The sequence below is a fragment of the Vallitalea sp. genome, assembly GCF_025211055.1.
Taxonomy (GTDB): Bacteria; Bacillota; Clostridia; order Lachnospirales; family Vallitaleaceae; genus Vallitalea.
Genome location: NZ_JAOARO010000101.1, coordinates 1 through 42,552, shown reverse-complemented (window position 1 = coordinate 42,552; position 42,552 = coordinate 1). Strand labels below are relative to the sequence as shown.

Genomic DNA, 42,552 nt, shown 5'->3' with positions numbered 1-42,552 from the left:
TTTTAAAGCATAACAGCAGTTATGTCTATTTCTTTTACCCATTTTTCTACTTTTATTTGTAATTCAGACAATATTTACTTGTCAAAGTGCTTTTGTCAGCTTTGCTGACATGATCTCTCAAGATTCCGAGAGATTATACTATTAGTAAAAAAATGTAAGAAATGTTATATTACTATTTTGAGTATATATAGGTATTTTATTCAAGGAGGATAATTTAAGTAAAATAAAACTAAACACTAATACAATTCTAAGAAGTAGAAAAATATTTTATTTATAGTTATAATAAACATAATTTAATTAATGAATTTAAATGAATGTCAATAAAATAATATATTAGAATTATTTTTAATAAATAATATTAATAGAATAAAAAATAGATAATATTAAATTATATAAATAATTATAAGGTTAATGTATTGATAGTTTTAATATAAAGTGATATAATATTATCTATTGTTGCAATGACTATAATATTAAAATATAATAAAAGGAGAAATAATTAAATGAAAAAAAGTATTGTTATAGTATTAATATTGAGTTTAATGTCTATTAATTGCTTTACAGTTAAAGCTGCTGATAAAATGGAAGTTAAAAAAGGGTTTGGGTATACAATAGAAAAAGATAAATTTGGTCAGCTATATGTAGATGGATTACCATACTATGAGACTGTAAAGAATAATAGTCAAGAATCAAAATTTGTACCATTTTCAAAAAATAGGTCTATCTTAAGAAGTAATCGTGGAGGATATATAACACCAAATGCAATTTATGCTACTAACAAATGGAGTAAAAGTTTAGAAAATTACGATGATAGTAAAACTTATTACAATACTTCATATGATAGAGATTTTGTTAATGTAAAGAATGATGGGTTAGATTCATTTACTTTAAAGACATCTTCATACACTAAAACAAAAATTACTGGTAGTACTAAATTTAGTTTTAAGAGTATAGTAGAAGCTAGTTTTTCAGTTGAATTAGGTCAGCAATGGGGAGATGAATTTACACAAGTTGTAAAGAATCCAATTAAAAATAGAAAATATATTCTGGAATCATATTGTATTGTTGAAGAAACAGAATATATATATCCACATGATGGAGCGTATGGTATTTCAGTATATTATGCAGCAACTCATGATAAATATGCAGATTCTCATGATTATGATTGGGAATATATTAATTAAATGAATATAAAATTATTTAGACAACTAATAGTCTTATTAGTTATTAGTTGTCTCATATCGGGATGTAGTTCTAATGAGGCAAAAAAATTATCAAAATTTACATGCAATAATAATAATTATAATATAAACAGAAATCTGTATTATAGTAAAGATACTAATGAAATAAAAGTGTTTTTCAACTTTAATATTTCGTTATTAGAAATAGAAAAAATTGAATTATACAATAATGCAAAAAATGTTTGCGATACAGTTGAAATAGTTAATCAATATGATAATATCTTGTTAATAAAATTGAATGAATTTGTTAATCACTTTAATATTATTAGACTGTATGATAAAGAAGGAATTTTTGTAGATTTTTATATAGGTGACTATTATTTGCAAGAATTCACTGAGAATGATGATGAGGTTCATATCGACTTTACTTCATCTGTAAAAAAATATGATAATTATGTACAAATCTATATCAAAATAAGTGAAGAAATTGAAGCTAAATATGCCATAGAATTTCTAATACCTAAACGATTAAAAGATATATTTGAAATAACATATAATAAAACAAGAGATAAAGATTCAACGTATATTCTAGATTGTAAAATTACATTTAAAGATAAAAAACAAGTTTCTTTATTCTTAAAATTATTGGGATTTGATGTATTGGTGCAAAGAAGAGATAAAAAAACCAATGAATTGAATTTTATTACTAAATTCTATATACCTATAGAATTTGATGAGTAGAAATGAACGTATTAATGTTGTATAAACTTTGTAGAATAAAAAGATAGTAATAAAACAACTATTTTTTATTCTACAAAGTTTTTTTATTGATTGATTTATTAGTGCTTTTTCACATCCACACAATTAATCTTCTCCATAACAAATGTAAGTATAACAGAAGCAATAGGAACAGATAGAATCATTCCTGCTGCACCAAAGAAACTTCCACCAATGGTTACAGATGCAACAACCCAGAATGGTTTTAATCCAACTGAATTACCTAGGATTCTTGGACTTACAATTATATTATCAATTTGTTGCATTATAAGTATAATAGCTAATAAGCCTACAGCTTCCCAGAATCCAGAGAACAATGCAAATATCAGACAAGGTATTGTACCGATAAATGGTCCTATATAAGGAATTATGTTAGTTATACCGATTATGAATCCCATAAGTGGAGCATATGGTATCTTTAGTGGAGTAACAAAGTTAACCACGTATATACCTATGCTGACAAGCAAACCTAATATGATACATGTATATAATTTACCTATCAGAAACTGTTTTAATGCTTTATCTGTCAATCTAGTTACTCTAATAGTCCAATCAGCATATTTTTTAGGGAGTATAGCTCTAACGAATTTATTTAATTTCGGTCTGATTTCATCCCAATCCCTAAGGGCATAGAATGCCATGAATAATGATAAAAATAATATTGCAATATTACTAATGAAGCTTCCAATTGATGAAATAACTTGTGTTGATAAGCTAACTAAATCACTTGAAAAGCTTATAATTGAATCTTCTAGCATATTTATAAGTTCCGTAATCTTTTCAGGACTTATTAGATTGGTGACAAATAGTCCATTAATGAAATCGCTTAATTCTTCAGTAGTTGGAAAATTATTAACTAGTGAATTAACACTATCTGTAATAGTAGGAACAATTAAAATTACAAAAAGTACAATAAATGCAAAAACAATTACATAAGTTAGTAAGACACTTAATGTATGTCGGAATTTTAATTTGGTCTTTATTGCTTTCACAACTGGGCTTAATAAATAAATTATTATTGAAGCAATAATTAATGATTTGAATGACGAAAAAAACCAAGTTAGATTACCAGGTTTAAATATGAACTTAGCTATTAAAAAAACAATTATTATAAAGGGTATATATTTGTATGGATCGAAACTATTATTATTATTTGTATTCATAATTCACCTCTAAGCTTGTAGTTAGTAAGTTTCCTATATCACTATAGTAATGTATATTCCAGAATAATGCAATATAATGTATTGATTTATATATTTTTGAAGGACATGCTCATCAATATATAAATCTGAAGTATAAAATTAATGATTATTGTTATCATAATCTATATGGAAAAAAATGTCTAGTATAAGTTGGATTTTTTCTTGACATAAATATCCTAATATTGTAATATATAAATATACAGATAGTACGATATAGTTTGTTAAAATAAATACAAGTTGAAAGAGAGGATATTAATATGATTAATAAAGTTCTTATAGTTGGAGGGGTTGCAGGTGGTGCCAGTACTGCAGCAAGACTTAGAAGAGTTAATGAAGATGCCCAGATAATAATGTTTGAAAGAGGTAAATATATTTCCTTTGCAAATTGTGGTTTACCCTATTATATAGGAGGAACAATTGAACAAAGAGATGCTCTTCTTCTTCAGACTCCTGAAGCAATGAAGGATAGGTTTAACATTGATGTAAGAGTACAAAATGAAGTTGTATCTATTAATAAAGATGAAAAATATGTTGAAGTAAAAGATTTGAAAACTGGAGAAATCTACAGAGAGACATATGATAATCTAGTTCTATCTCCAGGTTCTACACCAATAAAACCTCCTATACCTGGTATTGACAAAGATAATATTTTCTCAATATGGAATATTCCAGATACTGATGCAATCAAGTCATTTCTGGATAGTAGACCTGTAAAAAAAGTCACTGTAATCGGTGGTGGATTCATAGGGATTGAAATGGCTGAAAATATGCATGATAGAGGTTTAGAGGTTAATCTAGTTGAGATGGCTGACCAAGTTATGGCACCAGTTGATTATGATATGGCACAACTAATTCATGGACATATGGCACAAAAAGGTATAAAATTATTCCTTAATAATGGAGTAAGCTCTTTTGAAGATAAAGATAGCAAGACCTATGTAAAACTCCAAGACGGAACTATGCTTGAATCAGATATGGTAATATTATCTATCGGTATTAAGCCAAATGGAGAATTAGCCAAAAATGCAGGACTTGATACTAACAAAAGAGGCGGAATTATAGTTGATGAATATCTGAAAACAAGTGATAACAGTATATATGCAGTGGGTGATGCTATAGAAGTTGTAGATTACGTCAATGGTAGTAAAACCATGATTCCACTTGCTGGACCAGCTAATAAACAAGGTAGGATTGTTGCTAATAACATTGTAGGTAAACAAGAGAAATACAAAGGAACTATGGGAACTTCTGTAGTAAAAGTATTTGACCTTACTGTAGCCACAACAGGTAACAATGAAAAAACTCTTAATAGACTTGGTAAGAAATATCAAGAAGATTACAAGATATCATTGGTTCAACCTAAGTCACATGCAGGATATTATCCAGGGGCTATACCTATGACAATAAAACTTATGTTTGATTTAGAGGGTAAAATACTTGGAGTCCAGATTATAGGTTATGAAGGTGTTGACAAAAGAATTGATGTTATAGCTACATTAATCAAAATGGGTGGTACAATATATGACCTAAAAGAATTGGAACTTGCTTATGCGCCACCATATTCATCAGCAAAAGATCCTGTAAATATGGCAGGATTCTCAGCAGAAAATATACTAAGTGGTGATATGGAAGTAGTTTTATGGGATGAAATAGATAATGAAGATAAACAAAATTCAATAATCTTGGATGTAAGAGATGATATAGAATTGGAGCTTGGTTATATAAAAGGAGCTAAGAACATCCCAGTTAATTCATTAAGGAATAGAATTGATGAACTAGACAAAAATAAAGAGATTCTAGTATATTGTGCTATTGGTATTAGAGGATATATTGCTTCAAGAATCCTTACACAAAAAGGTTATAAAGCTAAAAACCTAATTGGCGGATATAATTTCTATAAATGTGTTGCAAAAGACTATACTAAAACGACAAGTTCTGATGTAGATTGTGATTGTTTTGTAACGAATACAGATGAAGACAATAAAAAAGAATTAAAGTCAGTTGATTTAGCTATGAATCAAGGAATCACCATTAAGCTTAATGCATGTGGATTACAGTGTCCAGGACCAATAATGCAAGTGAATAATAAGATGAAAGAGATAAATACAGGAGATATTCTTGAAATCTCAGCTACAGACCCTGGCTTTCCTATTGATGTAGAAGCTTGGTGTAAGAAAACAGGTAATAGTTTTATTAAGACTGAGAAAAGAGAGAAAGAATTTGTAGTTTGGATTGGTAAAGGTAATGAGAATGTTGAGATAAAAGAAAAGTCAGCTGTAGCTACTGATAAGAGTACTATGGTAGTTTTTAGTGGAGAACTTGATAAAGCACTAGCATCATTCATAATAGCTAATGGGGCTGCTTCTATGGGAAAAGAGGTTTCTATGTTCTTTACTTTCTGGGGATTGAATATCTTGAGGAAGGAACAAAAAGTCAAGGTGAAGAAATCGGTAATAGAGAAGATGTTTGGTTTTATGATGCCTAAGGGAACTAAGAAACTAAAACTCTCAAAAATGAACATGGCTGGAATGGGTTCAGCAATGATGAAAAAAGTTATGAGAGATAAGAATGTAAATTCATTAGAAGAACTAATAAAGTCTGCATTAGATAACGGTGTTAAGATTGTGGCTTGTACAATGTCAATGGATGTAATGGGGATTAAGAAAGAAGAATTGATTGATGGTATTGAGCTGGGAGGAGTTGCATCTTATCTGGGAGATACTGATGATGCAAATCATAACCTGTTCATTTAAGATATTTATCTTATAAAGCGCTATGTAGAATTATGGATAATAAGTAAAATAATAGTTATAATATGTATAAAAATATGATATAATATTCCTGTAACTCTGTTAACAAATAATTATAGATTATTTAATCTATAAATGGTTTGAACTGAAAAGGAATTATATGGACAATTTTATACTAACAAAACACATTTTGCATCTAAGCAAACAAAAATCACAAAAAGCATTTACAATTCTATTGGCACAAGGTATTCTTGCAGGAATATATATTGCTTTAGGGGCTATAGGCTATCTAAAAGTAGTTGCTAATACAGGAGATGCTGGGCTTGGTTCATTTATAGGAGCTCTTGTTTTCCCATTAGGAATTGTAGCTATTATAGTAATGAAAGCTGAATTATTTACCAGTGATAGCATGGTTATGGCTGCGGTTTATGCAGGAAAGACCAAAATAACTAAGATATTTAGAGTTTTATTAATAATTCTTATTGCGAATTTAATTGGGGCTATATTTATTGCTCTAATGACTAATTGGGCTGGAATATTTGGAGATAACATTATGGTATTATTAGCTCATAAAGCAGTTACTAAAGTTAATATGCCAATAGTAAAATTATTTTTTAGTTCTATACTATGCAATATTATAGTTTCTACAGGAGTTTGTCTTTCATACAGATGTAGAGAAGAAATAACTCAAATTGTAGTGGTATGGTTTGCAATTACTGTATTTGTATTAAGTGGAACAGAACATATTGTGGCTAATATGTACTATTTATTTACAGCATATTTTTTAGGAGCGGATATCTCAATATTGGGTATTTTATATAATTTATCTATTGTTGCCATTGGGAATTTTATTGGCGGTGGAGTTATAGTATCTGGTTTTAATTACCTAATTGATTACAAATATATAAAATAAATTGACATTTTTTATGTCAATATCAAGGGAAATAGATTAGGTCTAGGGGTAAGGGACCTAATCTTTTTTTGAACACTTCTTTATTAGTTTAAGAACTAAAAAATATTCAGTCTGTGAAATGTATCTATACAAAACATATAAAATCTAGTATAATTATACAGTAATTAGGGGAATGAATGAATTCTGGTGGATTCAGGAGACTTCAAATCTTTTTTCGGGTGGTAAGACCGTCCGAGGTAGGTTCGATTCCTACTCACTCCCGCCAATAATGACTAAGACTAACCCATGTTGACTAAAATACTGAAGGTCAATATTTTTTTGGAGGTGGACATGTTATGGTAGATAAAGATAAAATACGTTTAACACAAATGTCATCAAAAGCTGGCTGAGCAAGTAAATTAAGTCCACAGGACTTGGCGCAAGTTTTGTGCCAATTGAAAACTAAAGAGAACAAACTAGATCCCAATTTAATAGTAGGATTAGGTACATCAGACGATGCTGGTGTTTACAAAATAAAAGATGATTATGCGTTAATACAAACACTTGATTTCTTCACACCTATAGTAGATGATCCGTATACATTTGGACAGATAGCTGCAACTAACTCCTTAAGTGATGTATATGCAATGGGAGGTAGACCTCTTACAGCTATGAATATTGCATGCTTTGCTACATGTTTAGAACCAGCTGTATTGGCAGAGATACTAAGAGGTGGAGCAGATAAGATTGTAGAAGCCCAAGCAATCTTGGTAGGTGGACATACGGTAACTGATAATGAAGTGAAATTCGGACTATCAGTAACAGGCTATGTTCATCCTGATAAAGTACTTACTAATTCAGGAGCTAAAGCAGGAGATGTGTTAGTGCTTACTAAACCAATAGGCACAGGTATTCTAACTACAGCTCTCAAGAAAGACTTGATTACAGAAAAAGAACTAGAAGAAGTTGTCAAAAGCATGAGTACATTAAACAAAGGAGCAGCAACTGCTATGGAAAGAGTTGGTGTACATGCTTGTACAGACATTACTGGTTTTGGTATATTAGGTCATACTTATGAATTAGCAAGTGGTAGTGATGTTAATGTGAGAATTGATGCTTCAAATGTACCGCTTTTTAATAAGACATTACAATTAATAGAGGAAAATGCTGTACCAGGAGGTGCTAGATCCAATCAATCACATTTTGGTAAATGGGTAGATATTAATGAAGATATATCAGATTGTTTAGAAACAGCTTTATATGACCCACAGACATCTGGAGGATTACTAATAGCAGTAGCAGAGGATAAAGCCAAGCAGCTTATAAAAGAGCTGATCTATGAAAATTGTCTATGTGCTAATGTTATTGGTAAAGTACAAGATAAAGATGAAAGTGAAATATTTATAAACGTTTATTAAAAGAGGGATTAAAAGTTGGTAAATGATATCTTAAGAAAAATTCCATCTACAAATGAAATTCTTGAACACCATAAAATAAAAGAATTAGTTAATCAAAGAAGCAGAATTATTATAAAAGATGTAATTAATTGGGCAACTAATAATTTCAGAGATAAAATAATATCAAATAGTTATCAGAGACAAGATGACCTTAAAAAAGAAGATATATATAATCTAATTATTGATGAAGTCATAAGATATGTAAACTCATCAGATAGAAAAAGATTAACAAGAGTAATAAATGGAACAGGTGTAATACTTCATACTAACATGGGAAGAGCTCCCTTGCCAAAAAGAGCTATAGATAAAATCAATGATGTAGCAACTAGTTATTGCAATCTAGAATATGACTTAACTACTGGAAAACGAGGTTCTAGATATGATAGTGTAGAAGAATTATTAATCAAGCTTACTGGTGTAGAAAGTGCCCTAGTAGTTAATAATAATGCCGCAGCAGTTTTTCTATGCATTAATACTCTAGCACTTAATAAAGAAGTAATAGTAGCTAGATCAGAACAAGTTGAGATTGGTGGCAGTTTTCGCATCCCTGAGATTATAGAGCGAAGCGGTGCCAAGATGGTAGAAGTAGGTACGACTAATAAAACTTATATAAAAGACTATAAAAATGCTATAAGTGAAGATACTAGAATATTATTAAAAGTTCATAAAAGCAATTACAAAATAGAAGGATTTACCAATGAGGTTTCAGGTGAAGAATTAGTAAAACTAGCTAATGAAAAAGAAATTATATCAGTGGAAGACTTAGGAAGCGGTGTACTACTTGACTTACAAAATTTTAATCTACCCTATGAACCTACAGTAATGGATCAAGTTAAAAAAAGCTTAGATATTATAACTTTTAGTGGTGACAAATTATTAGGAGGTCCACAAGCGGGAATAATTGTAGGAAAAAAAGAATTCATTGAAAAAATAAAAATTAATCCACTGACAAGAATGGTTAGAATTGATAAGATGTCTCTAATAGCATTACAAGAAGTATTGAATATATATATTGAAAATAAAAATATTAAACAAAATATACCGATCATAGATATGCTAACTAAAACTACAAAAACATTGTTACAAGAAGCAAATATATTTAAAAAAATGATAAAAGCAAAACTTGGCAATAAAATAGATATCAATATTATAGAAGAAGAAGATGCTCCAGGAGGAGGTTCTTTGCCTGGTGTAGCTCTAAACGGGTTTTCATTAGCAATAAGTAGTAATAAATTAAGTCCAAATGAACTGCAAAATAGATTAAGAGAAAATGAAATTCCAATTATATGTAAGATAAAGAATGATGAAATTATAATAAGTATGAGAACTATAGATAGAAAAGATTATGAAATCATCATAGATGCATTTTTGCGATTATTATAGAAGGTGAATGTTATTACTAATTGTTTTTAATTGGTATAGCATTCACCTTTGTTTTTTTACTCAAAATTATTTTAATTTGTTGTTTTATTAATTTTACTATTTGTATCATAATCACAATTAACAAAAAATGGTGGCCATGGTTCTCTAGGAGTACCATTTTTAATGAATCTAAAATTACAGCAATCACAGCCACAACCTAATGTCTTAGTACGATGAAGCTCAATTCCAAGTGCTTTAAAAATAACATAATCCAAATTACATAGATAAGGTACTAATTCGTCAGCATCTTGATCATGACAAAATTTAACTATACCACATTCAGTATAATCTATTGCAAGGTCATAATTGATACCATCACCATCATTAACTTCCCATACCCAATCATAAGTATACTTTTTCTTTCTGGATAAAAAGGCTCTTCTTTTCATTTTTCTTACTTTTGATTTGGAAAACATTTTTTTACCCATGATTTTTCTTATGAACCTAGGTATTTTGTTAAAATGTCTAGTCAACGATAAATAGATTAATTTTCCAATATCATATAATTCGATGTCATATTCTTTTAATACTCTATACAAGGCTAGTCCCCAACTTGCTTTAACAAGATTAGATGTCAATTTGTTGTCATCACCGCCAATATAAGGGAATTGTGGTATTAGTTTATCATACTCATTTTTGACTTTTAGCTTAACTGCACTAGCTTCTTTATTACCGAACATGTCAATTAATTCAGGTGTAATTGGTTTCAAGAATTTTTCTATTGATTTAGAAAGTTTATCCCTCTGCCTTATGTAATAATCATTCTCTGGCATAACACTATCACTCCTTTGTATTATAATTGTATAATAATAACTTAACAAATTACAACCCAAATGTCAATGAATTGCAATTATATTATAATCATTATCTCCTGTAATATTACACCAATGCATATGTCATTTATTATATAGTTGATAGGTGAATTATAAAGTATTCTATGGTATCATAAAATAATGTTATTATTATATATGTAAATATATACATTTAAAATAAGTACATTACATCAAATGACCCATCATTTGTTTTATGTAATACATAACATAAATAATATAATATAAGGTGAAAATTATGAAACATTTAATTATAGGAACAGCAGGACATGTAGATCACGGTAAAACAGAATTAGTAAAAGCACTAACAGGATGTGATACAGACAGACTGAAAGAAGAAAAAAAAAGAGGGATGACCATTGAACTTGGATTTGCCCCTTTATATTTAGATGAAAAGATTTTCTCAATAGTAGATGTACCAGGCCATGAAAAATTAATAAAAACAATGGTCTCAGGTGCAACTGGAATGGATATGGCACTACTAATCATCGCAGCAGACGAAGGTATCATGCCACAGACCATTGAACACATTAACATACTCTCTATGCTAGACATAACCAATATAATCATAGTTATCACAAAAATAGACTTAATGAATAATGAAAACCTCCACAATAAAATAACAAAAATAAAAGCTCACATAAAAGAAACCTCATTAAAAGACTCACCTATCTGTCAAGTATCCTCCAAACTAAATATTGGTATAAACAATCTTAAAAACATTATATTAAACCAATCCAAAACAATAAATAAAACAAGAAATGACGAACTATTCAGAATGCCTATAGATAGAGTATTCACCATAAAAGGCCATGGAACAGTAGTAACAGGAACCATAACAGGTGGCAAAATAACCAAAAATGATCTAATCGAAATACTCCCAGATAAAATAAACTCAAAAGTAAGAGGAATACAAGTACATGGCTCAGAGATGAATAAAGCCTACGCAGGTCAAAGATGTGCATTAAATCTAACCAAAGTAGAAAAATCATCAATAAATCGTGGTGATGTAATAGGGAAGCCAGAGGAATTATCCCCTACACTCTCTATAGATACCGTAATCTATAATTTAATGGACAATTACACAATAAAACACAACCAAAAAGTCAGAATACACATAGGAACAACAGAAGTAATGGGAAAATTAAAACTAATTCAACAAGACCACATAGAAAAAAATAAAAAAGCCTACGCAAGAATAAGGCTAGAAAAACCAGTAACAGCTGTGTTTGGAGACAAATTCATAATACGCTCACTAACTCCAGTAATCACTATTGGAGGAGGCAGAATACTATCTCACAAATCACCTAGATTATCCCACTTACAAACTCAAACACTACATTACTTCACGTTACTGGAACAAGCCAACTCAACCAATATAATCCTCAATCTATTACAAACTAACCATCAACTTTTTACCGTAGATAAAATATTCAAAGCTCTATACATCAACCGACAAACAATCTACCAATCACTATCCAACCTACTAAAACAACAAAAGATAATAAAACTAACGAACAAATACTATATAAGTAACAAAACATATACCTACCTAAAAGAACTAATAATTGAATCAATAAAAGAATACTACCAAAACAACAAATACACTATCTCAATAAACAATGAAACACTAAGAACAAAAACCTTTCCAGATTGGAACAAAGACCAATTTGATACCCTAATAAACCTATATAAAAAAAATAATATATTGAACATCACAGATGATTCGATCATTATAAATAAACAGCAAAGAATAACCCAAATATATAAAAACAATCAAATAAACAAACTAGAACAACAAATACTAAAAACTCACTTACAAGGCTTTAACATAACAAAAACCCTACAACCTAGTATTAGAACTAACCAACTACAAAACCAACTAAAGTTCCTCCAACAAATAAATAAAATAATAAAACTAAACCAAACCACCTACATCCATAGAGCAAATTATGATGACCTACTACACCTTATTAACACCCTCTTCACCCAATACGATAAAATAACAGTAAGGCAAGTAAGAGATACTCTACAGATAGGAAGAAAACAAACAATAATCCTCCTAGAATACCTAGACCAAATAGGTCTGACTAAACGACTAAACAACTACCGAATCCAACTAAAAACCATTACACTCCCCATCCTATAAATTAAGACAGTTTTCACCATCCCTAATACAAATAAATAGCCTCCTAACAAATTTAATTCAATTAATAAAGCGATAATAAAAAAAACTTAACTATCCATAAAAAAACATCTAACTAGATGCTTTTTTTTTCGATAGGATTTATCATATAATTAAGAATACAAAGATAATATATACTACAATAAGGAGGAACCATTACATGGATTTTTCTATTTCTAATGAATATGAAATGCTGCAAAAAATGTATAGAGAGTTTACAGAAAAGGAAGTAAAACCTCTGGCAAGGGAAGTAGATGAAGAAGAAAGATTTCCAGTAGAAACAGTAAAAAAACTTGCTAGATACGGGATGCTCGGTATCCCATTCCCAAAAGAGGTAGGTGGAAGCGGAGGAGATAACCTAGCCTATGCTATGGCAGTAGAAGAATTATCAAAAGCTTGTGCAACTACAGGAGTAATTGTATCCGCTCATACTTCCTTATGTGCTTGGCCCATATATAAATTTGGCACAAAAGAACAAAAAGAAAAATACCTAAAACCATTAGCAGAAGGTAAATTGCTAGGTGCCTTTGGACTTACTGAACCTAATGCAGGAACAGATGCTTCTGCACAACAAACCACAGCAAGATTTGAAGATGATTATTACATATTAAACGGTTCAAAAATATTTATTACTAACTCAGGACATGCGGATATTTATATAATCATGGCAATGACTGATAAAAGTCTAGGAACAAGAGGCATATCTGCTTTTATTGTAGAAAAAGACTATGAAGGATTCAGTATAGGTAAAAAAGAATCAAAAATGGGAATAAAAGGTTCAGCAACTTGTGAACTAATATTCAGGGATTGTAAAGTTCCAAAACAAAACTTACTAGGAAGATTGAACAAAGGTTTTGGTATAGCAATGAAAACCCTTGATGGAGGACGTATAGGTATAGCAGCACAAGCACTTGGAATAGCTCAAGGTGCTCTTGATGAAACTATAAAATACGTCAAAGAAAGAAAACAATTCAAAAGAGCTTTATCAAAATTCCAGAATACACAATTTACCATTGCCGATATGCAGACAAAAGTGGATGCTGCAAGATTACTTGTCTATAGAGCTGCAAGAGCAAAAGATAACGATGAACCTTATAGTTCTCATGCAGCTATGGCTAAATTATTTGCGGCAGAAACAGCAATGGAAGTCACCACAAAAGCTGTACAGCTTCATGGTGGTTACGGTTATACAAGAGAATACCCAGTAGAAAGAATGATGAGAGATGCTAAGATAACAGAAATATACGAAGGAACTTCCGAAGTTCAGAAAATGGTAATAGCAACTGGTTTGCTAAAATAAGGAGGTCAGATAATGAATATAGTTGTTTGTATAAAACAAGTTCCTGACACAACAGAAGTAAAGATTAATCCAGAAACAGGAACGCTCATTAGGGATGGGATACCAAGTATTATCAATCCCGATGATAAAAGAGGATTAGAAGCTGCTCTAACATTAAAAGACAAATACGGTGGTATTGTAACAGTAATAACAATGGGACCTCAACAAGCTAAAAATGCTATTAGAGAAGCTTTGGCAATGGGAGCAGATGAAGGAATATTATTAAGTGATAGAGCCTTTGCAGGTGCTGATACTTGGGCAACATCAACTACAATATCAAAAGCATTAGAAAAGCTTGATTATGATCTAATAATTGCAGGACGTCAAGCTATTGATGGAGATACAGCTCAAGTTGGACCTCAGATTGCTGAACATCTTAAGATACCTCATGTTAGCTATGTTGAGAATCTCATGAAGAAAGATGACAAACTAATACTAAAAAGAGCTTTTGAAGATGGGTATCATATAATAGAAGTCAAAATGCCATGTTTGATTACTACATTAAGTGAAATGAATAAACCAAGATATATGTCAGTTAGAGGAATAATTGATGCATATAGAGAAAAAGAAATAAAAATATGGAAATTAGATGATTTAGATATAGATGACCGATCTACTATTGGACTTAAGGGTTCACCTACCAAAGTAAAAAAATCATTTACAAAGGGAGCTAAAACTGCAGGAAAAGTATTTGTAGTAGATAATGAAGAAGCGGCAAGCATAATTATTAAGAAACTACAAGAAAAATACATTATTTGACCCTCAGGGAAAGGAGGTATATGGATGAATATTAATGAATATAAAGGCGTAATAGTCTTCGTAGAACAAAGAGAAGGAACGATAAACAAAGTTTCTCTGGAGCTTCTTGGAAAAGGAAGAGAATTAGCAGATAATCTAGGCAAAAAGTTGACAGGGGTATTAATTGGATATAATATGATGGATAAAACAGAAGAACTAATCTATTATGGAGCAGATAAAGTTATTTATGCAGATAATAAGGCTTTTGAAGTATATATGACAGAACCTTATACAAAAGCTATAAGTACAATCATAAATGATAGAAAGCCTGAAATTGTTTTATTTGGTGCAACAGCAATAGGAAGGGATCTTGCACCAAGAATATCAGCTAGAATACATACAGGACTTACAGCAGATTGTACATCTCTAGAGATTGATGAAGAAAATAATAATCTTCTTATGACAAGGCCTGCTTTTGGCGGCAATATATTAGCAACAATCATATGCCCTAATTATAGACCCCAGATGTCAACAGTTAGACCAGGGGTAATGCAAAAGTTAGAAAAAGATACTAAAAGAGAAGGAGAAGTAGAACAATACAATATTGACATTAACGAATGTGACATGACCTATAAAATCCTTGAAGTAGTCAAAGAAGAAAAAGAAAAAATCAATATTGAAGATGCTAACGTACTTGTATCTGGAGGAAGAGGAATTGGTAAAGCTGACAATTTCACCATATTAAAAGAATTAGCCAAAGAATTAAAAGGACAGGTATCTGCATCTAGGGCGGTTGTTGACGCTGGTTGGATTAATAAAGACCATCAAGTAGGTCAAACAGGTAAAACTGTTAGACCTGGTTTATATTTTGCATGTGGGATATCAGGAGCTATTCAGCATCTAGCAGGTATGGAAGAATCAGATTTCATTATTGCAATAAATAAAGACTCGGAGGCACCAATATTTGAAGTAGCCGATTTAGGAATAGTTGGTGATGTCCACAAAGTTATACCTGAATTGATTAACCAATTAAGAATTGTTAAGGAAAACAGGTAAAAAGCTGAAAATATATGGAAAGCTAATAATAGAAAACATTGTAGTATACCAACTCATCTTAATTATAGTGATGTTTGGAGAATAGATACTACAAGGTTTATAAATATAAATATTTAATTATCAGCAATTGGTTGAAGAATAAAATGTAGAACTACACTATCCAATGTATTTTCTTCAAATAATAGATGACTTTGAAATATAGAAGGAGATGGAGTAGTTGCTTTAATATCTGGACTTGGTGCAACACTTTTTCAGAATTACTTCTATAAATATAAAAAAATATTCATGGATTTATGTTATAATATGATGATAAAAATTATAGGAGTGATAAAAATGGAAAGAGTTATAGTTATTAATAATGATGTATTTGGTCATGGAGATAGAATTTTAGGAGAAAAGTTAATGGGGGCTTTTCTAAAGAAAATCTGGGCTAGAAATGAAAAACCTGAAGCAATATTGTTCTATAATGCTGGTGTGAAACTTACAGCAAAAGGTTCTACAGTTCTTGATGTACTTACGGGATTAAGTGAATCAGGAGTTGAACTGTTGGCATGTGGAACATGTATTAACTTCTATGAATTAAAAGATAAGATTATGGTTGGTAGGATAAGTAATATGGAGGAGATTTCATCAACCATGATGGAAGCAAAGAGTGTAATAACAATTTAAACTTGATTGGAGGAAAGGTGTTATGAGTAAGTTAGCTGTAATAGCTATTGGGGGTAATTCTTTAATCAAAGATAAAAAGAAATCAGTTGATGATCAATACGTAGCAGTTTGTGAAACAGTGAAACATATAGTTGATGTAATTGAAGAAGGATATGAAGTAATTGTAACACATGGGAATGGTCCGCAAGTTGGATTTATCATGAGACGTTCAGAAATAGCTCATGAAACTGATGATATGCATCTTGTACCTTTGGTTAATTGTGATGCAGATACACAAGGTGCCATAGGATATCAAATACAACAAGCATTACAGAATGAATTTCATAAAAGAGGAATCAAGAAAAAGGCTACTACTGTCGTAAGTCAAGTTGAGGTTGATAAAAACGACAAAGCTTTTTCCAACCCTTCTAAACCAATTGGTTCATTCTATAGTGAAGACAAGATAGACAAAATAAAAGAAGAGCATCCAGATTGGATATTGATAAATGATTCAGGAAGAGGATACAGAAGAGTTGTGCCATCACCTATGCCAATAAATATTATAGAACAAGATTCAATAGAATTGTTAATAGAAAAAGCTGTTACAGTTATAGCTGTAGGTGGCGGTGGAATACCTGTTATAAGAGATGAAGAAGATAATTTGATAGGTGTTAATGCTGTAATAGATAAAGATAATGCGTCAAGCTTATTAGCTGGTGAACTTAATGCTGACATATTCATTATATCTACTGCAGTACCTAATGTATGCATTAATTTTGGTAAAGAGAATGAAGAAAAACTTCATAATGTGGATATAGACAAAATAAAGAAACTACGAGGTGAGGGACATTTTGCTCCAGGAAGTATGCTTCCTAAGATTAATGCTTGTATAAATTTTCTTGAGAATGGTGGAAATAAAGCTATAATTACATGCCCAGAGGAATTGAAAGAAGCAGTTATGGGAGGAAAGGGAACTATAATATCTAAATAGAGGTAGATAGAAAATTATTGAAGAATTCTTCATTATAGATTACAATATAATGGAAACAATAAAAATGATAAAAATATTTATGAAAGGTGATAATAATGGAGAATAAAAACCCTATAGTTACAATGGAAATTGAAAATGGTAATAAGATTGAAATAGAATTATATCCTAATATAGCACCAAACACAGTTAATAACTTTATTTCATTAGTTAAAAAAGGATTTTATGATGGACTTACTTTTCATAGAGTAATCCCTGGTTTTATGATTCAAGGTGGATGTCCAGAAGGTACTGGAATGGGTGGCCCAGGATATTCAATAAAAGGTGAATTCAACATGAATAGATTCACTAATGATCTAAAACATACAAAAGGTGTAATATCTATGGCTAGATCAGCTAATCCTAATTCAGCTGGTTCACAATTTTTCCTAATGGTTGCAGATGCACCACATTTAGATGGTCAATATGCAGCATTCGGTAAAGTGGTTTCTGGTATAGAAGAGGCTGATAAAATAGTAAGTGTTGATAGAGATTATCAAGATAAACCTTATGAACCACAGATAATAAAAAAAGTTACTGTAGATACATTTGGTGTAGAATATGATGAAGTAGTTACAGTGTAACAATGTGATTATATAAACCATATATTGTTTACCTAGTAGTATACCTTGCTAAGTAATCATATATGGTTTTTGTTTTATAAGAAACATAAAACGTACAACTAATCGTATAATATATTTTAATATTGACATTAATCGTACGATATTATATAATTATCGTATGGGGTGATAATAATGGAATATAATAATCTAAAGAAAACAATTACAGCAACAGAGCTTAAGAATAATCTAGGGAAATACTTAGATTATGCAATTGATGACAATGAGATAGTTATAACCAAAAATGGAAAAAAAGCAGCAAGACTAACTCCATATATTACTGATATCGAACGATATTATACTGTAAGAGAAGAAGCAGTGGACTATCAATATGGAGGTAAGAAGGTATCATATGAAGAATTTATGGAAATATATGAAAAAAGTGAATTGAGAATGGAGTTTATTAATGGAGAGATTATCATTTTAGGTTCTCCTAGTACATTTCATCAAGAAATATCAGGTAATCTTTATGTTATATTAAGAAGTTTTTTAAAAGGTAAGAAGTGCAAAGTATTCTATGCACCATTTGATGTACATTTCAATAAAATTGATTTCAAGGAACCAGATATTATGCAGCCTGACTTGTTAATTGCTTGTGATACAGAAGATACAGTTAACGAAAGAGGGCGTTATATGGGAACACCTACACTTGTAGTAGAGATTTTATCTCCAAGTACAAGGTCTAGAGATATGGTAGATAAATTAAATACTTATATGTTATCAGGGGTAAAAGAATTTTGGGTAATTGATCCCAAGAAAAAAGATGTATTAGTATATGGGTTTGATAAATTTCAAATAGAGGAATTCTATTCATATAAACCAGGTGATATACTTAAGTCTTACCACTTTGAAGACTTAGAGGTTAGTATTAATGATATATTTGAGTTAATTTAATTATTATTAATTATATAGTAATAATTTCTAAACATTTTTATGATATACTCATTAAGACAATTATAATTAGGTAAAAGGTGAGGAGAAACATTAATGAGAAAGATAATTATGTTTTTAGTAATATTAGCAGTATTAATAACTGGATGCAGTCCATTTAATAAAAAAGATAAATTAGATGTAAATGTATACAGATCAAATGAATCAAGTAAAAGTATTGTTGTTAATGAGGATAATGATGAAAAAGATATAGTAGAAGATAAAATTACTTTAGATAAAATTTTTCCAGATGAAATAGGCTTTGGATGGATATATAACGGAACATTGGATTATGGTAGAAGTGAAGCAATAACCAAGTGTTACACAGAAGATAATGTCAAACATATCATTATTGAAGGTGAAGAAGATGACCTTAGTGATGGAGAGAGTGGTCATGATTCTACATTCACAAAAGATTTTCAAATAACTGATGATGGAATTAAGTTAAGCCATAAAGGTTCACCTGTTTATCTTGACAACCGAGAATTCTATTTGTTGAAAACACCTATTGAAGTGGGTAATGCATGGGAACATGAATGGTATTATGGTGCAAAAGCCAAAACGGCAATAATTGATGTCACTGATACTACTGTTATAACGGAAACAGTAATAACTGAGGATAATGACGAATATTATTTTAAGAAAGCCAGAACAACATTTGAACAAGGTAAAGGGATATCAACATTAGAAAAAATAGCAGATGAAGATTTTACTATTACCGAAAAAATATATACTTTTGGAAAGGATTATCTAAAAGAAGAAATTAATACAGAAAGTTGAGTCACAATAATAGAGATATTTATATTGCGTGGATAAGAGTGTATCAGATAGATCTGGTATACTCTTTTTTTGCTAAATATTATCTTGACACAATATATAATTTGTATTAACATATACTTAGTAATACTAAATACTTAGTTTTAAAGGGATGAAAGATTTGGAGAGAATAAAAAAACAACTTAAGAAAGGAACATTAGAAATTATTATCTTAAGATTGATAAGCAAAAAGGAAATGTATGGATATGAAATCATACAGCAATTAGAACAAAACAGCAATGGATTCTATTCATTGAAAGAAGGTTCTCTATATCCTGTATTATATAGGCTTGAAGATATTGATTTCATTGAGAGTTATATGTTCCACGAGGAAGGAAAAAGAAAAATTACAAGAAAATATTATAAGATAACTGATAAGGGGATAAATCAGATTAATGATTATCTAAAAGAATGGAATAACTTTGTTTTTATAACTAATAAAATTCTTGGTATAGAAGGTGATATAAATGAATAAGGTGCATAAAAGATATGTTAACAAAGTTTTAAGAAGAATAGATTGCAGTAATAGTTATAAGAAAAGGATAAGAAATGATTTGTATATAATGATGGAGGAAAAGGCATTAGAACTAAACGAATCAGATCCATATAAGCTGTTGGGAGACCGGAACAAGTAGCTGAAGAATTTGCAGAAAATATGGGAGTGAATCTCTTTACTAAATATCAGTATGTATCCGAGAAAACGATTCTAGGAACTCCGGTAATACAGATAAACAATCATAGGGCTTGCTGTAGCTGGATTATTTGCTATAGGAGGAGCGGCTTTTTCCAACTACATATCAATAGGGGGAACAGCCATAGCTAAAGAATTTGCTTATGGTGGATATGCAAAAGCAAAGGTAGCCATAGGTAAGGAAATCAATGCAAAAGTTGGTTTCTATTCCGAAAGTGGAAAAGGAGAATTTGTGAGAAAGATAGTAGAGGATACTCAGCTCATGAAGGATTATATATATAGCAAAGTGCCTGATTTAAGTAGTTTTGTAAAAGGTGTAATGGATAAATGTATGTATTTCGTAGATAGTTTAAGATAGGGGGAATAATAATGAGGAAAAATAATAAAGAGTTTATAGTTCTAGTAGTTTTAGCTGTAATTATGATAGCAGTTCTTTTTATAAAAATGCCAAATGATAATGCAGAAGGTAGTACCCCTAAGATAGATATCAATATTTTAAGTGATAATAGTACTGATGACCATATTGTTGAATTATGGAGAGAAGATATCTCATATCTGGCTAAGAATTTAAAATCAAAACATAAGAACCTTTATCATACTATAAGTAAAAGTGAGTTCAAGAAAGAAACTAACCTATTGTTGGAAAAAATACCTGATTTGAATAATATAGGAAGAGTTATAGGCTTAAAAAGCTTAGTTGCAAAAATTGGTGATGGACACACTACTGTTATAGAGAATATGAATGTAAGATATTTCCCATTGAAATTTATGATGTTTGAAGATGGGATAGTTGTTACTAATACCACAGAAGAGTATAAAGAGATATTAGGAACCAAATTGGTACAGATAGGTAATGAACCAGTAGAAAATATTATTGAAAAGATGGAAGACATGATCTCTAGGGATAATGAGGTGCAATTATTGAAAAGCACTCTAAATTATCTTATAAATGCTGACTTCTTATATGAATATGGATATATCAAAGATATAAAAGGAAGTAAATATGTTTTTCAGAATTCAGAAGGTGAAAAAATCACATTAGACCTTAAGAGCTTATCCACTCAAAGCAATGAAAAATGGGTTTCTATCGTGAGTAAATACCCTAAGATAGCTGACATGAGTTATATTAAAAACACAAACAATCCATATTGGTATGAATACTTGTCACAAGAGAAATTACTATATTTTCAATATAATGTATGTATGAATAATGAGGAAAGACCAATAAATGAATTCATAGATGAATTATCAGCATTCATAGAGGATAAAGATGTGGAGAAATTTGTATTTGATATGAGATTCAATGGTGGAGGAGATTCTCGTATTATTGAACCACTAATTGATGAACTTGCTAAAAATGAAGCTATAAATACAAAAGATAATTTGTATGTAGTTATTGGCGGTGATACTTTTTCATCGGCAATACTTAATACTCTATCTATGAAAAAAGAAACCAATGCGACAATTATCGGTAGTCCAACTGGAGGCAAACCAAACCATTATGGTGAAATAAAAACTTTTAGACTACCTAATACTGGTATTACAATACAATATTCTACCAAATATTTTAAGCATAGTGAAAACGATGAGGATTCTATATATCCTGATATTCATATAAAATATTATTTAGATGATTTTATTAATGGCATAGACCCAGTGATGAAAGAAATTATAAAAAAGTAAATTCTTGATAGAAATATGTATTGAAATATCCACTGCTGTAAATATTGTACTTGGATTTATAGGTATGAAAGACAGGACATAGGGTTAATCTATAAATATATACAATAACTGCAGAGGAGGATATTTATGAAAAAGAGAAAAATTACAGGACTAATATTATGTTTTTGTTTAATAATAGTTTTGTTGTATGGATGCAAAAGTCATAGCGAACCAACATCTAAAGATAAAACTACCAATACAACCGTAGAGCCTAATGATGAGGATAATGATTCAGATAATGTAGAAAAGTCACAAGAGGATGATATAATAACATTGACTCTAGTAGAAAAAGATTTTATACCATCTAATCCTGATGATTTAGAGTATATTGATGAAGTAAATTTATCATTATCAGAGAATGGAATAAAAGCGAAGTTAGAATTAGTACAGCTTCCACAAGGAAGTTATTCTAAAAAAATAGATGAATTGATTACTGACGGTAATATACCTGATATCATATGGTTCAGGGATGGAATTGATAAAAAATATGCCGAACAGGGTATGTTGGTTGATCTGACAGATTATATTAATGATTCAAAAGTATTTGGCAAAGCTATGGAAGAATACAATAAATCACGTATAGAATCGTATCCATACCTGTTAAGAATTAGATATAACACTCCCAAGCTGGCAGTGGTCAGAAAAGATTGGTTAGATGAATTAGAATTACAAATTCCTAAGACGGTTCAGGATTATTATACTGTATTAAACGCATTTGCAAACAGTGATTTTGATCATAATGGTGAAAAAGACACTTATGGGGTAACAGTCACAGGTGATACAGACAGGCTCGATGATATTTTCAATGCTGCTTTTTCAATGCCTACCACTTGGATAAAAGACGAAGCTGGCAAATACATCTATTCAAAGGTAAGTTGGTGTGAAAAAGAGAAATTAGCTTTTTATCGAAAATTGGTAGAAGAAAAAATACTTGATCCAGATTATGCTGTAACTAAATGGGATTCCATGGAAGAAAAATTATATACAGGAAAAGCCGGTATGATTATAGGATCAGCAGGGAAAGTCATTGAAATCTATAATAACAAACTTAAAAATGCAGGAATTGAAACTGATTTGATTCCCCTTGATCCTCCTATAGGAAATAGCGGTAATGGATTAGCTCCTGTAGATGTTACAAGAGAGGACAAAGGTTTTGCAATATCTAATCAGTGTGAGCATAAAGATCTGGCTTTTAGAGTACTAGAATTTATGGCTTCTGATGAAGGGCAATTATTAGATAGACTTGGAATTGAAGGAAGAGATTATACACTAGATGGTTATGGGAATATTACACGTACTAAAAAAGGTAAAGAGTGGTATGCCAGATTTTTTGATGTACCCTCATGGGAATCACCAGTTCCATTATTATCTGACATTGCCCAAGAATCACTTGATATAGCATCTAAATATTACACTGAAGATATTAATTTTGAAATTCCTAAGGAGTATAGTACCAATTGGGATGAGATGACCAATCTCTACAAAGAATATTCCTATAAAATCATAAATGGTGAAATAGATATTAATAGATTTGATGAATTCGTTGAAAAATGGTATAAGGCTGGTGGAGAAGAAATTACAGACTTAGCACAGGAAAGATTAAACTAAATAATTATTAATGGGGCTTATATGATACATTTTTTATTTGTAAATTCAGCCCCATTTTACTAATTCTAAAATCGGTAAATATATTTCCTTATAGGTTTAAAACAGACTGCCATAAATTGGAAAGTAAATCTAATAATTTATAATATTTCCGTCTTCGTCTATAATATTACCATCTTTATCAAAATATGTTGTTATCATAACATTTACTGGTAACTTAACTTCCCCTACAACAACCTCTTTTTTCCACTCTTTCACAGTTTTTTTAAATTGATTTGTTTCTAGATTTATTATTCCTGTTTTAATCATGAAGTCTAGAAAATATTCATCAATTTGTTCTTCTGTTCCATCTGCTAATGTATAAACGTTACCTACAAAACCATCATGAATATGTCCAGGAATCGGTTGTCCTGAACTGCCGTTACAAATACTGCATTCATTGACATGTCTTACTCTGACAATATCAATATATTTATCAACATTAACTAATTTCTTAACATCAATAATTGAACGATAGATCTGGAATTGAAATCCAACTCCTCTTTCTGCTTTAGTACAATTAGCAGGAGCATTAGCTATTGGAAAACCATAATTAAAACCTTTGCTATAGCTTTTTGTAACGGTATTACCTACTGCTTTGGCAATAGACTGTGAATGACTTATACTAACATTTGATGAAAAACTTTTTGAGTTTATACCCAGAGATACAGACGCAGATATTGTATTTGATGCCGAGATAGAAACAGAGTGGGATAAAGAAACTGTTTCATTTAATGTTCCTGAGAAATTATCTGTTCTATAGATAGTTCCAAATCTCTTATAATCAACAACGGGATCATCATCTGAAGGACCTTTAACTAATTTTGTTTCTCTAACTCTAGTGTAATAGTCTCCATTCTCGTCATTATGTTTAACATAACCAATATCTGAATTTTCATCATAAGGTCCTACTATGTAAATAGGTGATGATTTCGCTAATGGCTCAACAACACTTGACTTTGTAATTGAACTAGCTCCATGCACAGATGATACAGGTAACATAACTAATAAAAGTACCATAAAAATATTAAATAATTTTTTCATATTAAACACTCCTCTAATAATTTTTTAAAATAATATAAACCACTAACTATTCAAGAATTCATATCATATATATGACAACTTAACAAAGTCCTCATGATGCTTGTACCATTATTCACAAAATAGGATTATCACACTCCTTAACTAATATAAAATCTCGCAGTCTGTAATTATATTATACATATAATTGAAGTAAGAATTTGTCGGAATAACTGAAAAAACTAAATATTATTAAAAAAAGCTAAATATTCATAAAAATATTAATTGGTGAAGTTATGTAGGATAGACACTATTATCGTTTGAGAGGGGTATTTGTTACTTATTCCAAGCTAAAAGTATATTACTAAATTTATATAGTAAAATATACACAAAAAAAAATGCAAAAAAAATAGATATTTGTGAAGCATTATTTGAAGAATCATGTATAATAATAAGAGTAAGAAAACCCCATAAAAACCTATAAACCCCCAAAAAATTTATTTTTTTAAATACCTTCTCCTTAAAGAAGACAGCGATCGGTAGCTGTCTTCTTTTTACGTTTTTCATAATTGAAAATTTAATTAGGTTTTTTGCAACCAAAAAAGTAGTTGGTGCATCTATATATTGTAAAAGTAATATAGAATCTATATTCTTTCAATAAATAATGTGTTGAATAATAGGTGTTAAGGGAGAAAAAATGATAACGACTAGTGTTGAAACACAAACGGTTGAATTAAGTAATGAAGAATATTTAAAAAATGTTATGAACAGGTATGGAACACAGCTGAAAAGATATGCATACATGATGGTTAAGGATCAACATCTGGCAGAAGATGTGGTGCAAAAGACATTTATTAATTTTTACTATAGCATAGACAATTATCGGCATGATAGTAGTGAGAAAAATTATTTGTATACTATATTAGCCAATGAGTGTAGACAGATTAGGAGAAAAAATTGGTTTCGCAGAGAAAACAGGAATAATTATGAGGATGTAAAGAATGCGTTTCAGTATAATGAAGATTATAGTATTGACAAGATAGCAGTTGCAGATTGTCTGGCTAAGATAAAACCAAAATATAGAGAAATAATCATACTCTACTATTATCAGAATTTCTCTGTTGCGGACATATCAGAAATATTAAATTTAACCAACAGTGCTGTTAAAAGCAGATTGAAATATGCACGAGATAATATTAAAAGATATCTTGAGGAGGTGTTCGTGAATGAATGATGATAGGATAAGAAGATTAGTTAGAAAAACATTGGATAGTCAGTTGAAGAGTATAGATTTTGGTTATGAGTCTCAAGACGCAGTTTTTAGGAAATTAAAGAATAGTAGTAGACGAAGTATATTAAGTAGATTCCTTAATTATAAGTTTGAAATTTCTGTTAACAACTTGATTATAGGTGTCAGTGTTGCATCCGTCGCAGTGGTATTTTTATCTTATCAGACATTTAGATTAACACCTGATAACTTAAAAGACAGCCAAATAGAATATATAGAAATACAGATGCTAGATAAATTATTTTATTAATTGATGGGAGTTAATAGCTTATGAAGTATATAAAAATAAAGGTAAAATATATAATTATAGTCGTTTGTGTTATAATTATAGGATATATAGGAATTAACTATAATTCTCCAGATATGTATTATTTATTAGGAAATATAAACAAGGGAACTACTAGTAATGCTTATTATAATAGGTTGGTAAAAGAGCATCCCCAAGATCAAAAGAGTGTTTTAGGGCAGATTAGGATTCTAGAAAACATATTAAATGATCATCAAGTTTTTAGTAAAGTAATGGTTGTTATACAGGATGGATTTTCTATTGTAAATGGTGATACTAGAGTAGTAAGTGAGGAGAGTATCAAAGATATAAATGATACTTATTATACATTGTTAGAATATCATAGAGACAATGATTACTTTGATAATTATACACTCTACACTGCTTTAGTAAACTGGTATGCTGGATACAATAATAATGCTTTAGATATGCTTAATAAAAATCAATTCAAAGATAAAGATTATGAATCTCTGAGGAATATGTATTTATCATTAATGAATATTGAATTAGGAAATTTTGATAAAGCCCTAGATTTAATTGAAGATTATCATGATGAGGAATATGACTCTTATTGGGATATAGTAACGAATTACTATAATTTTTTAAGTGGTAAAATGAATTATGGGGGAACTAAGCACAAGGATTATATAAATTCCAAAGATACTAAATTTAAAATAATAGATAGTCTTTATGAAACTATATTATCATCTGTGGATATCAAGAATAAAAAGAGAGCAAATAATACTTTGCAAGGGGTAATATTCAATGATGGAGCTGGAGTAGAAAATATGTTAGTGTTCTTAACTTCAATGGATGGAGTAAGTAGTCAGATGGGATTCGTATATAGAGAGAACTTGGTTACTGTAACAGATGAAAAAGGTCAGTATATTTTTCATAATGTACCAAATGGTAATTATAATGTGGGACTATGTTTGCCGTGGAATAGAATAAAAGGTCATAATATAGAATTTGACAAGGGTTATAGAGATATTGAGATGAAAGGTAATAATTCATATAAAAGAAATATTAATCTATACTCACCTATAAAAGTGGGAATAGAGAAGATAGATACTAATAGATTTCAATTCAAGGTGAGTCATGATTATCTAGATTTTGACTATTACAAAGTAGGATTATCACTTATAAATGGTGATGAAGGAGATTTTTATAATATTAATTATTTTTCAAATACAAAATTTAGAGGGAATACTATATACTTTGATGTAGATAAAGAAAAAGAAAGTTATTTTAGTATAGGCTATTCATCTTCTAACGGTACCATTAATGTAGATTCATTAATAGATGCTTTATATCATTCTGGGAAATACTATTTGAAAATTATTGGGGGATATGATGACCGAGATTGTTGGATTGACAATTATGGTTCTTATTCTAATGTATCTATTGCCACTATTGATATTGATGGTGAAGAGTGGACAGAAGGAGATAAATTATTAATTGACAAAAAATTTGGTGAAGCTGTTTTACAATATGATAAAGAGTTAAAAGAAAATCCTGATAACCTACATATTCATAAAACTTTAGCTAAGATGTATATGAGAGAATGGGATGATAACGATGATGAATCAAACATTGATTATAAGAAAGCATTAGAACATTTACTAGTTATGAATGAATCTATACATACACCAGAAATAAAAGAAGCTATTGGAGATTGTTATTATAATTTAAATGATTATGAAACAGCCATAGAGTACTATGATGAAGATGTTGATAACCAGAAGTACTGTATAGCTAAGAGTTATTATTATCTTAATGATTATAATAATGCTATAGAGAATTATAGTGGATTAATTGGAAGCTGTTTAAATGACACTGTCATAGAAAAAATGATAGGAATATATTTGCTGCAAGATAATATGAAAGGCTTAAAAAGTATCATGCCTATGTATACTAATAAGTATAATAATGCAGATTATGAACCATTGACAAATAAATATATTAATATGGATAGGTCAGGTTTCAAAGTGTTCTATGAATTAATTAATAATGGTAATATTGATGAAGCTTATAGTTTTTTAAATAATAATGATAGTGATCTAGCCAGGTTTTATAAATTACTATTTATCTTATTTGAAAATACTAGTGGTGAAAGTAGAGCAAATAAATTTATGGATCTATATAAAGATATTAACCAAGATATATTAAAGGATTATGCAAAAAATCTAGGGTATGACGAAATCAAAAGATATGATACTTATAATCATGATAATAATGATAAATCAGTACAGGATTAGATCATATAGATAACTAGAATAAGCAATCTTCAAGCATTTGGAGGTTGCCTATTTTTATAATATTCTTATGATAGTCAATGATGCCTCTATCTTTCATAAGAGCAAGTTCTCTAGATAGAGATGGCCTTGTAACGCCTAATGTTTCAGCCATTTCTTTTCTTGATATATTTAGTTCTATATACAGGTTTTGTTGTTTCTTATATTCTGAGAGTAGGAAATCAGCTATTTTCTGACGCATGTTTTCGTAGGAAAGATTTCTGAGTTTTTTATTGAGTGTCAGTATTTTGCTGGATAGTACATTGAGAAGATTATTCATTATTATTGATTGATGTTCTATAAGATCAATAATCTGTTTTTTGGAGATATAAAGTACCTCTAATGAGTTACAGGCAACTAAAGTTGAAGGGTAATATTTCATGTTAGAAAAAAGGATAACTTCTCCAAAGATATCACTAGGATTTAATCGTGTTACAGTAATGGATTTTCCCATAGGGTATATTTTCCTTACTTCAATATTACCCTCAAGAACAATCCCTATTTTATTGCATTCTTCACCTTCCGTACTGATTATCTGTTCTTTTGAATATTTGATTACATCATACTCTATGGAAGACAAAATAGACTCAATATCTTCTGTGTGTATATTTTTGAATAAGGAACAGTTCTGTAGTATATTAATTAGCATAATAAATACCTCTTTTTTAATAATTTTTCTAATAGAAATGAAGTTGCTTTCTTATAGTTTAATTTATAGAGTTGATAATTTCAAGTACATATATAAAGTATTCATTATGCTAATATGGATTTTTAAATATATATATGATTTAATTCAACCATTTAGGATTATTTAACCCAATAATAACTGCAATCATTAGTCCTATCTAGATAACCATACTCGATAAGGTATCTTCTAATAATAGCATAATCTTCATATATTCTTTTTAAGATTCTATTTATCTCTGTTTCTCTATATCTATAGTTTGGTTTGAAATTCTCTGCAATATGCCTTAGAATAATTATTTTCCTTTTCTCTTTGGAAGGTAGATCCTTTAATTTACCTTCTGGTGTAAAATACCTTTTTACGATTTTTTTACTTTCATCTTCCGTAATTACGTATCTGTCATCAACCATTGTAGCAGTTTTATGGGGCTCTATTATTATATTATTATTAGTATGGGTACTTGCCAATTCCATCAAAACTGTAAATATTTTTGCTTGTTTTTCTTTCTCTCGTAATTTGAATCTATAGTTTCTAATGGTAGATTCAGAGATATGCAGCTCTTTTGATGTTTCTTTATCATTCATATTTTTATAAAAGCATTCTAATACTTCTTTTTGATTATCAGTCAATCCAGTATACTTTTTATTGAGGGTAATCAAAAAATTGAATGTTCCACCATGTACTTCTTCAACGTGATACTGCATTCTCTTTTCCGATGTCATTAGTTGATTATTATAATCGTGAATTATGCCATTTTCTAATTTTTCTCCACATATAAGACAAATATAATTACCGTCAATCTCATCATATAAATAACCTTTTTTTAAATCATCAATACTTGCATTCCAAAATAAATCATTATTCATCAGTTTTAACACCTCATATATCATTTGAATCTATAATATCATATAAACACAATTAATGCAAACAATATTATAAAAGATTTGTAAAAAAACAAACGATATTAGATATGGTTTGCATATATAATTTGAAATAACATTTATAAAAATAATAAAGTATTTATTTTGCAATTGACACACACCATTTGGCAAAAATTACCATTTGTTTGAAGCTATATAATCTTATACTATAAGTAGGGAGGTGAAAAAGTTGGAAAAGGACAAGTCGCTAGATGAGATGGTATTATTAGCGAAGGATAACGTACATATAAGGAACACTCTTATAGAGCAGTATAAGCCTTTTATAGCATCAATAATTCAAAATAAAATAGGTAGATATATTGAATATGGTATTGACGAAGAACTATCAATAGGTTTAATTGCATTCAATGAAGCTATTGATAAATATGAAAAAGATAAGGGTAGTTTTTTGACTTTCTCAAAGATAGTTATAAGTAGAAGGCTTATTGATTATCAAAGAAAAAATCCTAATGTTGGTAATAATATTATACTTTGTAATGATGATCATACTAAGGATATAGATTTGGTTGATAAGAAAAGTCTTGATATATATAGAATCAAAAATGAAAATGAGTTAAGACAATTGGAGATAATAGAATTCAAAAAAGAGTTATTGACTTGGGGGCTTGACTTTACCAAACTTGTTGAGCATTCTCCCAAACATAAGAGTACTAGAAGATTATATAAAAAAATAGCTACTCTAATTGTTTCAGATTGTGAACTAATGAATTATATACATAATAATAAAAGATTACCTGTTCAGAAAATAACAGAAAAAATGAAGATACACCGAAAAAAAATAGAACGAGGACGAATATATATTATAGCCCTAATAATTATTATAATGGGTGATTATGAATATTTAAAAGAATATCTATAGGAGGTGAATATATGCGAGCAGTAGTTATGGAGATATATAGTAATCATATAATAGTCTTAACAAGAGATGGTCAGTTCAAAAAGATTAAAAAACCTAATAATTATATAGAAGTCGGAATGGAAATAAATATTAATGGAATGACAAATACAAATTTCAGAAGAATAGCAGCTATTATTGTTATAATATTCCTTATTAGTGGATTTGGAGTTAGTGCCTATGCATATTATACACCTTATGGATATATTAATATTGACATTAACCCAAGTATTGAAATTATATACAATAGATTTAATAGGATATTAAAGATTAATGGTATCAATGAGGATGGAAAAAATATGGTTGATAACATATCTGATTATAAAAATAAGAAGGTAGAAACAATAGTAGGTGATATAATAGCTGAAACAACGTTAGACAATAATGATGAAATTAATGTATTACTTACATTTGATAAATTAGAAGATAAAACAATAGACAATGTAAAACGATATTTAGATGAAGATAGTAAGGTAAATGTATATGCTGTAGAAGTTCCTGAAGATGATTATAAACAAGCGAAGGATGATAATGTATCACCAGGAAAATCTGCTTTGATAGATGAAGTTAGAAAAGTTGCACCTTCGTATAAAAAAGAAAAACTTGAAGAAATAACAATTGACGAGCTTATAGAAGTCATAGAAGATAAAATAAAAACAGAGGATAGTAAGAATAAAAGTAATGTTAAAAGATTGAGAAAATCAAAGTCTGATAATAATAGAAATGAAAATAAGAAACAAGATAAAAAACAAGAAAATAAAGAAAAAAGAGATAAGGAAAATAAAAAAGTTAATGCCAATAAAGTTAATAAAAAAACTAATAGTAATAGGGAAGAAATAAAAAAAGAGGGTAAAAAAGCATTAAAAGAGACCACAAATAATAAAAATCCTGTAAATAATAGTAAAAACAATAAACAAGATAAAGCTAAAACAAAAAATGAAAACGATGACAGATATAAAGATGTTAAAAGCATAAATATTAAAGAAAAAGGAAACAGGAAAGATGGTGCTCATGGTAACCAAAAAAATAATGAGTATAAAAAATCTAAAAAATATAAAAAAAAATAATAATACCCCTAAAATGGAAGAAATGTCTACGAATAGATAATATACCCAAATGAATAAACAAAAAATAGGAGGTTATTATTTTGAAGAAGAATAAAATAGTGAAGTTGATTACAATGATGTTAGCTTTTTCTCTGATATTCTCTAATGCTACTATGGCAAAGAATCATAGTTATAGAGGTAATAAAGGAAAGAGTAAGATTAGTTGGAACGAAATTTACAAAAAATATGTTGGACAATATAAAAAATGGGAACATAAATATACAAAGAAATTCCAAGATGTTGAAAGAGACCATTGGGCTAATAAAGATATTGAGCGTATGAGTGTCAAGAATTACATTTTAGGTGATGGAAATGGTAAATTCTTACCCAGTAAATCTGCTAAGAATATTGAAGTTATCGTAATGACTCTAAGAATCATGGGATGGGAAGATGATGCTAAAGGTTTAGATGAAATTCCAGAGCTAATAGAAGAAATTGATGTACCTGAGTGGGCGGTTCTATATTTGGCTTATGCTTATAAAAAAGGTATTATCACAGAAGATGAATTAGAAGATTACGATGTTAACAAACCAGTAAAAAGATATATGGTAGCTAAATATATCATTAGAGCGTTAGGGATGGAAGAAAAAGCTAATGATAATGAAGAAGAAGAGTTGGATTTTGATGATGATTATTTGATTCCAGAAGGAAATTGTGGTTATATATACTTAATTAATAAATTAGGATTGATGTCAGGTTATAGAAAGATATTTAATCCTAAGGGTAATTTAACAAGAGCTGAAATGGCAATTCTATTTTCTCGATTAGATGATAAAATAGATTGCGATAAAGATGAGGTAGAAATGGGAGAATTTGTTCAAATAGTTAATGGTATCATTACTATAAAAGATGATTTTGAATCTGAAAGATATCTGCTTAGCGAAAATGTAGTTATCTATGATTCTAATAATAACGAGATCAAATTAACAGACTTGAAAGTTTCAGATAAATTACAATTAGAATTCTTCGATCATAAAGTAGTGTATATTGAGGTATCAAAAGAAAAGGTGGACAAAATCCTACAGAATTATAAGGGGAAAGTTACTAAGGTTGTAGAGTCAGCGGAAGAAAGCAAAATAAGTATTTTGGATGACCATAAGGAAATGTCTTTTGTATTAGATAAAGATACTATAATCAAAGAAGAAGGAAAAGATGGTTCATTAAAGATTAACGATATAAACATAGGGGATATAGTTATGATAACAAAAATTATCGAAGGAGATAATTCATACATATCACAAATTGAAATTAAGATTGAAGAGATAGTAACAAAAGTTTATGAAGGAGTAGTAATGATTCTTACAGAGACGACAACTAATAGATTAATTACTATTCGTAAAGACGATGATACAGAAAAAATATTTATAGTTGATGAAAATACTGTGATTAAAAAAGAAGGACAAGATGATGAGTTAGAAGTTAATGATATTAAAATAGGAGACGTAGTCAAGATAACTGAAATTACTGAAGGGGATAAAGTTAACATAACACTAGAGATAATAGACTAAAGATTTGATATAATTTAATATGGTTGCTCTTGACTGTATCATGATATAGCTTATGGAAAATATAAGTTGTAGGGTGGTCCAGTCATTTTTTGTTTAATAATATATTGAATTATAAAAAAATATATGCTACAATATTATTGACCGAAGTAGTCAATAATAAATACATTGGTTTTAGAATATACTAATTCTTAATCTATCAATGAAGGAGGTTATCATATGCATATCATTGAAACAGAAAAACTTACTAAATACTATGGTAAATCAAGAGGAATAATTGATGTTTCTTTGAAAGTTGAAGATGGAGAGATTTTTGGTTTTATTGGACCAAATGGAGCTGGTAAGTCAACAACTATAAGAACTTTATTATCATTGATTTATCCAACAAGCGGTAGTGCTAAGATATTTGGGAAAGATTGTATCAAAGATGGTGCCAAGATAAGAAACAATATAGGTTATCTTCCATCAGAAGTTTTTTACTATGATAATATGAGAGTTATTGATTTACTAAAATATTCTGCTAGCTTTTATGATAAGGATTGTACAAAACGTATTCATGAATTAGCAGAAATATTGAATCTGGACCTTAAGAAGAAAATAGATGATTTATCCTTTGGTAATAAGAAAAAAGTTGGGATTGTTCAAGGATTACTTCACGAACCAAAATTAATAATACTTGATGAACCAACAGGTGGACTTGATCCATTGATGCAACAGAAATTTTTTGATCTAATAAGAGTAGAAAATAAAAAAGGAGCAACAATATTTTTTTCATCCCACATATTAGATGAAGTACAAAGAATGTGTGACAGAGTTGCTATCATTAAAGATGGTAAAATAATTAAAACTGAAAGTATAGAATCTTTACGTCAAAGTAGATATAAAAGATTCAGGATTGAATCTCATAATAATCTTCAAAAGGCTGTGTTTGATGTTAATGGTGTTACAGAACTTGAGGTAAATGATAATAAAGCAACATTTTTATATAAAGGCGATATCAATATAATGATTAATAAATTAGGTGGAATAGAACTGGCTAACCTACTAGTTGAAGAACCAACTCTTGAGGAGGTTTTCATGTACTACTATCAAAAGGAGGTTTAAAATATGAATATTTATAAGTTCGAGTTTAGGAAATATCTAAAAAGTAATATAATATGGACTATTTCTATATTGGCTGTTCTGTTCTTGTTTGTATCATTATTTCCTACTTATTCAAAAGAGGCAGAGCAGTTTGAGAAGCTTATAAGTCAATTCCCTGAAGCTTTCATAAAAGCAATGGGTCTAAGTAATATGAGTGTATCACATATAATTGGTTACTATAGCTTTGCATTTTCATATATTCTTCTTATAGGAGGTATATTCGCTATGAAACTGGGACTGGATATAACTTCAAAAGAATCAAGAGATAAGACATCAGATTTTTTACTTGTTAAACCTCTAAGAAGAGCTAATATACTAACTCCTAAGATTATGGCTGCATTGACTCATGTTGTAATAATGAATGTACTATTTTTCGTTTTTGCTTTAATTGCTGTAGAGGCATTTAAAAAAGTAGATTATAACTTTACTGATTTCTTACTATTGACACTAAGCTTATTGTTTGTACAATTGTTTTTATTCTCATTAGGTATTCTAATAGGAACTATTGTTAATAAGTTAAAAAGCGTTTTGCCAGTTACGCTAGGTGTTGTATTTGGATTCTATATAATATATCTTTTTAATCAAACAGTAGAAGATGAAAAATACAGCTATCTATCACCATTTGGTTTTTTCGACAGCGGATATATAACTGAGAACTCAGCGTATTCTGTATCACATTTAATAACGTCAATATCATTAACAGTTATATTTATAGTAGCTTCATATGTCATATATCAAAAAAAGGATATTCCTTCTGTATAGTATATGAAGGAACATTGGATAGGAGGAAATTCTATGAATATTGTTCTGAGAGAATTACGTTCGTATAGGAAAGCTCTTATTATATGGAGCGTCTGTATAATTATATTTACTGCTATGGCTTTCGCAAAATATGCCGGATTTGCAGCTATGGGCAGTGAAGCCAATGAATTATTGGAAAGTCTACCTGATTTTATGAAGAATGCATTTGGTTTGTCTTCCTTGAATCTTACTGAAATAAAAGGATATTATAGTGTTTTATTCATGTACTATGCATTGATAACTGGAATACATGCAGTAATGTTGGGTGCAACAATAATATCAAAAGAAGCAAGAGACAAAACAGCAGATTTTCTCATGGTAAAACCAATAACAAGAAGCAGTATGATTACAAGTAAAATAATAGTTGGTTTCATAGATGTTCTAATCATTAATATTGTAACAGGGTTAACAACCATTGTTTTTGTAAATATAAATAATAATGGCGAATCCATAATTGGTGGTCTCATTAATGGTATGGTTGTACTATTAACAATACAATGTATATTCTTTAGTCTTGGTTTAGCCATATCATCATTTACTGGAAAAGCTAAAAAAGCAACAACAATATCAACAGGTATAATACTCATAATGTATTTCTTGGATGTTTTTAGAAATATATCCGATAAACTGGATTTTGTCAAATATATAACTCCATTCTCATATTTTGATATTATCAAAGTGCTGAATGGCAATGGTTTTGAAGCATTATATATTGTGTTGTCAATAATTATCATAGTAGTAAGCATCGTTCTTACGTATACTAACTATCAAAGAAAAGATATTTTATAAAGGAGCGATCATATGAGCGTAGAAACAATAATGTTGGAATCAAAAAAATGGGCTGTAGTAGGAGCAACTGACGACCAGGATAAATTTGGGTATAAAATATATAAGAAATTAAAAGATAACAACTACACAGTCTACCCAATAAGTGTCAAATGCAAAGAAATAGACGGTGATAAGGCATACAAAGAACTAGCTGATTTACCTGAAAAAGTTGACGTAGTAGATTTCGTAGTCAATCCAAGAATAGGAATATCAATCATAAAACAATGTAAAGACCTAGGAATAAAAAACGTTTGGCTTCAACCAGGTACCGTAAGCGAAGAAATACTACAATACGCAAAAGATAACGATATCGAAGCCGTACAAGCATGCGTTCTCGTTGCCCTGTCATAGAGTAACTATTCAAGAATTTAAATTATATGTAAAAAAATTGCCAATCGTTAACCGATCAGAAGAAAAAGTGTTTTGTGATTATATTGAAAGGGTATAAAGAGCAAAAGAGTATATGTATATGTGAAGTAGTGAGGCAGGACGCCGAACCCAGCTTTTAATCTGACAGCCCTACTGGACTGTCAGAAATAATAATGGACTCGATGTCCATTGTTATTTGATGAGTCTCAGGACGAGCAAGTAGCTGGCGAAACATATACATATACTCTTTTGCAAAAACCACGTCAGAACAAAAGAATTTTTCTGACCTACTTGCAATAAATTAATCTGAAACTTTTGAGGAAACTCAAACTACCTATATTGATAAAAACCCATAATAATGATAAAATATAATTGATTATAAATAATCTAATAATACAAAATTTAGAATTTATGTCATTAAAAAACGCCTTAATATTTATTATAAGTATTATGGCGTTTGTAAAATAATTTAATGAGGGTGATTATTCAATGAGATTCCAAGTAAGGGAAAAAATATTTAGTTTTGGAGATGACTTTACTATAAAAGATGAAATGGGGAATGATTTTTTTATAGTAAAAGGTAAAGTATTCAGCTTAGGTGACAAACTACAATTATTTGACATGAATGGAGAAGAAATATTCTATATAGAACAGAAGCTTCTAAGGATGCTACCCGAATACACTATATTCAGAAAAGGTAATCCAGTTGCGTTAGTCAAGAAAAAGATTGCTTTTTTTGGTTCTAAGTTCAATATTGAAAGTGAAAACGGTTATTATGATATAGACGGTAGACCTTTTAATTATAATTTTTCCATAATGAAAAATGGTAATATAGTAGCTACAGTATCCAAAGAATTTTTTAGCTTCTCTGATACATATGGTGTTGATGTTAATGATAATGAAGATTATGGATTTATCATAGCCCTGGTAATAGTCATAGACCAGATAATTCATGATAACCATAATCATTAACAACTATTAATAATGTTTTAGTAAAAGTTGATAATATCTTTATTAGATACTTATGATATATAATTATGGGATAAAGGAGATTATAGGTATATAATTAAAAAGAAGGTGTGAGAATGAATAAAAAAGTTTTAGCGATAAATAGTAGTAAAAGAAAGCGGAATACTTATGGATTGTTAATTGACATCAAAGACCAATTAAAAAAAATCAATATTGAAGTTGAGATCATTAATCTACATGATTATAACATAGAGATATGTACAGGTTGTGAATCTTGTATATTAAAGGATAAATGTTTCTTAGATGATGATATGGATATGTTGATGAATAAATTGCAACAATACGATGGAATAATACTTAGTACTCCAATATACCTTAACAATATTAGTGGAAAACTTAAAATATTTATTGATAGAACTTGTAGATGGGTTCATAGACCAGCTATAACTGGAATACCAATCATGAATGTAGTAACAACATCTTTTTCAGGTATATATAACACATTAAAATATATGGATAATGTAGCTATTCAATGGGGAGCTTTCCCAACTGACAACATTAGTAGAAAAGTAACAACCATAGAAGATAAAGTACAACCAAAAGAATACAAAAATTTTGTAAAACATATTATGATGGATAAGAAATTATATAAACCTAGTATACAACAGTTAATATATTTCTCAGTATCTAAAGTGCTTGCCCAAAAAGTTATTAAAAGAGACTCTAAATACTGGGAAGAAAAAGACTGGTTATCAAAAAAATATTTTTATGATGCCAAAATTAATATATTCAAAAAGATTATAGCTAATAAATTCTATAGAATGATATATAAAAAAGTAAAATTATAGTTTTCTAATTCATTTCTAATTGTTATTAGTGCAAAAATATGGTAAAATGAATAAGATTAAAAAACAATCATTAATTAGACTAAATATGAATGAGGGTTGACCATGAAGAAAGACACTATAGATACTTATATTATGCTTTCTGATACTGGTTCTGTATTGAATAGATTAATCAAATTCTATACCAAAATACCATATAACCATGTATCGGTTGCACTGGACGAAGAGTTGAACGAGATGTACAGTTTTGGTAGAAAATTCCCTAGAAACCCTTTAATTGGAGGATTTGTCAGAGAATATATTGACAAAGGAACTTATGCTCGTTTTAAAAATACTACTTGTTTAATATGCAAAATGGAAATAACTAAGGAGCAATATGATAAATTAATTAAGAACATAGAACATTTTAAGAAGCGAAAAAGAAGATACTATTATAATATATTTGGTATTTTTACAGTGATGTTGAATATACCAATAAAAATTCCATACGGATATGTGTGTACCCATTTTGTATCACATATATACGAAAGAAGCGGTGTAAAGCTCTTTAATAAAAGAAGTACATTAGTTTCTACAGTTGATTTCTATTATCTTAATAGAATGAAGTTACATAAAGTATACGAAGGAAAATTATCAGATTTCTGTAATGAAAGAGAATACCAACAATTTATGGTAGGATAAAATTTATTCAAATAATCTTTAGCTCAAGATAAGTAGTCTTGAGCTTTTTATAATAGAAAGATAATAATGATAAATAGGATATAAATGGTAATAATGACATAAGATATATATGATAAGGTGGTGAGAGTAATTAAGTCTTCTTATGAATTAATTAATTATCACGGTGGATTACCATTAAAGATGTTTATACACAATATAAACTACACTATGTATCATTGGCACAAAGATATTGAATTAGTATTTGTTCTTGACGGAGAAGCACGTTTTTTTGTTGAAAATAAGAACTACTTATTAAGCCAAAATGATATTTTACTTATTAATAGTAATGCTTTACATTCTAGTGAATATGAAAAACCTAACTTAATACTGGTTTTACAGATTGATCCCCAGTATTTTGAAAGTTATTATAGAGGTTTTTCTAATATATTGTTTGATTGTAAAAGTATTGGACAAGACAAAATAGATAAATATGATGATATAAGAAAACTATTAGCAGAAATGATGCTTGTCATAAATAGAAAGCAAGAAGCCTATTATATTAGAATTCAACAACTGCTTTTTGAGCTTATACTATTATTATTGAAAAGACATAAAAGAATTGAACTAACTAATTCTAAGACTATTATAAAAGATAATGAACAATTAAGTCGTATAATACAATATATTGATGCGAATTACAAAAACAATATTACTCTTAGTGATCTAGCAAGTTTAGTATATATGAACGAGTCTTATTTTTCATCTTATTTTAAAAAGAATATTGGTATTAGTCTTACTAAATATTTAGCAGCAATGCGTCTACAAAATTCTATAAAAGATCTTCTCAGCAAGGATAAAAATATTAATGAAATAGCATTATCTAATGGCTTTGCCAATGAAAAGTCATATTTTAAAGTTTTCAAACAAAGATATGGAATAACGCCTACTCAATTTAGAAAAAAGACTATAGGAGATGTGTACAGTCATTCTTATTCTAACAATGAAGAGTTCAATTACTTTAACTACAGTAAAACAAAAGCTTTTGAGAAATTACTAAGTTTTACTAAGGAAGAAAAAGGTATTAAAAAAATATACAAAGATGAGAATGATGAACTTGATACAAAATTAAAAGAAATAAATGTCAATGTTACCCATATTTCTGGACAGTTAAAACGGTCATGGTCAAAATTGATGACTTTTGGCAGAGCAGCGGAAGGACTGAGAGGTGAGTGGCAGAAACAGCTTAGGGAAGTACAGAAGGATATACCTTTTGAATATATAAGATTTCATGGAATATTTTCTGATGATATGATGGTCTATCATATTGATGAAGAAGGTAAACCAGTCTATAATTTCAGGCTTATCGATCAACTAATTGATTTTTTTATGGAAGTTAATATAAAGCCATTTGTTGAAATTGGATTTATGCCTTATGATTTGGCTTCTAATAAAAAACAAACTATTTTTTGGTGGAATGCAAATGTAAGTTATCCAAAAGATATGTCTAGATGGATAGAATTAGTTAATAGATTTTTGATTCATTGTATAGATAGATATGGATTGCAAGAAGTTAGGACATGGTTTTTTGAGATATGGAATGAACCAGATCTAAAAGATGCATTTTGGTATGGTAATGATGAAATGTTCTTTAGATTATTCAAAGAGACTTTTACAGCAATAAAAGATATTGATCCTATGTTAAAGGCTGGTGGTTGTGGAGCAACCAGTGGAATTGCTGAATGGAATATGAAGTTGATGGATTATTGTTTGGAGAATAATCTAGCCATTGATTTTATCTCTATTCATCCTTACCCTATTGAATTAACGAATAAGTCTCAAAACCAATTTTTTTATAAAGGAAAGCAAGTTGTTAAATATATATTTGCAGATAAAGATTTTATTATTAATACAATAAAACAGTTAAAAGAACAGTTGAAAATGAAAGGGTTAAATAACCTAGAAATTCATATAACGGAATTCAATTCTAATGTTCAGTGGGATTATGTTAATGATACAATGTTCAAAGCTCCATTTCTAGTTAAGAATGTTTTGGATAACTATAATCTGGTTGATAGTCTGGGATATTGGGCTTTCACAGATATCTTTGAGGAGAGATGGATGTCACCACATATTTTTCATGGAGGTTTTGGTTTTGTCACCAACAATGGATTGAAGAAACCAATATATCATGCATATAAACTATTAAATAAGCTAGGAGAAGAACTCATTTCAAGAAATAATGATTATATAATTACCAAGAAAGGTTCTGACTATCAGGTATTAATATTCAATTATCATCATTTTGATAGTCTATATAAAAACTCTGATGAGTCATATATGAGTTATCTTGATAGATATGAGGTTTTTGAACGTCCTCATAGAAAAATTGTGAAATTGATTCTTAATGGGCTAAATGGAAATTATAGAATCAATACTTACAGATTAAACAGAAATCATGGATCAATATTTGACAATTGGCTTAAAATGGGTGCAATAGAGGAGATGACAAAAGAAGAATTGGACTATCTAGAGTCTATATCCAAAATGCAGTTAAACATTAAATATATTAACATAGATAATAGATTTACAGATGAAATACAATTAGAACCTCATGAAGTTCAGTTGGTAGAGTTTAACAAGATAATAAAATAATAGCCTTATTAACAAAAAAAGAACAGTAAAATTATAAAAAAAGGGAAGAATTATTTAAAATACCTCAAAAGAGCCTGAGACGGCTCTTTTTTTGGTGGATTTTGCTAATAAGATGTAAAAATGGTTAAAAATCAGTATAGAATATACAAAAAAAGAAAGGTATCTGATAGTTGTTATAGAATATAATTAATTTAGATTAGTATAATCTCTCGGAATCTTGAGAGATCATGTCAGCAAAGCTGACAAAAGCACTTTGACAAGTAAATATTGTCTGAATTACAAATAAAAGTAGAAAAATGGGTAAAAGAAATAGACATAACTGCTGTTATGCTTTAAAA

At 29.3% G+C, this 42,552-nt stretch carries 39 protein-coding genes and 1 tRNA gene; 35 read left to right on the top strand and 5 right to left on the bottom strand.

Features of this window, described 5'->3' with window-relative positions; all coding sequences use genetic code 11:
• The first annotated feature begins 503 nt into the window (after positions 1–503).
• The gene (locus N4A55_RS16840; protein WP_293758659.1) at positions 504–1,184 is read left to right on the top strand and encodes a hypothetical protein; all 681 of its coding nucleotides are present in this window, start codon (positions 504–506) and stop codon (positions 1,182–1,184) included.
• Complete coding sequence (locus N4A55_RS16835; protein WP_293758657.1) at positions 1,185–1,922, top strand: hypothetical protein; 738 nt, start codon at positions 1,185–1,187, stop codon at positions 1,920–1,922.
• Between the two features lie 98 nt (positions 1,923–2,020).
• On the opposite strand, the gene N4A55_RS16830 is transcribed toward N4A55_RS16835, so the two are convergent.
• The gene (locus tag N4A55_RS16830; protein ID WP_293758655.1) at positions 2,021–3,121 is read right to left on the bottom strand and encodes an AI-2E family transporter; all 1,101 of its coding nucleotides are present in this window, start codon (positions 3,119–3,121) and stop codon (positions 2,021–2,023) included.
• Between the two features lie 296 nt (positions 3,122–3,417).
• Here N4A55_RS16830 and N4A55_RS16825 point away from each other — a divergent pair, with 296 nt between their 5' ends.
• From N4A55_RS16825 to selA, 5 genes are all read left to right on the top strand, one after another.
• Entirely contained in the window at positions 3,418–5,913 is a 2,496-nt protein-coding gene (locus N4A55_RS16825) for a DsrE/DsrF/DrsH-like family protein (protein ID WP_293758652.1), read from the top strand.
• A gap of 157 nt (positions 5,914–6,070) precedes the next feature.
• A complete protein-coding gene (locus N4A55_RS16820) occupies positions 6,071–6,823 on the top strand; it encodes a formate/nitrite transporter family protein (RefSeq protein WP_293758650.1) in 753 nt (250 codons plus the stop codon).
• A gap of 168 nt (positions 6,824–6,991) precedes the next feature.
• Positions 6,992–7,088: transfer RNA gene (locus tag N4A55_RS16815), tRNA-Sec, on the top strand.
• A gap of 70 nt (positions 7,089–7,158) precedes the next feature.
• Entirely contained in the window at positions 7,159–8,220 is a 1,062-nt protein-coding gene (gene selD, locus N4A55_RS16810; RefSeq protein WP_293758647.1) for a selenide, water dikinase SelD, read from the top strand.
• 15 nt (positions 8,221–8,235) lie between these two features.
• Entirely contained in the window at positions 8,236–9,642 is a 1,407-nt protein-coding gene (gene selA / locus N4A55_RS16805) for an L-seryl-tRNA(Sec) selenium transferase (protein WP_293758646.1), read from the top strand.
• Between the two features lie 71 nt (positions 9,643–9,713).
• Here selA and N4A55_RS16800 read toward each other — a convergent pair whose 3' ends face one another.
• Complete coding sequence (locus N4A55_RS16800) at positions 9,714–10,454, bottom strand: L-2-amino-thiazoline-4-carboxylic acid hydrolase (RefSeq protein WP_293758644.1); 741 nt, start codon at positions 10,452–10,454, stop codon at positions 9,714–9,716.
• Between the two features lie 295 nt (positions 10,455–10,749).
• Here N4A55_RS16800 and selB point away from each other — a divergent pair, with 295 nt between their 5' ends.
• From selB to N4A55_RS16730, 14 genes are all read left to right on the top strand, one after another.
• On the top strand, positions 10,750–12,660 hold the full coding sequence (gene selB / locus N4A55_RS16795; protein ID WP_293758642.1) for a selenocysteine-specific translation elongation factor: 1,911 nt from the start codon (positions 10,750–10,752) through the stop codon (positions 12,658–12,660).
• A gap of 196 nt (positions 12,661–12,856) precedes the next feature.
• Positions 12,857–13,996: an acyl-CoA dehydrogenase gene (locus tag N4A55_RS16790; protein ID WP_293758640.1), complete on the top strand. Its 1,140-nt coding sequence runs from the start codon at positions 12,857–12,859 to the stop codon at positions 13,994–13,996.
• 12 nt (positions 13,997–14,008) lie between these two features.
• A complete protein-coding gene (locus tag N4A55_RS16785; RefSeq protein WP_293758638.1) occupies positions 14,009–14,794 on the top strand; it encodes an electron transfer flavoprotein subunit beta/FixA family protein in 786 nt (261 codons plus the stop codon).
• A 24-nt stretch (positions 14,795–14,818) separates the two neighbouring features.
• Positions 14,819–15,829: an electron transfer flavoprotein subunit alpha/FixB family protein gene (locus N4A55_RS16780; RefSeq protein ID WP_293758637.1), complete on the top strand. Its 1,011-nt coding sequence runs from the start codon at positions 14,819–14,821 to the stop codon at positions 15,827–15,829.
• A 333-nt stretch (positions 15,830–16,162) separates the two neighbouring features.
• A complete protein-coding gene (gene yedF / locus N4A55_RS16775) occupies positions 16,163–16,498 on the top strand; it encodes a sulfurtransferase-like selenium metabolism protein YedF (RefSeq protein WP_293758635.1) in 336 nt (111 codons plus the stop codon).
• A 22-nt stretch (positions 16,499–16,520) separates the two neighbouring features.
• A complete protein-coding gene (arcC, locus tag N4A55_RS16770; protein ID WP_293758633.1) occupies positions 16,521–17,468 on the top strand; it encodes a carbamate kinase in 948 nt (315 codons plus the stop codon).
• Positions 17,469–17,563: 95 nt separating this feature from the next.
• Entirely contained in the window at positions 17,564–18,088 is a 525-nt protein-coding gene (locus N4A55_RS16765) for a peptidylprolyl isomerase (protein WP_212690798.1), read from the top strand.
• A 171-nt stretch (positions 18,089–18,259) separates the two neighbouring features.
• Entirely contained in the window at positions 18,260–19,018 is a 759-nt protein-coding gene (locus N4A55_RS16760; protein WP_293758628.1) for a type II toxin-antitoxin system prevent-host-death family antitoxin, read from the top strand.
• 93 nt (positions 19,019–19,111) lie between these two features.
• Positions 19,112–19,834, top strand: coding sequence for a hypothetical protein (locus N4A55_RS16755; RefSeq protein WP_293758625.1), 723 nt, complete (start codon positions 19,112–19,114; stop codon positions 19,832–19,834).
• 157 nt (positions 19,835–19,991) lie between these two features.
• Positions 19,992–20,345, top strand: a complete 354-nt coding sequence (locus N4A55_RS16750) for a PadR family transcriptional regulator (RefSeq protein ID WP_293758622.1) — start codon at positions 19,992–19,994, stop codon at positions 20,343–20,345.
• Entirely contained in the window at positions 20,338–20,505 is a 168-nt protein-coding gene (locus tag N4A55_RS16745; protein ID WP_293758620.1) for a hypothetical protein, read from the top strand. The genes N4A55_RS16750 and N4A55_RS16745 overlap by 8 nt, the downstream gene beginning before the upstream one ends.
• A gap of 288 nt (positions 20,506–20,793) precedes the next feature.
• Entirely contained in the window at positions 20,794–20,919 is a 126-nt protein-coding gene (locus tag N4A55_RS16740) for a hypothetical protein (RefSeq protein ID WP_293758617.1), read from the top strand.
• Positions 20,920–20,930: 11 nt separating this feature from the next.
• Positions 20,931–22,244: a S41 family peptidase gene (locus N4A55_RS16735; RefSeq protein WP_293758614.1), complete on the top strand. Its 1,314-nt coding sequence runs from the start codon at positions 20,931–20,933 to the stop codon at positions 22,242–22,244.
• A gap of 126 nt (positions 22,245–22,370) precedes the next feature.
• The gene (locus N4A55_RS16730; RefSeq protein WP_293758611.1) at positions 22,371–23,891 is read left to right on the top strand and encodes an extracellular solute-binding protein; all 1,521 of its coding nucleotides are present in this window, start codon (positions 22,371–22,373) and stop codon (positions 23,889–23,891) included.
• Positions 23,892–24,020: 129 nt separating this feature from the next.
• Here the strand turns inward: N4A55_RS16730 and N4A55_RS16725 are convergent, their stop codons facing one another.
• Complete coding sequence (locus N4A55_RS16725) at positions 24,021–24,971, bottom strand: hypothetical protein (protein WP_293758608.1); 951 nt, start codon at positions 24,969–24,971, stop codon at positions 24,021–24,023.
• Between the two features lie 673 nt (positions 24,972–25,644).
• Here N4A55_RS16725 and N4A55_RS16720 point away from each other — a divergent pair.
• The 3 genes from N4A55_RS16720 to N4A55_RS16710 are packed head-to-tail and all read left to right on the top strand — an operon-like array spanning position 25,645 to position 28,779.
• Positions 25,645–26,181: an RNA polymerase sigma factor gene (locus N4A55_RS16720; RefSeq protein ID WP_293758605.1), complete on the top strand. Its 537-nt coding sequence runs from the start codon at positions 25,645–25,647 to the stop codon at positions 26,179–26,181.
• A complete protein-coding gene (locus tag N4A55_RS16715; RefSeq protein WP_293758603.1) occupies positions 26,174–26,485 on the top strand; it encodes a hypothetical protein in 312 nt (103 codons plus the stop codon). Before N4A55_RS16720 ends, N4A55_RS16715 begins: the two co-directional genes overlap by 8 nt.
• Positions 26,486–26,505: 20 nt before the next feature.
• On the top strand, positions 26,506–28,779 hold the full coding sequence (locus N4A55_RS16710; RefSeq protein WP_293758601.1) for a carboxypeptidase-like regulatory domain-containing protein: 2,274 nt from the start codon (positions 26,506–26,508) through the stop codon (positions 28,777–28,779).
• A 13-nt stretch (positions 28,780–28,792) separates the two neighbouring features.
• Here the strand turns inward: N4A55_RS16710 and N4A55_RS16965 are convergent, their stop codons facing one another.
• Positions 28,793–29,464, bottom strand: coding sequence for a Crp/Fnr family transcriptional regulator (locus N4A55_RS16965; RefSeq protein ID WP_293758598.1), 672 nt, complete (start codon positions 29,462–29,464; stop codon positions 28,793–28,795).
• Positions 29,465–29,622: 158 nt separating this feature from the next.
• On the bottom strand, positions 29,623–30,366 hold the full coding sequence (locus N4A55_RS16700) for a DUF2087 domain-containing protein (protein WP_293758596.1): 744 nt from the start codon (positions 30,364–30,366) through the stop codon (positions 29,623–29,625).
• 244 nt (positions 30,367–30,610) lie between these two features.
• Here N4A55_RS16700 and sigI point away from each other — a divergent pair, with 244 nt between their 5' ends.
• From sigI to N4A55_RS16645, 11 genes are all read left to right on the top strand, one after another.
• On the top strand, positions 30,611–31,300 hold the full coding sequence (sigI, locus tag N4A55_RS16695) for an RNA polymerase sigma-I factor (RefSeq protein WP_330666454.1): 690 nt from the start codon (positions 30,611–30,613) through the stop codon (positions 31,298–31,300).
• Between the two features lie 11 nt (positions 31,301–31,311).
• Entirely contained in the window at positions 31,312–32,403 is a 1,092-nt protein-coding gene (locus tag N4A55_RS16690; protein WP_293758594.1) for an anti-sigma-I factor RsgI family protein, read from the top strand.
• 80 nt (positions 32,404–32,483) lie between these two features.
• Positions 32,484–33,950 carry an S-layer homology domain-containing protein gene (locus N4A55_RS16685; protein WP_293758592.1) on the top strand — a complete coding sequence of 489 codons (1,467 nt, stop codon included), beginning with the start codon at positions 32,484–32,486 and terminating at the stop codon, positions 33,948–33,950.
• Between the two features lie 216 nt (positions 33,951–34,166).
• Complete coding sequence (locus tag N4A55_RS16680) at positions 34,167–35,051, top strand: ABC transporter ATP-binding protein (protein WP_293758590.1); 885 nt, start codon at positions 34,167–34,169, stop codon at positions 35,049–35,051.
• A gap of 3 nt (positions 35,052–35,054) precedes the next feature.
• Entirely contained in the window at positions 35,055–35,852 is a 798-nt protein-coding gene (locus N4A55_RS16675; protein ID WP_293758587.1) for an ABC transporter permease subunit, read from the top strand.
• Positions 35,853–35,885: 33 nt separating this feature from the next.
• Positions 35,886–36,680 carry an ABC transporter permease subunit gene (locus N4A55_RS16670; RefSeq protein WP_293758583.1) on the top strand — a complete coding sequence of 265 codons (795 nt, stop codon included), beginning with the start codon at positions 35,886–35,888 and terminating at the stop codon, positions 36,678–36,680.
• Between the two features lie 12 nt (positions 36,681–36,692).
• The gene (locus N4A55_RS16665; RefSeq protein ID WP_293758580.1) at positions 36,693–37,070 is read left to right on the top strand and encodes a CoA-binding protein; all 378 of its coding nucleotides are present in this window, start codon (positions 36,693–36,695) and stop codon (positions 37,068–37,070) included.
• A 507-nt stretch (positions 37,071–37,577) separates the two neighbouring features.
• Positions 37,578–38,060, top strand: coding sequence for an LURP-one-related/scramblase family protein (locus N4A55_RS16660; protein ID WP_293758577.1), 483 nt, complete (start codon positions 37,578–37,580; stop codon positions 38,058–38,060).
• A 113-nt stretch (positions 38,061–38,173) separates the two neighbouring features.
• Positions 38,174–38,905, top strand: coding sequence for a flavodoxin family protein (locus N4A55_RS16655; RefSeq protein WP_293758574.1), 732 nt, complete (start codon positions 38,174–38,176; stop codon positions 38,903–38,905).
• Between the two features lie 102 nt (positions 38,906–39,007).
• Positions 39,008–39,583: a hypothetical protein gene (locus tag N4A55_RS16650; protein WP_293758571.1), complete on the top strand. Its 576-nt coding sequence runs from the start codon at positions 39,008–39,010 to the stop codon at positions 39,581–39,583.
• A gap of 120 nt (positions 39,584–39,703) precedes the next feature.
• The gene (locus N4A55_RS16645; RefSeq protein WP_293758568.1) at positions 39,704–42,214 is read left to right on the top strand and encodes a GH39 family glycosyl hydrolase; all 2,511 of its coding nucleotides are present in this window, start codon (positions 39,704–39,706) and stop codon (positions 42,212–42,214) included.
• The last annotated feature ends 338 nt before the right edge of the window (positions 42,215–42,552 follow it).

Excerpts from the sequence above, each read along its gene's own strand:
- N4A55_RS16840 (WP_293758659.1), top strand. The coding sequence starts at position 504 with ATGAAAAAAAGTATTGTTATAGTATTAATATTGAGTTTAATGTCTATT.
- N4A55_RS16835 (WP_293758657.1), top strand. The coding sequence starts at position 1,185 with ATGAATATAAAATTATTTAGACAACTAATAGTCTTATTAGTTATTAGT.
- N4A55_RS16830 (WP_293758655.1), bottom strand. The coding sequence starts at position 3,121 with ATGAATACAAATAATAATAATAGTTTCGATCCATACAAATATATACCC.
- N4A55_RS16825 (WP_293758652.1), top strand. The coding sequence starts at position 3,418 with ATGATTAATAAAGTTCTTATAGTTGGAGGGGTTGCAGGTGGTGCCAGT.
- N4A55_RS16820 (WP_293758650.1), top strand. The coding sequence starts at position 6,071 with ATGGACAATTTTATACTAACAAAACACATTTTGCATCTAAGCAAACAA.
- N4A55_RS16800 (WP_293758644.1), bottom strand. The coding sequence starts at position 10,454 with ATGCCAGAGAATGATTATTACATAAGGCAGAGGGATAAACTTTCTAAA.
- selB (WP_293758642.1), top strand. The coding sequence starts at position 10,750 with ATGAAACATTTAATTATAGGAACAGCAGGACATGTAGATCACGGTAAA.
- N4A55_RS16790 (WP_293758640.1), top strand. The coding sequence starts at position 12,857 with ATGGATTTTTCTATTTCTAATGAATATGAAATGCTGCAAAAAATGTAT.
- N4A55_RS16785 (WP_293758638.1), top strand. The coding sequence starts at position 14,009 with ATGAATATAGTTGTTTGTATAAAACAAGTTCCTGACACAACAGAAGTA.
- N4A55_RS16780 (WP_293758637.1), top strand. The coding sequence starts at position 14,819 with ATGAATATTAATGAATATAAAGGCGTAATAGTCTTCGTAGAACAAAGA.
- yedF (WP_293758635.1), top strand. The coding sequence starts at position 16,163 with ATGGAAAGAGTTATAGTTATTAATAATGATGTATTTGGTCATGGAGAT.
- arcC (WP_293758633.1), top strand. The coding sequence starts at position 16,521 with ATGAGTAAGTTAGCTGTAATAGCTATTGGGGGTAATTCTTTAATCAAA.
- N4A55_RS16765 (WP_212690798.1), top strand. The coding sequence starts at position 17,564 with ATGGAGAATAAAAACCCTATAGTTACAATGGAAATTGAAAATGGTAAT.
- N4A55_RS16760 (WP_293758628.1), top strand. The coding sequence starts at position 18,260 with ATGGAATATAATAATCTAAAGAAAACAATTACAGCAACAGAGCTTAAG.
- N4A55_RS16755 (WP_293758625.1), top strand. The coding sequence starts at position 19,112 with ATGAGAAAGATAATTATGTTTTTAGTAATATTAGCAGTATTAATAACT.
- N4A55_RS16745 (WP_293758620.1), top strand. The coding sequence starts at position 20,338 with ATGAATAAGGTGCATAAAAGATATGTTAACAAAGTTTTAAGAAGAATA.
- N4A55_RS16735 (WP_293758614.1), top strand. The coding sequence starts at position 20,931 with ATGAGGAAAAATAATAAAGAGTTTATAGTTCTAGTAGTTTTAGCTGTA.
- N4A55_RS16730 (WP_293758611.1), top strand. The coding sequence starts at position 22,371 with ATGAAAAAGAGAAAAATTACAGGACTAATATTATGTTTTTGTTTAATA.
- N4A55_RS16725 (WP_293758608.1), bottom strand. The coding sequence starts at position 24,971 with ATGAAAAAATTATTTAATATTTTTATGGTACTTTTATTAGTTATGTTA.
- N4A55_RS16720 (WP_293758605.1), top strand. The coding sequence starts at position 25,645 with ATGATAACGACTAGTGTTGAAACACAAACGGTTGAATTAAGTAATGAA.
- N4A55_RS16715 (WP_293758603.1), top strand. The coding sequence starts at position 26,174 with ATGAATGATGATAGGATAAGAAGATTAGTTAGAAAAACATTGGATAGT.
- N4A55_RS16710 (WP_293758601.1), top strand. The coding sequence starts at position 26,506 with ATGAAGTATATAAAAATAAAGGTAAAATATATAATTATAGTCGTTTGT.
- N4A55_RS16965 (WP_293758598.1), bottom strand. The coding sequence starts at position 29,464 with ATGCTAATTAATATACTACAGAACTGTTCCTTATTCAAAAATATACAC.
- N4A55_RS16700 (WP_293758596.1), bottom strand. The coding sequence starts at position 30,366 with ATGAATAATGATTTATTTTGGAATGCAAGTATTGATGATTTAAAAAAA.
- N4A55_RS16690 (WP_293758594.1), top strand. The coding sequence starts at position 31,312 with ATGCGAGCAGTAGTTATGGAGATATATAGTAATCATATAATAGTCTTA.
- N4A55_RS16680 (WP_293758590.1), top strand. The coding sequence starts at position 34,167 with ATGCATATCATTGAAACAGAAAAACTTACTAAATACTATGGTAAATCA.
- N4A55_RS16675 (WP_293758587.1), top strand. The coding sequence starts at position 35,055 with ATGAATATTTATAAGTTCGAGTTTAGGAAATATCTAAAAAGTAATATA.
- N4A55_RS16670 (WP_293758583.1), top strand. The coding sequence starts at position 35,886 with ATGAATATTGTTCTGAGAGAATTACGTTCGTATAGGAAAGCTCTTATT.
- N4A55_RS16665 (WP_293758580.1), top strand. The coding sequence starts at position 36,693 with ATGAGCGTAGAAACAATAATGTTGGAATCAAAAAAATGGGCTGTAGTA.
- N4A55_RS16660 (WP_293758577.1), top strand. The coding sequence starts at position 37,578 with ATGAGATTCCAAGTAAGGGAAAAAATATTTAGTTTTGGAGATGACTTT.
- N4A55_RS16655 (WP_293758574.1), top strand. The coding sequence starts at position 38,174 with ATGAATAAAAAAGTTTTAGCGATAAATAGTAGTAAAAGAAAGCGGAAT.
- N4A55_RS16650 (WP_293758571.1), top strand. The coding sequence starts at position 39,008 with ATGAAGAAAGACACTATAGATACTTATATTATGCTTTCTGATACTGGT.